Source organism: Alphaproteobacteria bacterium (assembly GCA_018662925.1).
Classification (GTDB): domain Bacteria; phylum Pseudomonadota; class Alphaproteobacteria; order 16-39-46; family JABJFC01; genus JABJFC01.
This window is the reverse complement of sequence record JABJFC010000020.1, coordinates 1-40,508: the sequence shown is the minus strand read 5'-3', so window position 1 is coordinate 40,508 and position 40,508 is coordinate 1. Positions and strand designations below refer to the sequence as shown.

The 40,508-nt window shown below is 42.9% G+C and carries 36 protein-coding genes and 1 tRNA gene; 13 read left to right on the top strand and 24 right to left on the bottom strand.

The window, feature by feature from the left end:
• From HOL16_01285 to HOL16_01270, 4 genes are all read right to left on the bottom strand, one after another.
• Positions 1 to 2,893: hypothetical protein (locus HOL16_01285; GenBank protein ID MBT5389329.1), on the bottom strand; the 2,893-nt coding region annotated here is incomplete at its 3' end.
• A gap of 285 nt (positions 2,894 to 3,178) precedes the next feature.
• A complete protein-coding gene (locus HOL16_01280) occupies positions 3,179 to 5,449 on the bottom strand; it encodes an LPS-assembly protein LptD (protein MBT5389328.1) in 2,271 nt (756 codons plus the stop codon).
• Entirely contained in the window at positions 5,449 to 6,543 is a 1,095-nt protein-coding gene (lptG, locus tag HOL16_01275) for an LPS export ABC transporter permease LptG (protein MBT5389327.1), read from the bottom strand. The genes HOL16_01280 and lptG overlap by 1 nt, the downstream gene beginning before the upstream one ends.
• Before the next feature lie 8 nt (positions 6,544 to 6,551).
• Positions 6,552 to 7,649 carry a YjgP/YjgQ family permease gene (locus tag HOL16_01270; GenBank protein ID MBT5389326.1) on the bottom strand — a complete coding sequence of 366 codons (1,098 nt, stop codon included), beginning with the start codon at positions 7,647 to 7,649 and terminating at the stop codon, positions 6,552 to 6,554.
• 163 nt (positions 7,650 to 7,812) lie between these two features.
• On the opposite strand from HOL16_01270, the gene HOL16_01265 reads away from it, so the two are divergent.
• From HOL16_01265 to HOL16_01250, 4 genes are all read left to right on the top strand, one after another.
• Positions 7,813 to 9,105, top strand: coding sequence for a hypothetical protein (locus tag HOL16_01265; protein MBT5389325.1), 1,293 nt, complete (start codon positions 7,813 to 7,815; stop codon positions 9,103 to 9,105).
• 3 nt (positions 9,106 to 9,108) lie between these two features.
• Positions 9,109 to 9,972 carry a 16S rRNA (adenine(1518)-N(6)/adenine(1519)-N(6))-dimethyltransferase RsmA gene (rsmA, locus tag HOL16_01260; protein MBT5389324.1) on the top strand — a complete coding sequence of 288 codons (864 nt, stop codon included), beginning with the start codon at positions 9,109 to 9,111 and terminating at the stop codon, positions 9,970 to 9,972.
• Between the two features lie 126 nt (positions 9,973 to 10,098).
• The gene (locus tag HOL16_01255) at positions 10,099 to 10,701 is read left to right on the top strand and encodes a hypothetical protein (GenBank protein MBT5389323.1); all 603 of its coding nucleotides are present in this window, start codon (positions 10,099 to 10,101) and stop codon (positions 10,699 to 10,701) included.
• A 175-nt stretch (positions 10,702 to 10,876) separates the two neighbouring features.
• Positions 10,877 to 12,046, top strand: coding sequence for a hypothetical protein (locus tag HOL16_01250; GenBank protein MBT5389322.1), 1,170 nt, complete (start codon positions 10,877 to 10,879; stop codon positions 12,044 to 12,046).
• Positions 12,047 to 12,118: 72 nt separating this feature from the next.
• On the opposite strand, the gene parC is transcribed toward HOL16_01250, so the two are convergent.
• Positions 12,119 to 14,356, bottom strand: a complete 2,238-nt coding sequence (gene parC, locus HOL16_01245) for a DNA topoisomerase IV subunit A (protein ID MBT5389321.1) — start codon at positions 14,354 to 14,356, stop codon at positions 12,119 to 12,121.
• Positions 14,357 to 14,540: 184 nt separating this feature from the next.
• On the opposite strand from parC, the gene HOL16_01240 reads away from it, so the two are divergent.
• A complete protein-coding gene (locus HOL16_01240; GenBank protein MBT5389320.1) occupies positions 14,541 to 14,831 on the top strand; it encodes a hypothetical protein in 291 nt (96 codons plus the stop codon).
• 24 nt (positions 14,832 to 14,855) lie between these two features.
• Here HOL16_01240 and recO read toward each other — a convergent pair whose 3' ends face one another.
• The 9 genes from recO to HOL16_01195 form a co-directional block, all read right to left on the bottom strand.
• Positions 14,856 to 15,578, bottom strand: coding sequence for a DNA repair protein RecO (gene recO, locus HOL16_01235; protein ID MBT5389319.1), 723 nt, complete (start codon positions 15,576 to 15,578; stop codon positions 14,856 to 14,858).
• Positions 15,579 to 15,587: 9 nt separating this feature from the next.
• Complete coding sequence (locus HOL16_01230) at positions 15,588 to 16,553, bottom strand: endonuclease (protein MBT5389318.1); 966 nt, start codon at positions 16,551 to 16,553, stop codon at positions 15,588 to 15,590.
• The gene (gene era / locus HOL16_01225) at positions 16,554 to 17,459 is read right to left on the bottom strand and encodes a GTPase Era (GenBank protein MBT5389317.1); all 906 of its coding nucleotides are present in this window, start codon (positions 17,457 to 17,459) and stop codon (positions 16,554 to 16,556) included.
• Positions 17,449 to 18,243, bottom strand: a complete 795-nt coding sequence (gene rnc / locus HOL16_01220; GenBank protein ID MBT5389316.1) for a ribonuclease III — start codon at positions 18,241 to 18,243, stop codon at positions 17,449 to 17,451. The genes era and rnc overlap by 11 nt, the downstream gene beginning before the upstream one ends.
• Positions 18,170 to 18,919 (bottom strand): signal peptidase I, encoded by a 750-nt coding sequence (lepB, locus tag HOL16_01215; protein ID MBT5389315.1) that lies wholly within the window; start codon positions 18,917 to 18,919, stop codon positions 18,170 to 18,172. Before lepB ends, rnc begins: the two co-directional genes overlap by 74 nt.
• Before the next feature lie 5 nt (positions 18,920 to 18,924).
• Positions 18,925 to 19,347, bottom strand: a complete 423-nt coding sequence (locus HOL16_01210; protein ID MBT5389314.1) for a holo-ACP synthase — start codon at positions 19,345 to 19,347, stop codon at positions 18,925 to 18,927.
• On the bottom strand, positions 19,344 to 19,883 hold the full coding sequence (locus HOL16_01205) for a DUF2062 domain-containing protein (GenBank protein ID MBT5389313.1): 540 nt from the start codon (positions 19,881 to 19,883) through the stop codon (positions 19,344 to 19,346). Before HOL16_01205 ends, HOL16_01210 begins: the two co-directional genes overlap by 4 nt.
• 20 nt (positions 19,884 to 19,903) lie before the next feature.
• Complete coding sequence (locus HOL16_01200; GenBank protein ID MBT5389312.1) at positions 19,904 to 22,033, bottom strand: bifunctional (p)ppGpp synthetase/guanosine-3',5'-bis(diphosphate) 3'-pyrophosphohydrolase; 2,130 nt, start codon at positions 22,031 to 22,033, stop codon at positions 19,904 to 19,906.
• A gap of 70 nt (positions 22,034 to 22,103) precedes the next feature.
• A complete protein-coding gene (locus tag HOL16_01195) occupies positions 22,104 to 22,601 on the bottom strand; it encodes a DNA-directed RNA polymerase subunit omega (GenBank protein MBT5389311.1) in 498 nt (165 codons plus the stop codon).
• A gap of 190 nt (positions 22,602 to 22,791) precedes the next feature.
• On the opposite strand from HOL16_01195, the gene HOL16_01190 reads away from it, so the two are divergent.
• Positions 22,792 to 23,415 carry an NYN domain-containing protein gene (locus tag HOL16_01190; protein ID MBT5389310.1) on the top strand — a complete coding sequence of 208 codons (624 nt, stop codon included), beginning with the start codon at positions 22,792 to 22,794 and terminating at the stop codon, positions 23,413 to 23,415.
• A gap of 175 nt (positions 23,416 to 23,590) precedes the next feature.
• Here HOL16_01190 and HOL16_01185 read toward each other — a convergent pair whose 3' ends face one another.
• Positions 23,591 to 23,854, bottom strand: coding sequence for a hypothetical protein (locus HOL16_01185; GenBank protein ID MBT5389309.1), 264 nt, complete (start codon positions 23,852 to 23,854; stop codon positions 23,591 to 23,593).
• Between the two features lie 717 nt (positions 23,855 to 24,571).
• Here HOL16_01185 and HOL16_01180 point away from each other — a divergent pair.
• Complete coding sequence (locus HOL16_01180; GenBank protein MBT5389308.1) at positions 24,572 to 25,351, top strand: MFS transporter; 780 nt, start codon at positions 24,572 to 24,574, stop codon at positions 25,349 to 25,351.
• A gap of 17 nt (positions 25,352 to 25,368) precedes the next feature.
• Here the strand turns inward: HOL16_01180 and HOL16_01175 are convergent, their stop codons facing one another.
• Positions 25,369 to 27,141 (bottom strand): ABC transporter ATP-binding protein, encoded by a 1,773-nt coding sequence (locus HOL16_01175; protein ID MBT5389307.1) that lies wholly within the window; start codon positions 27,139 to 27,141, stop codon positions 25,369 to 25,371.
• A 271-nt stretch (positions 27,142 to 27,412) separates the two neighbouring features.
• Between HOL16_01175 and HOL16_01170 the strand changes: the two genes are divergently transcribed.
• Together HOL16_01170 and HOL16_01165 are read left to right on the top strand one after the other, a co-directional pair.
• Positions 27,413 to 29,032 carry a hypothetical protein gene (locus tag HOL16_01170; protein ID MBT5389306.1) on the top strand — a complete coding sequence of 540 codons (1,620 nt, stop codon included), beginning with the start codon at positions 27,413 to 27,415 and terminating at the stop codon, positions 29,030 to 29,032.
• Between the two features lie 77 nt (positions 29,033 to 29,109).
• A complete protein-coding gene (locus HOL16_01165; GenBank protein MBT5389305.1) occupies positions 29,110 to 31,167 on the top strand; it encodes a S9 family peptidase in 2,058 nt (685 codons plus the stop codon).
• 839 nt (positions 31,168 to 32,006) lie between these two features.
• Here the strand turns inward: HOL16_01165 and HOL16_01160 are convergent.
• The 6 genes from HOL16_01160 to HOL16_01135 form a co-directional block, all read right to left on the bottom strand.
• Positions 32,007 to 33,266 carry a CCA tRNA nucleotidyltransferase gene (locus tag HOL16_01160; GenBank protein MBT5389304.1) on the bottom strand — a complete coding sequence of 420 codons (1,260 nt, stop codon included), beginning with the start codon at positions 33,264 to 33,266 and terminating at the stop codon, positions 32,007 to 32,009.
• Positions 33,267 to 33,270: 4 nt separating this feature from the next.
• Complete coding sequence (locus HOL16_01155) at positions 33,271 to 34,053, bottom strand: sporulation protein RMD1 (protein ID MBT5389303.1); 783 nt, start codon at positions 34,051 to 34,053, stop codon at positions 33,271 to 33,273.
• Between the two features lie 76 nt (positions 34,054 to 34,129).
• The gene (locus HOL16_01150) at positions 34,130 to 34,582 is read right to left on the bottom strand and encodes a DUF2948 family protein (protein ID MBT5389302.1); all 453 of its coding nucleotides are present in this window, start codon (positions 34,580 to 34,582) and stop codon (positions 34,130 to 34,132) included.
• A gap of 6 nt (positions 34,583 to 34,588) precedes the next feature.
• Positions 34,589 to 35,875 carry a UDP-N-acetylglucosamine 1-carboxyvinyltransferase gene (gene murA / locus HOL16_01145; GenBank protein ID MBT5389301.1) on the bottom strand — a complete coding sequence of 429 codons (1,287 nt, stop codon included), beginning with the start codon at positions 35,873 to 35,875 and terminating at the stop codon, positions 34,589 to 34,591.
• 13 nt (positions 35,876 to 35,888) lie between these two features.
• Complete coding sequence (locus HOL16_01140) at positions 35,889 to 36,473, bottom strand: dCTP deaminase (protein MBT5389300.1); 585 nt, start codon at positions 36,471 to 36,473, stop codon at positions 35,889 to 35,891.
• Positions 36,474 to 36,542: 69 nt separating this feature from the next.
• A complete protein-coding gene (locus HOL16_01135; protein MBT5389299.1) occupies positions 36,543 to 36,725 on the bottom strand; it encodes a hypothetical protein in 183 nt (60 codons plus the stop codon).
• Positions 36,726 to 36,843: 118 nt separating this feature from the next.
• Here HOL16_01135 and HOL16_01130 point away from each other — a divergent pair.
• Positions 36,844 to 36,918 (top strand) — tRNA-Thr (locus HOL16_01130).
• A gap of 77 nt (positions 36,919 to 36,995) precedes the next feature.
• Here HOL16_01130 and HOL16_01125 read toward each other — a convergent pair.
• Positions 36,996 to 37,322 (bottom strand): hypothetical protein, encoded by a 327-nt coding sequence (locus tag HOL16_01125; protein MBT5389298.1) that lies wholly within the window; start codon positions 37,320 to 37,322, stop codon positions 36,996 to 36,998.
• A gap of 267 nt (positions 37,323 to 37,589) precedes the next feature.
• Here HOL16_01125 and HOL16_01120 point away from each other — a divergent pair, with 267 nt between their 5' ends.
• Genes HOL16_01120 through HOL16_01110 form a run of 3 tightly spaced genes read left to right on the top strand, consistent with a single transcriptional unit; the run spans position 37,590 to position 39,567 of the window.
• The gene (locus tag HOL16_01120) at positions 37,590 to 38,168 is read left to right on the top strand and encodes a hypothetical protein (protein MBT5389297.1); all 579 of its coding nucleotides are present in this window, start codon (positions 37,590 to 37,592) and stop codon (positions 38,166 to 38,168) included.
• Between the two features lie 28 nt (positions 38,169 to 38,196).
• On the top strand, positions 38,197 to 38,988 hold the full coding sequence (locus HOL16_01115; GenBank protein ID MBT5389296.1) for a pyrroline-5-carboxylate reductase: 792 nt from the start codon (positions 38,197 to 38,199) through the stop codon (positions 38,986 to 38,988).
• A 15-nt stretch (positions 38,989 to 39,003) separates the two neighbouring features.
• Positions 39,004 to 39,567 (top strand): TetR family transcriptional regulator, encoded by a 564-nt coding sequence (locus HOL16_01110; GenBank protein ID MBT5389295.1) that lies wholly within the window; start codon positions 39,004 to 39,006, stop codon positions 39,565 to 39,567.
• Between the two features lie 65 nt (positions 39,568 to 39,632).
• On the opposite strand, the gene HOL16_01105 is transcribed toward HOL16_01110, so the two are convergent.
• Positions 39,633 to 40,304, bottom strand: a complete 672-nt coding sequence (locus HOL16_01105; GenBank protein MBT5389294.1) for an alpha/beta hydrolase — start codon at positions 40,302 to 40,304, stop codon at positions 39,633 to 39,635.
• Positions 40,305 to 40,508: the final 204 nt, after the last annotated feature.

The following is a 40,508-nucleotide window of genomic DNA, read 5'->3' as shown; positions in this document are numbered from 1 at the left end:
CTGAATAAGTCTGTTCTTTTAAGGCATCTGCAATAATGTTCTTCCGAAGTTCAGTCTGGGCTAAACTCGTTGAATCAGCTGTCGAAGGAGTTTGCGACATCAAAGCATCAGCAACAGCATTCTTCCTGAGTTCGGCCTGAGCTAAACTTACCGAATCGGCAGCCATATGAGTTTGCTCAGTTAGTGCACCTGCCATAGCATTCTTGCGAAGTTCGGCTTGGGCTAGGTTCATCGATTCGGTAGAGATGTGTGTCTGATCAGATAGTGCGGCTGAGATAGAGGCCTTGCGTGCATCAGCTTGAACTAATTTGGTGGAGCTATCGGTTGAATGCGTTTGTGCTTTTAAGGCATCTAGCATAGCCTTCTTACGAAGTTCAGCCTGAGCTAGATTCGCAGAACCATCAGTTGAATAAGTCTGTGTCATCAAGGCATCCACAACCGCATTCTTACGAAGTTCAGCTTGAGCCAGACTTGTTGATCCATCAGTTGTGTAAGATTGTGCCCTCAAGGTATCAGCGACCGCGTTCTTCCGAAGTTCAGTTTGAGCAAGATTCGCAGACCCATCAGTTGAATAAGTCTGTGTCATCAAGGCATCTACCATAGCCTTCCTTCTAAGTTCAGCTTGAGCCAGACTTGTTGATCCATCAGCTGTGTAAGATTGTGCCCTCAAGGTATTAGCGACCGCGTTCTTCCGAAGTTCAGTTTGAGCAAGATTCACAGACCCATCAGTTGAATACGTTTGTGCTTTTAAGGCATCTACCATAGCCTTCCTTCTAAGTTCGGCCTGAGCAAGATTCATAGACCCATCAGCTGAGTAAGTCTGTGCTTTTAAGGCATCAGCAACTGGATTCTTGCGCAGTTCGACCTGGGCTATATTTAGAGAACCATCAAACGAACGAGTCTGTGTCTTCAAAGTATCTGTGACTACCTTTCTTCGAAGCTCCGTTTGGGCAAGAGCTGTTGAACCTTCAGCTGAGAAAGATTGTGCCCTCAAGGCTTCAGAGACTGCATTCTTCCGAAGTTCAGCTTGGGACAATTTAGTTGAATCATCGGGTGAGTAAGCCTGAGTCTTCAAGATAGAAGCTGCAGCCATTTTTTGCAGTTCTCTCTGCTTTAACATTTTCAAATCTGACGTGTGATGCTTCACACTTTGTTCAAGAGTTGTACTTCCTCTAAAGGTTCCCGCAGCCAGAGGAGAGCTTACTGTAGGCTTCCATGAATCTCTCCTACCGATCTTCTGTGCTGACTTTGGGTATAAACCTTCACCTCTTAGCACTCTTTTTTCTTGCTCAGCAGTTCGTGACGATCTTGAAGGAGTGACTGCCCCTCGTACGAATCGGGAGGGGGGTTCTGAGGATAGACTGGGTAAGCCTGAAGGATCTTTAGTTGGAGTGACAACTGTTGCTGGATCACTTCTCTTTCCCGTAGACGGTTTCGCGTTTTCAGATAAGACGAATGAATGAATGATTCTAGGAGCATCACCAATTTGAGGCTCATTCCAAGTGGGTATCAGCTTAATAGGTGTTTTTGGTGAAGATGGTTCTCCAGCATATCCACCAGTCTTTTGTGGAGATTTGTAGGAGCTAGAGGAAGAGAGTGCTGGGGACAGCGGAATTTTTCCAGGAGTATTTACCGGAAATTTTTCACCAGGAGTATCAGTAACTGTATTAGTTTCTTCTACTCTTTGGAGAAAAGTGCGGACTGGCTCCATTGTGTTTTTTTCAGGGAATCTAATGATATCATACTTTTCTAAAGCCGCTACCAATTCATGAAACTTAGCATTTCTCTTTTTTACACGAGAAATTTTGGCAGGATCTTCATTCTTGCCTTTGTTGAGGAGTTCCAACTCGTCACCATAAACTTTTTTGGCATTATAAATTTGAAGTGCCCGTGAAGATTGAGAAGGGGTAAGCGAATCTACGTTGGCACGTTCGAGAGATGACACAAGTTCTTGTAAAGTCGGAGATGCTTGATCAATAGCACCGTTTTTTGGACGCAGTAAAACTTCTCGAATAGTTTGAGAAGATGTTTGCGAAACAGTAACAGCATCGACGTCTCTAACGATGGGTCGCAACATCAGTTTTTCAACATCTGTTAGCTCACGCTGGGGGCCATCTTCACTCAGAGGGATCGTAAATCTTACGCCTGCAAAAAAAGTTTCCTTCCGATTTCGGTCATACTGGGCTTGTCCTTCGAGAGAAAAATTTTCGGTGATGTCATAAGTAATGCGGACTCTACTGCCTGTTACAGATGGTGCTTGTTTTGCAGCGAAATGATACACTGCCCCGTAGAGACGGAGCCCCTTCAGAATTTGATAGCCTAGTTCGAAGTCAAATCCACCCAATGGAATATCAAAGGTTTCTGAATTAATTGTTTTAATATATATCTCGTTTCCAACAATTTCGTCCTTAGTTTCTATTGAGCTGTTAATAAGCTTTTTATTGGAAAGGGGGACATAGGTATTAATTCTATATTCCCAGGTGGTGCTGAGGGCTTCGAATCCAAAAGCAAGTTCATTAAATGTATTGCCAAAACTACTATTTCTATGATCAAAAAAACCATATCCACCATAAACCCAGTCGTTCAGTATGATGCGGTAAGCAAGGCCAAAATTACCTTCAGCATTACTAGTGGAATCGTGCATATATCTGAAATCGGTAAAGAGCATGGATCGATCATTCTGAGCCAATGGTGATACAAACCCAACCTGACCAATGTTTCGTCGGTTTCCTGCCTTTAAATCAATAAATGAGTGAGCATTCCATTTTGGTTTGTCAAAAACCAAAAAATTTGATTTCTCATCAGCAAAGCTCGAGTGCTCGATCAATAGTGTTGTGCTGATTATAGCCGTTGTTGCTAAGAGTCTAAATCTGTGACTCGAGAAATATTTCATATCTTATCCATCAGTCAAACAAGGATACATGGCCAAAAATTGCCTAACTCACCCTTGTTCCAAAAAAATGATACCTAGCAAAACTCAATCATCTACTAAAAATATACATAAAACAGCTAAAATGCAATGAATTTATACTATAAAGTTTAATAAAATTTTAAATGCACGTTTTGTGCATTTTTGTATTTAGGCGTCCAAAAAAATCTTTTTTATCAGTAAGATAAGATTGAATTGCAGAAAGAGATTAAAAGCGATTAATTTTTTTAGAACAACTAGGCCATCCCCCTAATAGGGCGCCTTGATTAAATCCTCGCGGTTATATTCGGAATTGCTGCGCCCCGCGGTGCCGGGATTAACCCCGCCACCGGTGGAGACTTGACCGAGGGTTTTGAAGGCGACACCAAAGAGAATGGCATTTTCCGGTTTGACATCACGATCGATGAAAAAGTCTTGCTTATATTTGATGTCAAAGGTAAAGCATTCATCCTCATAGCGGAAGCCAAAGTTTTGGGTCAGGGTGCCACCACTTTTTCCGAGATCTCGAGATGTTTGAAAGTATCCTGACCAAAAGTCTGTGATCTGGGAACTGAGAGTTCCAATGACTTGCTCTTTCCCGCTAAAGGCACTGTCAGTGGCATGCTTTGCAATAAACAAATAGTCACCGCGCACGTTGAATACGGGTGGTCCCACATGGAAGGTAAGCTGATTGCGGCGGGCGCGGAAATCTTTCCGGTTATACATAAATCGATAGGTGAATCGCACGTATTCATGGGGGTCCAATTCTAAACGGCCCACGTAGTCAGAAAAGCCTTCACCTACACCACTTGAAAAAGGGATCGCCTTGTTTCTGGTGAAGCTGTAGCTTTGGCCCAAAAAGAGGTGTGCATGATGCAAGAAGGCGGGAAAAGCTTGGAACTTGACACCATAGTTTGCCCGTTGGCCACTATCAATACGATCCCAGCCAGAAAAGCGATCCATGCTGAAGAGATTGGTTTCGTCTAGCTCAAAGTCACGACTGTCTTCGTTGGGAATTTTGATGGGATTTCCACCGGCAGTTCCAGCGACAAAACCAACGTTTGGCTCAATTAATAACGGAAAGGAAGGACTGTCATTTATAAGGGGATATTTCCAGTCTAGGCCCATTTGAGGAAAGAGACGTCCAGTGGTGGTATTAATCTTGCGTGCTCCGGAAGTGGGGGCAAAATTGTCAATGTTATACAGGCTGCTTCTGAGGAGCGCCGTAAAGGTATATGTATCTCCAAAGGGGGATGTATAGGGGACTGTCCAGCCTCCTTCGGCCGCAAGACGACGCATATTCGTGCCTTTTTCCCGGGTGAGGGCCAATAGGTTACTGCTTGCGAAAAAGTGGTCACCCATGGAACGTTGGGGTCCGGTAAAGCTGTGGGCAACGCTGGGAAGAACGACGGGCGTTTCTTTCTGGGAGACATCAGCAGCAAGGGGTTGGAATACGTATGCCTTCGTTATGACGTAGTTTTCGCCATAAAAGCCCTCTCCATAGGCATTACTCGTAAGATGGTCAGGCACGATAGACGTGTTTTCTGGAATGCGGTAGCGTCTCATATAGGTGGCGTCACTGGCTCGATTAATATCAAAGCCCCCTCGCCATTGGGTCGACAAGTCAAAGTCTCCAGCGGTTTTAACATGACCGCGAATACGGCGAGGCTTTGTGACAGTGACTGTTTGATTGCCACCAACAGGCCGAGATTCATTAATGCTGCCGTCAAATGTAAAGTTTCCGTGCTCATAAAGCTTTCTGTATTCAGCAGCAAAGACAATACCCCCCTTTGTGGTGATGAGAGGCTTTAGGGTTAAATCTTGGTCTGGCGAGATGTCAAAATAATAGGGGATGGACGTAAAGGCACCAAGGCTTGTTGAAATACCGACCGCTGGCGCTAATAGTCCACTACGACGGGTAACTTTTGGATCGGGATGGCTCAAATACGGGGTATAAAATACGGGCACACCATAGAATTCCAACCAGGCATCCTCATAGTCAACGTCCATTGCTTCTTCATCACGGGTTATCTTAATGGCTTTGATTTGCCATAAGGGTGCATTGGTTGGATCTGTCTTGCAAAGCTCGCATGACGAATACACGCCATGATCTAAGACCGTGCGAACGCCACCTGTTCGCTTTCCAGAAGCAGCAGCTAGGCGATAATTTTGTTTGGAGAGACGTCTGAATTCATCGATGATACCATCTTTATAATCTTCGGTTATCTCAATATGATCTGCAAAAATGATATTGTCCTCAGGGTCCGTGAGGCTGACATTTCCTGTGGCGGTGATAATTTTCGTATTTTCATTATAGGAAAGGACATCTGCTTGCAAAACCTGTTTTGCATCTGAAAACTCCACATTTCCTCTGGCCGTGGTGATGCCCATCTCTTCATCATAGGCAATATCGTCGGCGCGTAACAGGATAGGTTTTTCAGTTTCTTGAACGGAAGGCGTTTCTAGGGATTTTGCAAGGGCTTCCAGAGGAGAAGCCATGCCTATAATTCCAATGGAAAAGAACAGTATAGAAAGTCGCATTAACTATCCTCGAGATGTAGGAGAAACATAAGACTCGATAACCCAACACATACAATAGGAATCCAAACAGAGAAAGAAATTGGCACTTTGGAAGAGAGTCCTAGCGTATGCATAACACTGTTAAAAACGTAAAAGACGAAGCCACAACCAACGGATCCTGCAATAGAAAAAGTAAGTCTTTGATTGCGTTTCCAGCGGAGGGTAAAGATGGCGGCAATCAAAATCATGATACATAAGATGACGGGATATGAGAGGAGGACATTCCAATGAAGTCTGTGGGAGAGACCCGAAAATCCCGAAGCTTCCATGACACGAATAAATCCAGGGAGAGCCCAAAAAGAGAGCGTATAGGGAGAGGCAAAGCTTTCCTGAATGGCGCGCATTTTAATATTGGATTCTAGGGTGCGTTTTCCCTGTTGGGTCGTTGTTCCATGACGTGGAGAATCGTAGACGTTCTCAAGCTTTAGTTTATCTTCCTTAATGGTCGCATCGGATGTGTCAATGCGTCCCCTGTATTCATCAGCATTGTTAAAATTGAAAACACTTACGTTATAGAATTTTTCAGAATCAGGATGTACGCGATCTGCGTGAATAATGTGATAGCCATCAGGATCAGAGTTTTTCACCCAAAGTCCTGTATCGGACAAAGTAAGGGGGTTGCTTTGTCGCTTAAAATAACGAGCATCAAACTTTTCGTATCGGGACATCATGGCGGATGTGAGTGGATTCAAAAGGGCGAGGTCCAGAATGGAAAAAAGGGCGACTAAAGCGAAAATGGGCGCTAAAAACTGCCAAGCGGAAATGCCGGATCCTCGTGCAACGACAAACTCAAGATTTCGGTTGAAAGCTCGAAAAGTGAACAGAGACGCAAACAGGATAATGAATGGCATAAGCTGTTGGGTGATATAGGGAAGCTTCATGGCAACCATCTTTATAATGATCAAGACAGAAACATCTGGTTTGCTGGCTGCGCGTCGGAAAAGCTCAACTGTATCGAATAAGGTGATGATGAGGACAAGTGCCGCAAAGACGATAAAAAACCATCCTAAGAAGGTACGAATAATATATTTTGAAAACGTGAAAGGAATTTGCACTGTTATCTTTACCTCTTTAGACGCTTTGGTGTTTCCGCTGTTTTATCAGATCCCTTCGACAGGAGATAGAGGCAAACTAGGATCGGCAATATAACGCTGGCATAGGCAAAGGGAATGAAGATGGGAAACCGACCAGACAAATTGAAAAAGACTAGGCAGAGGGCTTGAATCACGATGACGCAACATGTTGCGTAGAGAGGTCGGCGGATATCTGTACGTCGTGAAAAACTTCCCAACAAGATCAGAACGGCACCCATAAGAGCAAATGCAAGGGGGTACAGAGGAGACAACAGCCTTTGATGACCCTCCGCTCTAAGACGTTTCCGGTAGGTTGAGTCTCCGTCCAGTTTAGTGGAGCTGAAGAGTTCGGGCAGGAATAACTCCGACGGTTTTCGGAGACGGCTTTGTTGCGTATTGTTGTTATTTTGCAAAGCAACTACTGTTTGATCAAAATATAGAATCGAGAGTTTTCCTGTATTGGGGTCAAACTCTTGCCGGCTTCCATTTTTCATGATGATATTTGGCCCTTCAGGGGTGCGTACAAAAGAGCCTTGTTCTGCCGTAAGGGTGTAGGGTGGGTTATTGTCGCGATTAATATAGGCTAATATTCCGCTAAGTTCCCCATTTTTCCCCCGTTTTCTCATAAAAAGGGTCAGCCCGGGAAAGTCATTGAAAACACCTTCCTGCAGAAAGGAAATGGAGACTCTATTTTTAAGGGTGCTTTCCATGCCCCGGAGGGTTTGGAATGACTTTGGCAGGAAATAAATGTTGATAGCATATAAGAGAACCATGGCGATTGTCCCCATGAGGATGACAGGTTTTGCCAATTCCCAGTTACTCATTCCAAGGCCTCTAAGAATGAGAAGTTCTCGATCTGCAATAAACTTTGTATATACAAGAAGGACAGCAATGAAGACAGCTATGGGTAGTATGAGAGAGACAAGATCTGGGAGGAGAAGGAAAGAAAGCTTCCCAAGGGTGAAGAGAGCATCTTGATCCAAGTTTCTCACCACCATTTCCACAAACTGAACTGATTGGATAAGCCATACGGCTCCAATAAGCGTGGCTGCTAAAAACAGGGTCACGAGAATAAGATTATTAAACATATATCTCGATGTGAGAGGCATTTTTTTGAGGCCTATAAAATATCTTTGTTGCGCTTTAGCTCATATCGTCCTATATACCATTGAACGACTACTGGGTAGTTATAATGAATTCTTGGCATGATGCAATCATGTCTTTGTGTTTTTTTAAGAGAGTTGACGAAATATGTTCAAAAAATTTGCTGTTCTTTGTTTTATTTCAACCACATTCCTAGTGGTGAACCCGTTTAGTAACTTTGCAAATGCAAAGGCCGACGGAAGCCCTAAGGGCGTTACGGGCAAAATTGCCGCAGTGGTTAATAAGGATATTGTGACGCTTTCTGATCTTAAAGAGCGGATTCGGTTGATTATTTCATCATCGAATATGCCTAATAATTCTGAAACAGTTAAGAGTTTAACGCCTCAAGTTCTAAAGATGCTAATTGATGAGCGACTTCAGTTACAGGCAGCAAGCGAGCGTGGTGTTAATGTTTCTGATGAGGAATTGAATAGAGCTATTTCGGAAATTGAGCGCAATAACGGTATGAAGCAGGGGGAATTGTTAGCCTTTCTAGCTAGTAAAAAACTAAGTATAGAGATCTTAAAGGGGCAGGTACAAGCAAATATAGCTTGGATAAAGTATGTTCGAGATACATTTTATCCCAATGTGAACATAACGGAAGAAGATGTTGATGCCGTTGTGGAGAAGTTAGAAGCAAGCCTTGGGGAAGCGAGATACCATCTATCGGAAATTTTTCTTCCAATTGATGATCCTAAGAATATTGGATCTGTAAAGCATGAGGCGCGAGAGCTCGTTTCACAACTTAAAAAGGGCGCTTCTTTCCCGGCCCTGGCGCAACAATTCTCAAAATCACCTTCTTCCGCAAATGGCGGAAACATTGGTTGGGTATCGGCTGGGCAGTTTGCATCTGAATTGGGAACCGCTGCGAGCAAGCTGAAGAAGGGAGAGGTGTCTGATCCCATTAGGACTAATACGGGCTATTACATCCTATTTTTGAAGGATTTTTCTGAGGGTGGAAAACAAAAAGAAGTACGTCTAACTGTCCATCAGTTGACACTTCCTATTTATTTGGCTGTTTCCGAGGAATATCTTGAAGAACAATTGGCCAAAGTGGAGGGAGTACGGGCAAAGATTTCTAGTGTGGTCACGTTGGAAAAGGCGGCAAAGTCCATAGATGCCCGTATAGAAACATTAAAGGATGTTACGGCAGAACAACTTCATCCTGAATTGCGTCGAATTGTTGAGTCACTACCCGTAGGGACGCCAAGCCCAATGATTAGGACCTCTGATGGCGGTGGAATCATATTTGTGAGTGCACGCAAAGAGGTGGAAAAAACCGTTGCCATGCCCGAGCGAGAGGCACTACAGCAACAACTTGCTGAACAGCGTTTAGATTCTTATTCTCGTCGAAGCATGCGTGATCTTAGGCGCTCTGCTTTCATCGATATTCGGATTTAATTCGTGGGGGAGAAAGCGTCTCCTCCAATTTTGCCACCGCTTCGAGAAGTTATTAAGCGGCATGGCCTCCAGGCACGGCGTGCTCTGGGGCAAAACTTTCTTTTAGACTTAAATTTAACCCGGGCTATTGTGAGGGCAGCTGACTGCCCTGCGAATGCTACCGTCATTGAGATTGGGCCAGGGCCAGGTGGCCTTACGAGGGCTCTTCTGGAATCGCCTGCAGAGAGAGTCTTTGTCATTGAAAAGGATGTTCGGTTTGTACCGGTTATAGAAGAGCTTAAAGAGGCGTATCCAGATCGACTAGAGCTTTTGGTTGGAGACGCCTTGGACCTAAATGTTTCGGAGCTCGGACAATCTCCTCGTTACATAATTGCGAATCTTCCGTACAACATTGCGACAGAGCTTTTATTTAGGTGGGTCGAAAACATACAGGCGTTTGAAGGCTTTATCCTAATGTTTCAAAAGGAAGTGGCCGATCGAATTCTGGCCAAACCCCATACGAAGACTTATGGGAGGCTGTCCATAAAATTACAGTGGCTATGCCATATAAAGCAGGTTATGGCTGTTCCTAAAGAGGCGTTTACACCCTCTCCAAAGGTAAATTCGACAGTTCTACATCTTGAACCTCGGGTGAAGCCCTTGGCAGAGGCAGATCCGACGACATTGGATCTTGTGGTCAAAACAGCCTTCATGCAGCGACGCAAAATGTTGCGTTCCAGTTTAGGCTCCCTTTCTGTACCGACAGATATCCTCCTGGAAAAGGCGAATATAACTCCAACCCTACGGGCTGAAAACCTTTCCGTCGAAGACTTTTGTACTCTTGCTAGAGCCTATGATGAACTGAAGTCTATGGCAAAGAAGAAGTGAATTTTTTTGCACCATAAAGATTAGAATCAAAGTTGGTAGACTACTTTTATGTATTGAAATGTGACAAAATCCATGATCAAATCATCATCTTAACAGTGTATTTAAAAAAGAATTGGGGAATAAAAAATGGATACGTTAAACCGTTCAAACTCTGCCTTGGAGTCTGGGTTGGGGGTAGTTGAGCAGTTGGATGCTTTGTGCAAACCTTTTTTAAAATATATAGGGGCGACAAATTTGATTTACGCGAATTTCAACAAATTTGGCGAACAACTAGACGTATCTTCCCATGAAGGATGGTTGAAATATTATTTTGAGAATCGGCAACAATTAGATATTAGTATTGTTGAGCATATGTGGTTAGCTGAAGAGGGGAAAATAAATTATTGGCTATGGCCAAAGCCCACAGGGTCCAAGGAGGACGTTTTTTCTGCCTTAGACAGTCATAATTTATGCAATGGTCTATCTGTTTTTAAAAAGGAAAAAGACACTCTCTCGATCTGGGCTTTTTCAACTGAGCAGGAGAATACCGGCATCATAAATGAATATATTAATAATCTTGATTTAATTTCAGATTTTACAAAATTTTTCAGTGCAGCTGGAAAATCAATTCTTGACGGGTGTTTGTATACAAAGATGGTCTCATCTGAGATAAAAAGACTAAAAGAGTTGTATGACCCAAGTGATTGGGAAATACCCAACCTTTCAGAACATGATTTTTTAAACCAATAAAGTTTTGGCAAAAACATAGCAATTACAAAAGCAAATTTGCTTTTCGTTTGTCCTATGAATAACGAATCACTAATCAGGAGAAAATGGCTGAAAACAAGGAAAAAATCGCTTGTGTAACATCTAAACATTATATAAAGTTTTTCATAACTTATTTAAAATAATACAGGGGCACATTATGAAAAAATTATTCGGAGTTGTTTTACTCGTACTTTTCACATTTATATCAAACAGCAATGCGCAGGATCAAACAGATGTTCTCTTCTGTTTGAAGGATATGGGGGACACCAGTGCGTTAGCGCCCGTCTTGGAAAAATTAGAAAGTCGTAAAATTACTTACAAAATTTTGGCTTTTGGGGTGGCTAAAGCGTCTTTTGAGGGGCATCCGCATATGCTGGACGTATCTAAACAATGTGGCGAAGATGCGCCCACGTTGGATGTGGATTCTCCAAGAGATCAAAAATTGTCTCAAAACCAACTGGAATGCGTTAAGCGCAGTGTGACTCCCAAAATAGTTGTTGCGGGAATGGCATCTAGTGCACAGGCACAAGTCCTCAATCTCTTTAAATCTACGGGGTCTCGTGTTTACGCCTATTATGACAATTTTGATTCAGTGGTGGGAAAAGACTACGTTCAGCCTTTTTTTGAAGCAATAAAAACGGTAGATGCGTATCTAGTACCCTCTAGGAGCTCTTTGCCAGGTTTTAAAGAGTTACAGAAGACAAAAAATTCCGAGCATATTGTCGTTGGACAACCAAGTTTGGAGAATTGGGATCAGATTTTTTCTGAAGTGAACTCTTTTTCATTGAGAACCCAACTCGGCTTAATGGCCCATGATAAAGTGGTCGTTTTTGCGGGTGGGTACGATGAAACCTATGCGGAAAGTTTTAAAACTTTTGTAAGTGGCATGAAAAAGTTAGCACCTCTTCGTGCCTTTGTGATTGCTCATCCTAGGGTTGATGGGGTTTTTGAAAAGACATTGGTTGATCAGGAAAAAGCGTCCAACATTTCTGTGGTGAACGTCAGTAATTTACCCACATCGGTCATGAGCACGCTTGCGTCACTTGTCGTATGCCATAAGTCTTCAGTAGGAATGCAGGCCCTGTATAAAGGTCGTCCGGTGATATACGTTGCTAGAAAAGATGATTACACTAACTTTAGCATTAAAAAGGGCGTTGCCGTCCAAGTGGAGACACCAGATGAGTTTTACGAAGAGGCTAAACGACTATTAGCTATAAGAGATAGGCCAAAATCTCCGTTAAAGAAACTGGGGATACCTAATAATGCTTCCGAAAAAATTGCTACTTATTTTCATCGAGTATTAAAGAACAAGAAGCGAAGTACGTAAAAGTATAAAGGCCGGGGGAGTGAGTGGAAAAGGCTTAACGCTATCCAGTAGTCACAGACCATAACCCGTGGCTCAACTGAACTTATTTCCTTTAGGAAAGCCAGTTGGGGGCAAGCGCCCAGTTGTAGCACGCTTGGAGATCCAGATCCTAAGATCGGTTTCAGTTCGTTCCCGGTCGCCCAGTTTCCACTTTAAGCCCGTCTCAGGATTGAAAGTAATGGCATCGGAGAGTTCCGCTCCATGGTATTTCTGAAGGATTACGCCGCGGCCACGGGCCATTTTGGGCAATTCATCCAGTTTAAAAATCAAAAGCCGGCGGTTTGAGCCAACGACGGCAATATGGTCGCCTTGAACGATCGCACATACGTGTGCTTTGGACTTGCCTCCTAGCGTCAGAACTTGCTTTCCAGCCTTCTTATTGGACAGGAGTTCGCTTTCTGGCACAATGAATCCGCGCCCATCTGAAGAAGCCAACAGGAATTCTCGGTTTTGTTCCTTGGGGGTAGATAATAGCATTGAGACAACATCGTCATCTTTTTCAATTTCTATCATAAGTCGAATGGGCTCGCCGTGTCCCCGGCCGCCTGGAAGCTTATCTATGGAGAGAGTATAAAAGCGACCATTTGATCCATAGACAAGGAGTTTATCTGTCGTTTGTGCTGGCAGGACGAAACGCGTTTTATCTCCGTCTTTGTATTTGATGTTTTGCACTTCGGCAGGGGAAAGATGGCCTTTGATAGCCCGAATCCAGCCCATCTTTGAACAAACGACGGTTACAGGTTCCTTTTCCACAAAGGCTTCGATGGGGATATCTAGATCCTTCGGCGGTTCCCCCATCACCGTGCGGCGTTTCCCGATGGGCGTTCCTTGCCCAAAGTCCTTTTTAACACCGCGAATTTCGGTACGCATGGCTTTTTTCTGGAGGGACTCATCGGCCAAGAGTGCCTTAAGCTCATCTCCTCGCTTTATTAAGTCATCGTGTTCTTTGCGGATTTCAATTTCTTCTAATTTTTTCAAGGACCGCAAACGCATATTAAGGATAGCCTCGGCTTGAAGATCTGAGAGGCTCCATTTTTCCATCATGATGGTTTTGGGTTCATCTTCGTATCGGATAATACGGATAACTTCATCTAAGTTGAGATAGACTGTCAAAAAGCCCTTCAGGATTTCCAATCGATTTTCAATTTTTGCCAATCGATAGCGGGAGGAACGACACAAAATATCTTGGCGATGATCAAGAAAGGCTTGCAGAACCTCTCTGAGATCCATGACTTTGGGGACACTTCCTTTGTCCAATACGTTCATATTCAGGCTAATACGAGTCTCTAGGTCGGTTTGCTTGAATAGAGTCTCCATTAGAAAGGCCGGATCAACGCTTCGGCTCTTTGGAACCAATATGAGGCGAACATCTTCCGTAGACTCGTCTCGAACATCAGCTAGAAAGGCCAACTTTTTGGCGGCTAAGAGATCGGCGATTCTTTCGATGAGTTTAGATTTCTGAACCTGATAAGGAATTTCGGAGATGACGATTTCATACTGGCCGCCTTTGAGAGATTCTACTTCCCAAGTAGCGCGCAGCCGAAAACTTCCTCTGCCTGTTTCATAGGCTTTTAAAATATTTTCAGGAGATTCAACCAACTTTCCACCAGTTGGAAGGTCTGGCCCTTGAATAAACTTAACCAGGTCTGCAACGGTTGAGGTTTTGTGGGACAAAAGATATAGGAGAGCATCACATATTTCTTCCAAATTGTGGGGAGGGATGCTTGTGGCCATGCCAACGGCAATTCCTGCGGATCCATTGGCTAATAGATTGGGGAAACGCCCCGGGAGGACCATAGGCTCTCCGCCTTCTCCATCGTAGGTATCTCGAAAGTCGACGGCATCTTCATCGATACCCGCCAGGATGGCTTCGGCCACATCTGTCAGACGGGCTTCTGTATATCGCATGGCAGCGGCGTTGTCCCCATCAATATTTCCAAAGTTGCCTTGGCCGTCGATAAGGGGGTATCGTGCTGCAAATTCCTGGGCTAGACGCACTAGGGCATCATAAATGGATCCTTCTCCATGAGGATGAAATTTACCAATAACATCACCCACAACACGGGCAGACTTTTTATATTTGCTTTGTGGTTTGAGGCGGAGCTGTTGCATGGCATACAAAAGTCGGCGATGAACTGGCTTTAGGCCATCTCGTACATCGGGTAGACTTCGCGACATAATGGTGGAGAGAGCGTATGAAAGATATCGATCTCCCAACGCATCCATTAAGGGGACGTCACGAATTTGAGATGAGTCAGTCTTTGTTGACATTGAGGCGTAAATTCCTTGAAACAAACCACAAACACCAGCAGTAGCAGAAGGAACCAGGTGTTTTCAACCTATTCTTCCCAAAATTTTTCATTCTTTCTTCGGGGGGTACGCTTGATCTGAATTAATTCAATATAAATCTGTGGCAAGATTTGATAAAATACAAAAATAAGGGGGAGTTCAGGGGATGAAATTTTTTCGAAGGTTTTTGCTGTTGGTTTGCCCATTGGTTGTGTTTAGCACGCTCAATGCTTTTGGTGATTTTGAAATAGATACCATTGCGTCAGACCCAGTTAAAGTAGAGAAAGTCCAGGCTGATCCTGTTCCAACTTCCCAAGTTCCGAAGGATGCAATTGCAGCCGATCTTGTTCCATCTGATCCCATCAGTGCCAATCCCGTTCCATCTGATCCCATCAGTGCAGATCCTGTTCCGAAAGATGCCATAACCATCGAAGAACCGATCTTTAAAGCAGACTAAAAAAGGGAATCCCAGCAAATTGCTTTATCTAACGTAGCCCATTAATCGGTGACGAGACGACGGCAGCGAGAGATCCTTGGTGCTAAGCACACACTTTTCCAAGAAATACCCTGTCAGCTGCAATCCTTGGACATATTCGGTGTCTGATATTTCTTTTGAGTCATTGTATGCGGGCCCCAAGAAGGCGGGTAGGGGAAAGAGGCGATCCTTATAAGGTTCTCCGGTTTCTTTTGTGACAGCGCACCCTGTTTTGGGAGAAACATATGTAAGATTTTCCACTTCTTTTGTGACAGCGCATTTTTCTAAATCGAGTGAAAAGCCAAGCTCTTTCAAGAGATGAACTTCGAAACGGATATAGGCTTGGAGCCAAGTGGGAGAAGAAAGTGCGGAGACGACTTCAGACATTTGTTGAAAAAGGCATGGCAAGGATTCTCGTTCTGGAAGGACGCTGTCACAGAGAGACAGGGCAGAAGTTAAAGCTGTTAAGGGACCAGGCTGATCCATAAGGGCAGAGAAGGGACTGGAAATGGTTTCCAGTTTCCAAGTTCCTAGATGTTCAGGAAGGCGGGCTTTCCACTCAACAGATGTTCTATTCCCGAGCTGGAGACCTGAGGACATTTTGGAAGATCGACTTTTCCGGGTGATCCCCATGTGGCGACCATGGTCTTTTGTTAGAATGCTAACAAGTAGGGATGTCTCTCCGTGTTTGGTTGTTCTAAGGATAAAGCCTTCATCGCGCCAGTCCATATGCAGTCTCTATAAGTTGAAATTTCCCAAGAGGGGGGCATGATAAGAATCTGGGGAATCGTACACGTTTCGTTCCCCAAAAATTTCATCTCCTAGGCTTTCATTATGAATTTCTACATGATCAAAATGTCCTAAAAGGGGGCGAGTGACTAAAATATGGTCCAGCATTTGTCGCCGTCCTTGATGGATGACTGAGTATCGTTGTACTGATGGAATAGAGTGTTCTAAGCCCACAAGTGAGCGATAAGCCAGTTCGCCATTTCCCGTATCTGAGTCGTCTGCACGAAGAAGGCGCGTTGGCACTTCATATTCATCTGCGTTAAAGTCTCCACAGACGGCTATCAAGGCGTGGGTGTCTTCATCGAGTATTTTATCAATAAGGAGACGGGCTTCAAGGGCTTGACCTGCGCGCTTGATAGAGGAAATAAAATAACCTTCTGCCCAGGCAGGCACTGTTTTCCATGTAGAAGCTTTAACTTTTTGTCCTGCAATATGAGAGGCACGTGGCGCTCTTAAATGGAGATTGATAATGTGGAGGGTTTTTCCATTCTCAATGGGAATGCGTCCATAAATAAAGGGACGATCCCAAATGATTTCCGATGAGCCTTCGCCATTTCCCACTGTATTCGTTGGTGAAAATTGTGGGGGAGAGACTAAATCATTATGATACTGTTCCTTCTGTTCAAATGGAAAACGGCTCAAGATGACTAAATTATGCTTGTCAGTAGGCCCCTTTGTCGACCGGCTTTCCGTACGGTGATAGTTTTGGTAGTCAGTATCGTGTAGGAGAAGATCCAAAGCTTCTAAGCCACGGCCCTCTTTTTTAGAGGAGGCGTTAATTTCTTGGAGACACAGGATATCGGCCTGTAGGCGTTGCAACTGGGGTCGCAATATATCAAGTCGATTGGAAAGTGGAGGCTCGTTTTTGCCTCCTAAACTCAAATTTTCAATATTAAAAGTTGCCAGTCGAATCATTTATTGGCTCTCATATTCCAGTCCCATCGCTCTATAATGATCAGGACGATCTTGCCATTTCTTGTCTACTTTGACGAAGAGAAAAAGATGGATTTTTTTGTCCAACAAATGCTCGAGTTCTCGACGGGCTAACTCTCCCACCTGTTTAATCTTTGTTCCCTTTTTCCCTAGGATGATGGCACGTTGGGAGTCGCGCTCGACATATATGGTTTGCTTGATTTTTATGTTGCCGTTATCAAAAACTTCCCAAGTTTCCGTTTCAACGGTAAGGGCATAGGGGAGTTCTTGATGAAGATGTAGAAAAAGTTTTTCTCGGGTTATTTCAGAAGCCATTAAGCGTTCGGGCAAGCTGGAAAGTTGATCCTCGGGGAAATGCCAGGGGCCTTTGGGCGCCAGACCTGAAAGCTCAGATAAAAGATCCTCGGTGCCTTTTCCTTTTAATGCGGAGATCATAAAGACCTTTTCAACCATTTCTGTGGCGTATAATTTTTGTGAGAGTTCTAAAAGAACTTCCTTTTTAACCAGGTCAATTTTGTTGAGAGCAACAATCACTTTTTTCCCAGCTTGGCCTACTTTTTCTATGACATTCATTAATAAGTTCGAGATAGGTTTTTGTGAATCCACCAAGAGGACGATTTCGTCTGCGTCTAAAGCTGTTGTCCAAGCGGAGTGGACCATGGCGCGATCAAGGCGCTTTGTTGGTTCAAAAATACCGGGTGTATCCATAAAAACAAGCTGCGTTTGCTGAAGGATGCTGATTCCCATAATGCGAAATCGGGTTGTCTGAGGCTTATGGGTTACGATGGAAACCTTGGATCCCAAGATGTGATTTAGAAGGGTCGACTTTCCAGAGTTAGGAAGACCTATAAGAGCAATGAAAGCACATTTTTTAGGTTTATTTTCCATGCGCCTCTTTCAGTGTTTCCAAAAGTTTCTCAGCTGCAATCCGTTCTGCTTCCCTTTTTGAAAGGCCTTTTCCAATGGCAGATGTTTCTTTTGGCCCGATGGCTTCAACACGAAATTCGGGGATGTGGTCTGAGCCTTCAATAGTAAGTACTTTGTATTCTGGCAGAGAAAAGCCACGTCCCTGCAACCATTCCTGAAGGGCAGATTTAGGATCCTTTGGAGGTGCTTCTCCTGATGATGCTATATGCTCTTTCCACTGTTTCTTGATGAAATTTTGTGCAGCCTCAAGGCCTCCGTCTAGAAACAATGCGCCAATAAGAGCCTCGCATGAGTCTGCCAGGATTGTTCTCGAGAAGGGGGTGGTTGCATCAAGCACTTGATTCCCACAATGGATATAACGCCCAAGACCAAATGCTTGGGCCACGTTGACTAATGTGAGTCTTTTTACCAACTCAGCAAGGCGGTGGGCAAGATCTCCCTCGCTATCGGTTGGAAAAGCTTTATAAAGAAGCTCTGCAATTGTTAGAGACAACACTCTATCTCCCAAAAACTCACATCTTTCAAAATTTGAATAGGTCGATTTTTTAAGGACGCTTGGGTGAACCAATACCGTTGTTATTAAGGGCACGTTCTTAAATTTGTAACCTAAATCTTTCTCGAGCTCTTTTCGCTCAGATTGAGTAAGGCCCTGATCCATCTCTCCGCTTCCGTTAGCCAATTTTTTCGAAGAGTCTGGATGTGCGGATGCCTGAGGGCCATTTCCATATTTGCCACCACTTTGCATCCGTAGAGAAAAAGATAATTTCCGCTTTTCCGACAAAATTAACGATGGGAACATCGCCAAGGCGCCATCTTACCCGACTGTCTCCCGACTCATCGCGATTATCTCCCATCATAAAGTAGTGACCTTCAGGAATGATGTACTCAGGGCTATTTTCCCATTCACTATCTTCTTCCTTTACGTGTACTTTGATGATTCGATGAGAAACGCCATTGGGAAGTGTTTCAATGTACTGGGGAACGGGGACTTTTTCACCGGAGTCAGTGTCGTGCATAAAATCTTCAATGCGTTCTAATTTTACGGGTTCACCATTAATATTTAAAACGCTATTTACGATTTGAATCTTATCTCCGGGAAGGCCAATGATACGTTTGATCCAGTTTTCAGAAGTGTTCTTTGGAAATTTGAAGACGGCGACCTCTCCTCTTTTCGGAGGTTCAAAGAAAACACGTCCCGAGAAGGGGCCAATTCCAAATGGGAAAGAATATCGACTATATCCGTAAGAATATTTCGAGACAAAAAGATAATCCCCAATAAGAAGGGTAGGGATCATAGAGCCCGATGGAATAGTAAAAGGTTCAAACGCGAATGTCCTTATGGCAACGGCTATAAGGATAGCAATGAGTATCGTTTTTACATTTTCCCAAAGTGTAGTGGTCTTTTTATTTTCGGTCGTCATACTTTTTACAATTCCCTCACGTCTTCAATTAGCTTTTCCTGGCACGATATAACCACAAAAGCAAGAGCAATAGAACCCTCATCACTCAAACTTACATCAATTTGTGGGATTTTTCCTGCAGGAATTTTTTTTGCCAATAACTCTTCTGCAATGCCATGTAGGCGTATGGTGGGTTTTCCTGTCTTGGTGCGAACAACTTCCATGTCAGTCCATTGCAGTCCATTCCGAAAACCTGTTCCCAAGGCTTTTGCGCAGGCTTCTTTTGCCGCAAAGCGTTTTCCATAGCTTGCCGCACGGGTTTTTCTTCTTTCAGAGAGGATTTGCTCGTCTTTTGTGAAGACCCTTTTCAAAAAGGGAGCCTCATACTTTTCAAGTAAGTTAGAAATTCTGTCGATATCGACAAGATCGCTTCCGATACCTAATATCATGAATTAACCCTTTTTTGTTTGGTGCGTTGTTTTTCTTTTTTTATGGAATGAAAGTGCCTTACGTAGTGGCGTGTTACGAAGAAAACCAAAATCCATGCTGCAATTGTACACGGAATACTGCCGATAAGCATGGGAAAGAAAACACTCCATGAATTTTCCCACAGCATAGCCATATTCAGATTTTGCACATCTAAAACAGAGGGACGCCCTAAAAATAATAGCCCCATTTTGTACGTAGCGACCCAAATAAAAGGAAATGTCCACGGATTGCCGAACAGGGTCCCCAAAAGGGCAGTGGTAATGCTGCCTCTCACAGCCCGGGTCAAAATAAGAGCAACAATAATCTGCACTCCTAAAAAAGGAGTGAAGGAAATGGCTGTTCCAGTCGCAAGCCCCACGGCAACGAAATAGGGAGAGCCTTGTGTTCGTACGATTCGTAACCACACGTACTTTGTTGCTCTCTTCCAACCTATTTTAGGCCAAATATAACCCTTTGCCTTTTCAAGTAGGGTTTTGGGCGTTCTCGTCTGAAACATGTAAAATCCTTTTGGCCTCTTTAAACTCGTTCCACAGAGTTTACAAGCTCAATCGCTCTGAGTGCCGCAATAATGTTTGTGAGATGTGCCAGGTCTTTCACTTCTATATCCAAGAACAAATCAAAGAATTCAGTATTGCGTTGGACAATTTTAAGATTCAGAATGTTAGAACCATTTTTGCCTATAACGGTTGCAAGTTTTCCTAGGCTACCACTTTCATTTATCAGCGTCACTTTTACGCGGGCAGCGTGTGGTTCTTCCGCAGTCATATTTTCATTCCAGACGACATCAATCCACCGCTCAGGCTCATCTTCAAAATTTTCCAAGGTTTCACAGTCGGTCGTATGAATTGTTACACCGCTTCCGGTTGTTGCGATGCCAACGATGCGGTCTCCAGGAATGGGGTGACAACAAGAAGCGTAGTGAAGTGCCATGCCTGGAAGTAGTCCCTTTATGGGAATTGAGGTGTCTGCTTGTGAAACGGGCACGGTATTTTCTGTTTCAGTGTGCATTTCTTTGAGTTTTTTCTCTGGGAAGATAACATGGATAACTTCACTGCTGGATAGCTGGCCTTCTCCTACTTGAATCAACAATTCTTCTACAGATTCTAGATTAAGGGCTTCAGGGGCCTTTTCTAGCATTTTGTCTGAAAAGCTAATTCCGAAATCTTTAAAAGTTTTATGTAATAGAGCACGACCTAGGTCGAAGTATTGAACTTTTTGTTTGGCTCGGATAAATCGTCGAATGTGAGCGCGGGCTTTTCCTGTGACCACAAAACGTTCCCACGTAGGAGAGGGGATGTGATTCTTGGAGGTGATAATTTCTACCTGATCGCCATTGGTAAGCTCTGTTCGGAGAGGCATAAGTCGACCGTTGATCTTAACACTGGTGCAAGTATTTCCGATCTCTGAGTGCACCGCGTAGGCAAAGTCGACTGGCGTTGCTCCTTTGGGAAGGGTAATCAGATCTCCCTGAGGGGTAAAGCAAAAGACCTGATCCTGAAACATTTCTAGCTTTGTGTGTTCAAGAAATTCTTCGGGACCAGAAGCACTTTCCAATATATCCAATAGGCCCCTTAGCCACCTGTACTGGCCTCCTGTTTTTGTGTCGGTTACTTCTTGTTTGTATTGCCAGTGTGCTGCCACACCCAACTCTGCTACTTCGTGCATCTCGTAGGTGCGAATTTGAATCTCAATACGTTGGTTGTCCGGAACAATTACGGTGGTATGTAAGGAACGGTAGCCATTGGGCTTTGGAGTGCTGATATAATCTTTGAATCGAGCTGGAACAACGAGGTAAGTACTATGGATGATGCCCAGTGCTTGGTAACATTCAGGGATCGTATCTAAAACAATCCGAAAGGCCATGACGTCTGAAAGCTGCTCAAACTCCACATTCTTGCGCTGCATTTTACGCCAGATGGAATAGGTTGTTTTTTCTCTACCGGATATGGATGCGTGAATGCCTCCCTTTATCAAGGCATCTTGTAGTCCCTGGAGAATAGTTCCGACGATATCTTCCCCGATTTTCCTCAGAAATTCGAATCTGCTTAAAATGGAGGCTCGGCCTTCTGGATTTAATTCGGCAAAAGCTAGATCTTCCAGTTCATTCTTCATCTCATGCATTCCGATGCGTTCTGCAAGGGGAGCATATATTTCCATTGTTTCAAGAGACGTGCGTTTTCTTTTTGCTTCCGATTTTCTGTGATGCAAGGTCCTCATATTATGGAGGCGATCTGCAAGTTTTACGAGGAGGACGCGAATGTCCTTGGACATTGCAAGCACAAGCTTTCTAAAATTTTCGGCCTGTTTTGTCTTATCAGATTGCAATTCTATTCGAGACAGTTTTGTCACGCCGTCCACAAGATAGGCGACCTCCTTTCCAAATAGAGCTTCTATCTCGCTGAACGTGGCGACAGTGTCTTCAATAGTGTCATGGAGTAGTGCTGTGGCGATTGTGGCTGCGTCCAATTTCCATCTAGTAAGGATATTTGCAACTTCTAAGGGATGTGAAAAATAATTCTCTCCGGAATCGCGCTTTTGAGTTCCGTGGACTTTTTGAGCAAAATCGTACGCACGCCGAATCAGATCCTCATCTACATTTGGATCATAGGACCTTACTTTCTCGATCAATTCAGTTTGCTGATTCATCCGCTTTGGGGCACCCCTTTTCACATGTTAAAAGCAGTGCACCTATAAATACAACCTATATCTGAAAGAGCTACTCTGCTTTAACTTTCTCCATAGGTTCATCATGAGCGAGTTCTTCTTCTTTTTCAATGGTAGTGTCTTCAGTTTCTAAGGTGACGCCTGTTTCTTCTTCCGAAGTAGATGCCTGAGCTTCCTCCGATTGAGCCGCTAGCTGTGTATCACTTTCAATAGAAAGCTCATCTTCTGAAATTTCTTCTGACATTGTAGAACTCTCAGGATTTTTCACCCAGTCTTGAGTTGCTGCAATTTCTTCTTCGACATCTTCGTCGATAATATCGGGCTCTACATGTTTCTGCAAAGACTTGATCAATCCCTCATCCAATTTTTCCAATGGGACGGTTTTATCTGCAATTTCTCGCAAAGATACAACCGGATTTTTATCATTGTCACGATCTACTGTTAAAGGAGATCCTCCTGCAATTTCCCTTGTTCTCTGGGCTGCGAGCAAGACTAAATCAAATCTGTTTGGTACTAGAACAACACAATCTTCGACGGTAACGCGTGCCATTTAAAAAAATCCTCATTGACGGTTGATAATTTGTGACTATAGTGGGGTTGATCCAAGAACGCAAGAATTTGCTTCATGGTAGGGGAAAAATCCTCAAAACACAGGGGGTGGTGGTGATATAATGACTACTACATTTTGTTAATTTAGAAAATTTATGTAAGAAATTACATGTACTTGAGAGGTCAAAAATATGATTTTTTATAAGCAGGAACGCCTCGCTCTTTTTATTGACGGGCCGAATCTACACACAGCTGCAAAAGTTTTGGAGTTTGATATCGACTATAAGAAGTTGTTATCATTCTTCGCCGAGAAGGGGTTATTGGTCAGAGCCTTCTATTATACAGCTCTAATTGATGATCAAGAATACTCACCAATTCGTCCCCTTGTGGACTGGCTTGATTATAATGGATATACCATGGTGACAAAGCCACTCAAGGAGTTTACAGACTCAGCAGGAAGGCGCCGCGTGAAAGGGAATACAGATATAGAGCTCGCAATCGATATGATGGAGCTTTCAGATCGTATTGATCATGCTGTTTTATTTTCCGGAGATGGAGATTTTAGGTGTGTTCTAGAAGCTGCCCAGAAAAAAGGCGTTCGAACCACTGTTGTAAGTACCATTCGGACAAGTCCACCAATGATTTCTGATGAATTGCGTAGGCAGGCAGATAACTTTATTGATCTGAAAGATATCATTCCATACATATCTCGTGAGGGAGGTACTGGAGCGGAGTCTGATCTCGATAAGAGTATTGAAGAAGTGGCGTCTACAAAGGTTATCAAGCCCAAGGCTCTCAAGGAAGAGGCTGCCTAACGTACCTAGTATTCTTCTGAATCCTGTTTCTTTTTAGAACTCCTCTGAGTCCTGCTCCTTTGGCTCGTTCATTAAAGGATACGGAGACAGTTTTGTGTGAGGGGAGGTTTCCTCTGAGAGATTTTTGTTGCGTGTCTTCTAGGCAGAGCACATTTCTGATGAAATGTGTCGGCTTCTAATGGAGTGTATCCAAGTAATCCACGTGCCTTGCGCCGCGGGAGTCGATCCTCTGCAAGTGTGCCAGGGAGATAGAATGAAGTTTCCCATCGATGGAATGGGACCAGTAGTCTAGAAAATTTTTAAGCCGAGGAAAGGTAGGCGCTTGATCGTACGCTTGCCAGAGAAAAGTTTGTAATACGGAAGGATGATCTGGTAAATAGTAGGTGATCTCAACCGTTGTCAGATGATAGTTCTGAAAAATATGATTGGAATCAGTCATCTTCTTCCCCCAAAGGCAATGCTTTCTTTTTCAAATAAACACTTCCACAGTAACATTATACCAATTCATTCATAAAACTGTTTTGAAAAATAGAAATATTTTTTTTATACAAGTAGTTATTATTGATTCTTTGTGAATTTTTTTTCTTTCGTCGGATACAACTCACTGAATATTAGATTTAAATAGTTTCAAGATGAGCCAAGTTTTTTTAATCTTATTCTAATATTTTGACGTTTTTCGAAAGGGCTATCTCGGTCGGATATTTTTCTTTATAATTCCCAGAGAAAAAAGGTTGGAAAACCAAGATACGGCTTGGAGGAAAAATGTCACTATATGAGAATGTGCTAAAAGGGGTAATTGAAAAGAAAGTTTTTCTCATCGTTTGCCTTATTTATGGTTTGGCTTTTATGGCCACTTTTTTTTCAATTACGTTTGTGACGTTTGATTTTGAAAGTCATGGGTTTAGTTCGCTTTTTATAGGAATAGATGCTGCGACTTTATGGCTTTCTTTCGTTATTGCTTCCTACTTTGTTCCTAGAACATTTAGAAATATTCATATTAAGCTGATATTTCTGGTCTCACTCTTGCTGATGATTGTCTCGTTTCTGCTCTTTCCTTTTCTCAACGTTCCCGTAGGTTTCCTTTGCTGTTTGGATTTTTTTGGGTGTAAGCAGTGCTTACCTAGTCAATGGAGCAAATCTTCTCATTGCTTTTATAGTGGATAAAACAGCAAAAGGGAGAGCCTTCGCATTGTCCAGCGTCTTTGCAGCAGGAGGGGCATCATTAGGTGCTGCAGGGGTGGACTTAGTGGGAAAGGGCACTTTATATGCTATTGGCTTGGGATGTTTAATACTTTTAGTCTCAATATTTCTTTCCAGGTATCTGATTGTGGATATTCGTGGCAAAAGGGATAGAACATTAAAAATTGAGAAAAAAAGTGTTTTTGGAATCCTATTTCTTTTTCCCTTTATTGCCATGATCTCATGTGGAATTGGCTTGGATCAAGGCGGGTTTAGAAACTTCTTCGTCATTTTTATTGAGCATTTTTACCGGTTTTCACAGGGGGAAGCCTCCGTCGTTTTTAGTTTAGCCTTTATTGGGGCTACTTTCATGCCGCTATTTTTTGGGATCTTGGGTGACAAAATAGGAATGATAAAATCTCTCACAATAGCCTCCTTATTAGGAGTCCTGGTTTTGCTTCTATTCCTGATGGAGTATCACTGGAGTGTATGGGTTTTGTCATTTGTATGGGGAGGATGCATACGTACATGTTTTACCCTTGGACTTGCGTATTTAAGCCAGAAGGCGTCTGCCGATGATCTTCCGGAAATTATGGCAGGCTATGGGATGCTTGGGAAGTTTGGAGCAGTTCTAGCACCGCTTATTATTGGTTATGGGATCTCAAGCTTCGGGAGTGCATGGTATGTGTGGGCTTCTATGGTTGCGACGTTTGCCATATTTATTCCCTCTTTGATGCTGGTGATCAAAAGAGCTTGATTGGGTATGAATTGCGATCAAGCAACCACTTGATCGTTCAGTCGTTGGCCTGAGATTTGCATTTCCCAGAGCTGTTTGTAGAGTCCTTCACGGTCTATTAATTCTCCATGGGTCCCTTCTTGAATGATCTGCCCTTGATCAAAAACAAAGATGCGATCCATCCCCAAAAGAGTCGAAAGTCTGTGGGCAATAACGATTGTGGTACGATTTTCCATAAGACTTTCCAAGCTTTCTTGGATTTTACGCTCTACGATCGTGTCCAATGCTGAGGTAGCCTCATCCAAAATAAGAATAGGAGCATCCTTTAAAATAGCTCGAGCAATAGCAATCCGTTGGCGCTGCCCCCCAGATAACTTAATGCCACGCTCACCCACAAGCGAATCGTACTGTTCGGGCATTTCCAGGATAAACTCATGACAATGTGCCTGCTTAGCAGCAGCGATGACATCTTGATCAGTTGCACTCAGTTTCCCATAGCGAATATTCTCCCACAAGGATCGATGAAAGAGTAATGAATCTTGCGGAATCATTGCGATTTGTGCTCTGAGAGAGGATTGAGTCACTTTTGCAATATTTTGGCCATTAATAAGGATGCTACCAGAATCGATGTCAAAATTTCTAAGCATAAGATTTACAAATGTACTCTTCCCGCTGCCAGAAAATCCCACAAGCCCAATTTTTTCCCCGTCTCCAATTGTAAGCGACAGGTCTTTAAAGAGGGTGAGTTTAGGACTGTATGAAAATGTGACTTGATCAAACTTTATTTTGCCTGAGGTCATATTTAAGTCTGGGGCACCTCGCGCATCTAGTATTTCATGGGGAGGGGTAATAATAGACAAGGCTTGGGTAGCGACACCAAGCTCCTGGAAAAAGTAAGGAAATTCCAATCCCATATACCAGGCTAAGTGAAGAATATTCTGGGTGATTCCAATAATCAGAATGAAATCGCCAATGGTAATGGCATCAATTTGCCACAAATATATAGTGGTAGAAATGATGGCTGCATATTCTATAAGACTTAGGATGCCGAGCAGGAGCTTTACTTTCTCCATAAATTGCATCTCTCGATGAAGTTTCTGTGCTTCGTCAGTTAAGAAGTTATTTAAGTAGCGCCCTTCAAAAGGATGATGTGAAAACAGACGTACATTTAGAATATTAGAAATGCTGTCTACTATCTTTCCTTGCAGGGTGCTCTGAGACTCAGAATGTACTTTTGAATAGGAGGCACATTTTCTTGAAAAGAAATAACAAACCCCAAGATGTATAGAAAACCAGATTGCTAAAATACTCGCAAGCCACAGGCTAATAGGAATGAGCAATGCAATGGAAAATGCGGTGGCGAGGAGAATTGGGGCAAAAACTTCCAGTATGTCTTTAATAATGAGTCCACTGCTGCGGGTCATGTCATTTATCTTGTTGGAGATGCTTCCAGCAAACGTATCAGAAAAGTAACGATGAGAGTGTTGCTCTACATACGTAAACATTTCTTTCCGAATGGATTTTCTGAACTTGGGAATCACATAAGTTGTAATGAAGCCGTAAGATCTAAAACACAGTTCCAGGGTTATGTAGGTTGTAAAACCAAGCCAAAGGGGAGCGCTCAGGGAAGCGAAAACGGACTCCTTGGGGCCAGAAAACTGTGAAAGCGTATCTACTATTGTCTTTAAGACATAAGAATAGATCGTTTGTTCCAATCCCCAAACTGGGGCCAAAAGAGCCATGGCTGCAAAACCAATCCTTTGGCGTTTAATAAAGTGCCATAAGAAAGAAGATAGTTTCTTCGGTAGCATTGTGTCGTTTCCAAATAAAAAGTTGTAGAATTTTGAGACAAAAATCCCCAGCATCGAATTTAATCAATGTTTTTTTAGAAGATCAAAATGGCCTCATCAAAGTGATAGCCAGAGTGACAGAAAGATTATCGGATCATTTTAGCCTCTAAATAATAAAGCTCCTCAGAATATATTCTTTAAAAATATTTAGCAAGAAAAAAACATATATATTTTCATTTTCATTTTGAATTCTGATACAATAGGAGAGTATGAACAATTTAGGGGCGGGGAGATGAGCATTTATAGGTGGTTGGTCAGTTTGGGACTATGCTTAGGCATTGTCCTGTTTTTGTCTCATGTTTCTGTTGCTGAAACAGGGATTAACGAGAAGACTGCTTATGTACACTCTCAAAAGAAAGTTCCAGGAATTGGCAGTTTGCAGAACCCCGGTAACAAAGGGCAAATAAGACCCTTTATAGCTCAAGGCGTAAAGCAAATCCGTTATATCGGAAATGCAGGAGATTTGGATGCTGGTGAGTTGGATGCTGCCGTCACCTATATTTCGGAAAGTGCGTGGGACTCACTGAAAGAAAAAGAAAAATTGAAGAATGTGACAAGCTATTCTCGAAGAAATGAAACATTTGAGGAAAAAGGGCAGAAAATTAGCATTCAGCCTTCTGGGCTCGTTTCCGGGAAAGCAACTGAAAAGCAGATTGTTGAAAAGAAGAAGGATGAGAGTGATACAGATAAAAGCGAAACTGATAAACTTGCTGAAGAGCAGGAAAAAGCTCAGGAGAAGCTTGCCCAGGAACAAGAAAAAATAGAGAGTCTGTCCAGACAGAAGAAAGAGGCAGAGGAGAAACTTGCTAGAGAGCAAGCAGAAGTCGACCGTTTGGCTCAAGAAAAAGATGAAGCATCGCAGAAGCTTGCTCAGGAGAAACGTGCTGAAGAAAATCGTTTAGTAGAAGTGAAAAGAGAATTAGAAAAGAAAATTTCCAAGGAGAAAGCGGCGGAAAAGCGCTTAGCAAGAGAGGCAAAAGAAGCTGAAAGAAAACTGGCTAAACAGATAAAGGTAGAAGAACAGCGCATAGCCAAGGAAAAGAGGGAGGAAGCCAGAAAACTTTCTAGAGAGAAAAAAGCAGAAGAACAGCGCCTAGCCAAGGAGAAGAAAGCGGCGGCTAGAAAGCTTGCTCAGGAGAAGAAGGCGGAAAAAAATCGCATAGCTAAGGAGAAAAAAGCGGCAGCGAGAAAATTGGCCCAAGAGAAAAAGGCAGAAAAAAATCGTATAGCGAGAGAAAAAGCAGCGGCAAGAAAACTTGCCCAAGAGAAAAAGGTTGAGGAAAAGCGCATAGCCAAAGAAAAAGCAGCAGCAAAAAAACTAGCTAAGAAGACCAGAGCTGATGAAAAACGGATAGCGACAGAGAAAGCTGACGAAAGAAAGCTTTCCAGGGAGCAGAAAGCAGATAAAAAACGGATAGCGCGGGAGGCCAAGAAGGCGAGTAGGCAGCTTGCCAAGGAGAAAAAGACAGACAAAGTTCGACTTGCAAAGAACAAGAAGGCTGCAGCAAAAAAGCTAGCGAATCAAAAGAAAATTATGAGGCAAAAGATTTCATCGAAGTTGAAAGCAGATAAAAAACATATAGCAAAAAGAAAAAATATGGAGAGGAAAAAAATTGCTCAGCAAAAGCAGATTTTCAAAAGCGCAGTTTCTAAAAAACGTAAGTTGATTCAGGGTCAACTCAAGAAAATGTCGAAAATAAGGAAAGAAAATCGCAAGGCGAAAAAGGAATTGCTGTTTACAGATGAAGACATAGAATTTCTTAGAAGTACTGAAATTAGGGAAACACGTTCAAACGACAATGAGAATCGACATCATGTTCATCAAGAGAGAATTCGGCGTGGACGCAGTTAGAGACTCTTTTTTGATCTGTACCTTTTAGGCTAGCGTTGGTAGGATTCTATATCTGAAATCTGACGCGGACAAAATACATGACTTTCAAGAAAATGCTACAACCTCCTGTGATGAGGAAGGAACCTCATGAGACAAAGATACATGAACACAAACTCTTAGATGATTATTTCTGGTTCAGAAACAGGGATAATCCAGAGGTCATCGAACATTTGAAAAAGGAAAATGACTATACTGAGGAAGTTTTAAGTTCTCATAAAGAACTAGAAAAAAAGCTTTTCCAGGAAATGAAGGGCCGTATCAAGGAAGATGATGAATCGGCACCCTTTAAGTGGGGGGACTATTTTTATTATACGCGTCAAGAGGCGGGAAAAGAGTATACAATTTATTGCCGCAAGAGAGGCTCTCTAGAGGCACAGGAAGAGATACTCTTGGATGTTAATACAATAGGGAAAAAGCACGAATATGTAAAAGTAGGCGTGTTTGAGATGAGTCCGAACCACAGAATTTTAGCCTATTCTTTAGATACCTCGGGAGATGAGCATTATACTATATATTTCAAGGATTTAGAGTCTGGCGAGGATTTGACCGATGTGATTAGAGATGCCTCTACTTCATTTGAATGGGTATCGGACGAAATTGTTTACTATACCAAGTTAAATGAACTCCATCGTCCGGATTGTGCTTTCCAGCATGTTCTTGGGGGGAATGTTGATTCAGATGCCCTTATCTATCAAGAAAAGGATGAAGAGTTTTTCCTGGGTCTCTCCAAATCAAGGAGCGAAAGATTCATTTTTCTAGAGTTGCATGGGGCAATCACTAGCGAAATTTCTTTTTTTGAAACTCAGGAAGTATCACCGACTCTTCAAACGGTTAAAAAAAGGAGTCAGGGTGTCGAGTACAGTATTTATCATTGGGGTGACTATTTTTATATCTTAACCAATGAAAATGCGTTGAATTTTAAAGTGATGAAGGTTCCCATTAAAAATTTGCATGAGGGAGATTGGGAAGAGTTTTTACGAGAGTCTCGTGAGGTTTATCTAAGGGGTTTGGATGTATTCAAAGAGTATCTGATTGTCTTTGAACGACAAAAGGGAATTCCAAGGGTGAGGGTTATTGAGTTTGGCAATGGCAAAGAGCATTACGTCCAATTTCCGGATTCCTCATATGCAGTTGGGCCGGACATTAATCCAACTTATGAGTCGTGCGTGTATCGGATTTCCTATTCATCGCTTTTGACACCGCCCACGACATATGCGTATCACGTGGAACAGAGAAAGCTTGAGTCCTTGAAAAGAAAGGTAATTCCTACGTTTTCGTCTGATCATTACGTAAGTGAGCACATTTTTGTGACAAGTCATGATGGGGTCAAGGTGCCCGTTTCTCTTCTATATCGCAAGGGAACGAAACGAGATGGAACGGCTCCGTGCTATCTATATGGCTATGGATCCTATGGCATAACCCTATCTGATTGGTTTGAAAGTGATATTTTTAGCCTCATTGATCGGGGATTCATATATGCCGTTGCCCATATCAGGGGCGGATCCGAATTGGGAAGGCAATGGTATGAAGATGGAAAGTTTTTAAAGAAAAAAAATACTTTTTATGATTTCATCGCCACGGCGGAACATCTTATTAAGGAAAAGTATACGGCCAAAGGAAATATCGCTATTGCTGGGAGAAGCGCTGGAGGCTTGCTTATTGGGGCGACCCTTAATATGAGGCCGGAATTGTTTAAAGCAGCCATAGCGGGCGTTCCCTTTGTTGATATGGTTAATACAATGCTTGACGACACCCTTCCCCTTACGACTCTTGAGTATGACGAATGGGGGAATCCGAACAAGAAAAATTACTTTGAGTATATGCTCTCCTATTCACCCTATGACAATATCCAGCCTAAGGGATACCCAAATATACTGGCATTATCGGGACTTAATGATCCTAGAGTCACTTACTGGGAGCCTTCCAAGTGGGTAGCAAAGCTTAGAGAACAGAATACAAGCGGAAATCTGGTTTTATTGGATACGAATATGGAAAGTGGCCACGGGGGTTTTTCGGGCAGATTTAAGAGCCTTCAAGAGAAGGCAAGAGAATTTTGCTTTGTTTTATCGGTATTTAACCAAACTCAGTCCTCTTAGGCTATCAGTGCACTACGAAAGCCTGGGATTAAAGTTTGTGGAACTACCTTTGCCATTTTTGATATAATATGCCCTAAAATCAACTAATTCCGAGCATTGTTCGAGAGGCTTTAATGGGCCCCATAGGTCTCCCAGAGATAAAGCCTTCCAGTTAGATCTAGACCGATTTCGTGCTCGTTTTTTTGCATAGATAATATTGTCATTTTCTATCAAAGACTTAAATCTAAGATGACTTGCCAAATAAGCTATGCGCAAAACGCAAACCTCATATGGCTAAATTATAGTAGAAATAGGACGGAATTTTGCTTAGAGTAAATTTATGTCGAGCTTACGAGTTCGACGGGCTTTAAGTAGCCCTTTACGTCTCCCAGACGTAAAGCCTCCCTGTAAAACTTCGACCGGGCCTTGTGCCCGGTTTTTTTTAAATCTACGAGGGAATGACTCTATACAATATTCTCAGTGTGTTCAAAGGCTTTTTAAGTTTTTAATGAAAAGCTATCTAGATATATAAAAAATGCATAACCTGATGTCCCGATTTTTATGTTGACTATATCGATATAGTATGTCATATATATCAATATCCAGACGCAAAGTCTGGTAGGGCTTTAAATAGCCCGTTACGTCTCCCAGACGTAATAGCCTCCCTGTAAACTTAGCCGGGTTTTATTACCCGGCTTTTTTTTGCAAAAAATCCTAACCATGGCTGAAATATGGCTTTTCACACATCGAGCAGGTTATGCCAGCTAGGAAACAAAGATATGCAGTCCAGGCGCCTTTGAGGACAGTTTAACTTTAGATTCTCGATTTCAAAAATAGGAATTTTAGGAAGTAGTATATCGTTAACTTTCTACACTCATCTTCTTAAAATGCTCCAAACATTCTTGTTTACTTGGCTTGAAATCGTGTTCTTGCCAATACTCTTCAAGGAGATTTAGGACTCTTTTGATTTTAGGGCCAGGTTTCATGCCCGCGTCAAGGAGGTCCTGCCCTTTGAGGGGAAATACAAGCTCTGTTTCCCATTTCTGAGAGGCATCAAGGCGTTTTTGACAAAGGGCAATGGCATCCTTTAGAGATTTTTTCCTTTCTAACACATCAGTGGCGGCGTGGAGAATCATGAGATCTTGATAGTATTGAGCACTAACTTGATACATAAAGTATCTTTCCTGTTTGGGATCAAAATTTTCGGGATAGTCATGGTAAGGAGAGGACATGGCAAAGAGTCTCCTCTTGTCCCGGTTGGAGAGCTTTAATCGATCGGAAGCCGCCTTGGCGCTGTTTCTGTCCATAATTATAGAGGCAAAACGCCGTAAAGCATCCTCTTGTGAGGGGACAAGTTTTCTTTCGATTTTGCAGAGAGATTCTAATAGCGTCGTATCAGGGCGCAGATTGAAAATATGATCTAGGATTTTGTGGGTCAACATAAGCTGAAAAATAGGCGCTGGATTTGGCGCTTTAAGGGTGCGAAAGATTTCCTTCGCGATTCTTTCTCCAGAAAGCATTTCAAGTTTTGCCGTATACTTTTCACATATACGGAGGGTCTCTGGGTTCAGGGGGCTTTTACCATAATAGGCCTGGAAACGAAAAAGTCGTAAGAGGCGAAGAATGTCTTCTTCCAAACGCTTTTCTGGATCCCCCACAAAACGGATTCTACCGGCCTTAAGATCTTGAAGTCCCCCGATGGGATCAAAAATATTTCCGTCAAAGTCCGCATATAGCGCATTGATTGTAAAATCCCTTCGTTTGGCATCTTGGAGCCAATCATCGGTAAATTCAACGCGGGCATGGCGACCAAAGGTTTCTACATCTCGTCTCAGGGTTGTTATTTCGCAGCACTCTCCATGGAAATATACGCTAACGGTCCCGTGTTTGAGACCAGTGGGGACCACTCTGAAATCAGTTCCCTTGAGTCGTTCCATAACCATTTCAGGGTCAAGGGGGGTTGCAATATCAGTATCGGTTACAGAAATTCCAAGCAACGTATCGCGAACACATCCTCCAACAAACCGTGCTGGTCCGGATTTATCGATTAAAACGTCAATTATTTGCTTCAATTCGTGTGATTCTTGCCAGTGGGCATGAGAGATTTTAGAAGGAATCATAGTTCTATAATTTCAAAAATAGTTCGAATGTAAGTGTCAGAAGGACTTCAATGAAAATAAGAATAATAATGATCCACTCTAGGGTAGAGGCGTGACTATGGTTAATCTCATTTCCAAGAAGCCCAAACAAATCACGCATAATATCTAGTCGCTTGTTCAGAATTTCTATGCGATCAGTAATATCTTGATCATGGATGGTCATCTGATAAAGGGGCTCAAATTTTGGCTGTTCCCAAAAGAAATCGGGAGTGTCCAAGATATTGCTGTGGAGATTGACCATATTTCTTTCAATCATCAAACGCCCAATCATCTGAGAAATTTTTCGGCGCGACAGGGGAATTTTTCCAGTTTTTTCGAGCGATTGTGGAATGTACTCAGTTTTTTGAATGGTTTGCTCAGTTCTTTGTTCAAAGACAGAAAGCTTGGACGACTGAGCAATCCCGTATGAAATTGCCAGTTTAGCTAAAATAGATTTCGTATCGGCGAGGACGATTGTATCCAGGTGAATTTCATTTTTTTTGCCGTAACTAAAGGTGAAAATATCGGTTTCAAATTCTTTTATAGAGCCTTCGGCATACTTAGAAATCTTTTCTAAGAATTTTTCTTCATCTGTTTTTGATAGATTCCAAAAAACCACACTTCCAAAAGCAAAACAGTAAACATCACCTCCAGATAGTGGAAGATGAATCACTTCCCGAAAGAAAGTAACCTTATGCTTTTCTTTCCAATCTCGGTGCATTTGTGAGATCTTGTATGAGTTTGCCGTGCAGTATGCAGTACAGCGCATGGGATTTCCCTGTTTTTCCTTTCCTCAAGCCTAACGAACTTCGAAGATATTTTCAATTCTTCTCGGAAAATAGAAACTATTCATGGGACGGTAGGGAAAATGTAGGCCAGCCTAAGTCTTCGTGATCCGTCAAATACCCAGAGATGTTACCAATCTTAATTTTGATAGTATTTCCGCCTGAAAATAGCAGGAGAATGTCCTTTTTATCCAGCTGAAGGGATAAAAAATTCAAATGATGATTAATTGGAAACGCTTGGAAGCCTTTTCTTTGAACCTTCTCTACGTGATCGAAATATAGGTGACAATAAGTGCGCTCAAAAACAAAGTTTTTCGTCTCCGTTTCCTGAGTTTTTTCCCAACGAAAACGTTGCAGAATTAAGGAAAAGGCTTTTTTCTTTGGTGAAAAGATTATGCCCAAAACGGGAACAATAGCGTCTTGTAACAGCGCAGATATGACTTCTAAGTCCTTATTATCTTTAATCTTAAGATGCAGTTTTATATCTTCGTCGTCTTTTTTTCTTTTTACCAAAGGCTACTACTCCCGAATACGTTCTATCTGAGCTCCACATGATCTAAGTTTAGACTCTACGTATTCGTATCCTCGGTCAATATGGTAAACGCGATTGATAGTACTTTCACCTTGGGCAGCAAGGGCAGCAAGAACCAGTGAAACAGATGCTCGGAGGTCGGTTGCCATGAGTTCTGCTCCCTTTAATTCAGGGACTCCTTTTACCATGGCAGAGGACCCCTTGAGAGAGATGTCTGCTCCCATACGCATGAGCTCGGGGACATGCATGAAGCGATTCTCAAAGATGGTTTCAGTGATGAGAGAGGCCCCATTTGCGATGGTCATCATAGCCATCATCTGGGCTTGTAAATCTGTGGCATAGCCTGGGAATGGCTCTGTTGTGATGTTAACGCCCTGTAGTTTCCCTTTTTCTCCCGCAACATTGAATCCATTGGGTAAGTGAGTAATCTTGGCTCCAGTTTCTTCAAGCTTAGACAAAAATGTCGGGACAAGGGAAGAGTCAGTATTTAGGATATCGATGCTGCCCCCCGTTATGGCCGCAGCAATGGCATAGGTTCCAGTCTCGATGCGATCAGGCAGAACACTGTGCTGAGCTCCTGAAAGAGAGTCAACGCCCTGAATTGTGAGCGTATCTGTCCCGATGCCCTCAATCTTGGCGCCCATTTTAACAAGACAGTTAGCGAGGTCAGTAATTTCTGGTTCTCTTGCTGCATTTACAAGCTGGGTTTCTCCTTTTGCGATGCTAGCTGCCAACAAAAGGTTTTCTGTGGCACCGACAGAAACCACCGGAAAGGTGTAGCTGTTCCCGTGCAACCCTTTGGGTGCTGTAGCATGGACATAACCTTGATCCAGTTCAATTTTAGCGCCCATGGCCTCCAATCCTTGGAGATGCAAATCAACAGGTCTGGTTCCAATGGCACAGCCTCCCGGAAGTGAGACAGTTGCCCTTCCTTCCCGTGCCAGGAGTGGGCCTAAAACGAGGACGGAAGCTCGCATTTTTCGGACCAGATCATAGGGTGCCGTTGTGTTAGAAATTTCTTTTGTCTGTAACGAGAATACTCGCCCCATGTGTCCATCTTTTGTTTCATCTCCTTCAAGTGTAACTTGAACTCCCAATTGTGCCAGCAGATTTGCTAGAGTAGCAATATCGGCTACATGGGGTAAGTTTGACAGGACAAGGGGCTTATCTGTTAAGAGACAGGCTGTCATAAGAGGTAAGGCTGCATTTTTTGCGCCGCCAATGGTGACTTGTCCCTTTAGGGGAACGCCACCTCTTATACGAATTTTATCCATTAATGATTTTCCTTTAGGCAGCGCTCTTTGAAGAGCCAGACTGTATAAGTTTGGGGAGCGTGACACCCGTTTGGCCCATGTATTTTCCAGCTCTGTCTTTATAGGAAGTGAGACAAGCCTCATCGCCCTTTAAGAACAAAAACTGACAGGCCCCTTCATTAGCATATATTTTGGCAGGAAGCGGGGTTGTGTTAGAGAATTCCAAGGTAACGTGTCCCTCCCACTCTGGTTCCAGTGGCGTCACATTCACAATAATACCGCAGCGTGCATATGTTGATTTTCCAAGACAAATGACCAGGACGTCTCGCGGAACTCTAAAGTACTCGACTGTGCGTGCTAGAACAAAACTGTTGGGGGGGATGATGCATTCATCTCCAACTTTATCGACAAATCCTGAATGGGAAAAGTTCTTCGGATCAATTGTGTCACTATTTACGTTGGTAAAGATTTTGAATTCGTTAGAGACTCGTGCGTCATAGCCGTATGAAGATAGGCCATATGAAATAATATCCTTTGCTGACTGACGATCTACAAATGGATCAATCATCTTGGTCTTTAGGGCCGTTTCACGAATCCACTTATCTGATAAAATGGGCATAAAATTCTCTCTCTTCCTTAATCATTCATACAGTTCTTCTACTTAAAGTCCAATGATGATGCAAGGGAATTAGGCACTCAGGGAAGTACGATCGGTGTCAGATGATTGGTTTTCTGTATTGTCATCGTTCTGAGAGGACTCAGATGATTGTCTGCGTTCTTGAAGCTGTTCCCTGCGACGTTTGAGATTTTCACGGAGGGCCGACGCTTCACGAAGCTGACGACTGGATAAATTCTTTGCAAAAAGAGCCATAAGTCTCCTTATCAGTTATTGATAATCACGTAGACTTTACCCTATAATCCAAAAACTACAATCCCCTCTTGTCAGAATTTTGCTGGTATGGCAATGTGCCGAGGATTTCTAATCATTTGCCGCCGTAGCTCAGTGGTAGAGCGCACCCTTGGTAAGGGTGAGGTCACAGGTTCGATCCCCGTCGGCGGCACCACCTTAAAATCATAATATTATGGCGCCTTTCTCAAAAAAATGAGGCCCAATGGGCCCCACTTTTTTTTAGAGATATCTCTAATGAACTATTTCTTCATCAGGATCAACATAGCTTTCATCTGAATCAGAAACTCCTGTATCTAAGGAAGTCTCGAAAGTAAGATGTTTCCTCGCGATTTTTCCTTTTCTCCGCATTTCGTCTGCTTCAAGTGCTTCTCGGTTTGCTTCTCTCAACTCAGAATAATATAGGCTACCGCCCTCTTTTTCTAGCCTATGCTGATACCCTTGGAAGCTATTTAGACCATAGTCAGGACCCTCGCATTCTTCTTCCATTGCGTAAGAAGCCGGAATATATCCTGTTGAAATAAGAAGAGCTGTTGCTCCTAAAAATAGAATTTTTTTCATAAAACATTACTTTCAATTATTTATCCAAAACAAGCAGGGTCCACTGACCGTGCAGATTCCAAATGCATCACAATTAAGTAAAAAGCAAACTAATATTGAACATATCAACTATTCATATAGATCATAATCTAAAACTATAATAAAATTTACTGAAAATTTTAATATATCATTAATACATTGATTCTAAAATATTAGTAAAATTACAAATAAAAAATTAGCTCTTTGTAAGGCGTAGAGGAATTATGATGCTGGAAAACGTCTCAAACTTTGATTGCATCTGAACTTTCTTTGAAAAGAACTTCCTTGCCTCTTGTCATGCCATCAGTTAGAAAAGACACTAGAGAAATTTTGAAAAAAGAAGCAAGACAAGTGCACGAATTCAATCCATTAGATCATCTCGAAGACCATTTACGCCTTTTAGAGCATCGTTTTAATCGGGCAAGTTCCAATGAACTTATTATTGAGATGAAAGGGCGTTGGGCAGAATATAATGTGTTTATGATTTGGGACCATGAAACGGCCATGATTTATACGGCGTGTGGGCTGGAGTTCGGTATGGATGAGGGAACCCATGGAAATCTATGCAAACTTTTGACTCTTATTCATAACAATATGTGGATTGGTCACTTTGACCTTTGTGAAGAAAAGAAAATCATTATTTTTCGACATTCTTTTCCATTAAGGGATGTGGAGACAGTTACCTTTGGCCAGTTCAGCGATCTCATTAATTTGACGCTTCAGGAATGTGACCGTTTTTATCCAGCATTTGTCTTGCTTGTTGAAGAAGGAAAGTGCCCGGAAGACGCCATGGAAAGTGTTATGCTAGAGACTGCAGGGGTCGCATAATTTCCCGTATTAAAGGAGGCTGAATGATATGAACCGTATCTTGTTAGTTGGATGTGGTGAAATGGGCGGCGCTCTTTTGAGCGGCTGGTTGGAGACGAAAACCATTTCTTCTGAACAGATTTATGTGATTTCACCGCATCCTATAGATAGGCAAGACGTAGAGGTCATAGCTAAGCCCGATGATTTGCCGACCTTCTTTCGACCAACAACTATTATTTTTGCAGTTAAACCCCAAGTGCTGACAGAAATCTTGCCTCTATACAAAAATTTCTCTGGTGAAGAGACGTGTTTCATTTCCATAGCAGCAGGGAAAAAAGTTGAGACTTTTAAGGACAGCCTGGGGAATGGTTGCAGGATGATTCGAGCGATGCCCAATATGCCTGTTTCCATTGGCATGGGGATGACAGTCCTTTTTAAAGATGAATTGGTTTCTGGAGAACAATCGACGATGGCAGATGCTCTCTTTAAGGCTGTTGGTGCCGTGGCTTGGGTTGAAGAGGAATCCCATTTTGATGCCATTACAGCTGTGTCTGGAAGCGGCCCGGCCTATGTATTTTATCTTACAGAGGCCATAGAAAAGGCGGCTCAAGAGGCTGGTCTCCCAGCAGACTTAGCCGAAAAACTGGCACGAGAGACAGTGATTGGAAGTGCAGCCCTTATGGGGATGGGAGAGTCTGCTGAGAGCTTGCGAAAGAAAATCACAAGTCCTGGCGGGACAACAGCGGCAGCACTTGATATACTAAAGGGAGAAGAGGGCTTGAAGGCACTCATGACCCGGGCTGTTTTAGCGGCCCAAAAAAGAGGTCAAGAACTTGCGTGAGGGGTGACCATGTTAATGAAAGACAAGATATTAGATGCAGCACTTACCTTGGTTGCAAGAGAAGGATGGACCGATTTGTCCTTTCAGGAGATTGCAAATTTGGCAGAAGTTCCTTTGGCAGAGGTCTATGAACACTTTCCACAAAAGAGTGCTTTTTTACTGGCTCTTAATGAAAAGGTGGATCGGTTTGTTCTCAAACAGGCCGAAGAACTGTCTGAAGAGTCTGGAATTACGCCCAGGGAACGGCTGTTTGACCTATCCCTTACACGATTAGATGCCTTATTTCCCTACAAGAATGCACTTGCGCACATATACAAGGATCTTTGGTTTGACCCCCTATCAGTCTTAACACTGGCACCTGGGTTTATGACTTCTTTAGAGTGGATGTTGCAGGCGTCTGGCCTTGGAATCTCAGATTGTTACGGAAAGGTCCGGATAAAGGCTTTAGGGACGATCTATTTTCTCTCTTTAAAGACTTGGCTGGAGGATGATTCTGAAGATACGTCCAAAACGATGGCCTTTATGGATACCCAAATGACGCGTGCCGAGTCTTTATTTCCACAAATTTGGAAGGGGTGACTCTTAAAGAGCCTATAGAGAAGACTCCCATTCATCTGTTCAAGTGGAAAATCTCAGAGCAATGCCTACTGGTTCACGACCATCTTAAGATTTTCGTTGGTAGCCATGCGTTGGCTTACATAATCTATGACGTTCGCTTTTAAGATGTCCATATGATCCTTAAAGAAATGATCGGCCCCAGAAATGACCCGCTGATCCACGTGTATGCCTTTTTGTTTGGCCAGTTTTTCAAGAAGATTATCAATTATTTCTGGGGGGACAACCTCATCCTGTTGGCCATGAATGATTGTACCAGAAATAGGGCAAGGCGCTAGAAAACTAAAGTCATATTGGTTTGCAGGCGGGGAGACGGAAATGAATCCTCTTACCTCAGGGCGACGCATCAAGAGTTGCATGCCAACCCAGGCACCAAAGGAAAATCCACCGACCCAGAACTCAGAGGCGTTGGGTCTAAAAAGCCGTAGCCAGTCTAAAACCGATGCGGCATCACTTAATTCACCTTCTCCTTCACCGTATTCTCCTTCAGAGCGACCGATACCGCGAAAGTTGAAACGCATTACCGTGAAGCCTTTTTCGAGGAAAGCTTGGTACATAAGGTATGTAACTTTATTATTCATGGTGCCCCCTTGGAGTGGGTGGGGATGAAGAACCAACGCGACCGGGGCGTCGGGATCTTTTGCAAGTGAATAACGGGCTTCAATGCGTCCTTCGGGTCCGTTTATGAGAATCTCTGGCATACCATTTCCTTTAGATTAATCGAGGGGCCTTATATATAAATTCATTAGTCAGGTATAAAACCTTTCCCCAGGATCCGCGATAGAGAATTAAAAAAAGCTCTGAGAGCGAGGAAATAGCTGGAAAAGGAGAGAAAAAGGGTTACACTCTTTAGGTGAAAACGTAACCCCTTCTTAAGAAATATAATTATGAAACTACCATCATTT

What these genes read in the sequence shown, in the direction of transcription:
- HOL16_01175 (MBT5389307.1), bottom strand. Translation starts at nt 27,141, where the DNA reads ATGCTACCGAAGAAACTATCTTCTTTCTTATGGCACTTTATTAAACGC.
- parC (MBT5389321.1), bottom strand. Translation starts at nt 14,356, where the DNA reads ATGTCAACAAAGACTGACTCATCTCAAATTCGTGACGTCCCCTTAATG.
- HOL16_01165 (MBT5389305.1), top strand. Translation starts at nt 29,110, where the DNA reads ATGACTTTCAAGAAAATGCTACAACCTCCTGTGATGAGGAAGGAACCT.
- HOL16_01250 (MBT5389322.1), top strand. Translation starts at nt 10,877, where the DNA reads ATGAAAAAATTATTCGGAGTTGTTTTACTCGTACTTTTCACATTTATA.
- HOL16_01185 (MBT5389309.1), bottom strand. Translation starts at nt 23,854, where the DNA reads ATGACTGATTCCAATCATATTTTTCAGAACTATCATCTGACAACGGTT.
- recO (MBT5389319.1), bottom strand. Translation starts at nt 15,578, where the DNA reads ATGGACTGGCGCGATGAAGGCTTTATCCTTAGAACAACCAAACACGGA.
- HOL16_01190 (MBT5389310.1), top strand. Translation starts at nt 22,792, where the DNA reads ATGATTTTTTATAAGCAGGAACGCCTCGCTCTTTTTATTGACGGGCCG.
- era (MBT5389317.1), bottom strand. Translation starts at nt 17,459, where the DNA reads ATGGAAAATAAACCTAAAAAATGTGCTTTCATTGCTCTTATAGGTCTT.
- HOL16_01135 (MBT5389299.1), bottom strand. Translation starts at nt 36,725, where the DNA reads ATGGCTCTTTTTGCAAAGAATTTATCCAGTCGTCAGCTTCGTGAAGCG.
- lepB (MBT5389315.1), bottom strand. Translation starts at nt 18,919, where the DNA reads ATGACGACCGAAAATAAAAAGACCACTACACTTTGGGAAAATGTAAAA.
- HOL16_01255 (MBT5389323.1), top strand. Translation starts at nt 10,099, where the DNA reads ATGGATACGTTAAACCGTTCAAACTCTGCCTTGGAGTCTGGGTTGGGG.
- HOL16_01280 (MBT5389328.1), bottom strand. Translation starts at nt 5,449, where the DNA reads ATGCGACTTTCTATACTGTTCTTTTCCATTGGAATTATAGGCATGGCT.
- HOL16_01105 (MBT5389294.1), bottom strand. Translation starts at nt 40,304, where the DNA reads ATGCCAGAGATTCTCATAAACGGACCCGAAGGACGCATTGAAGCCCGT.
- HOL16_01170 (MBT5389306.1), top strand. Translation starts at nt 27,413, where the DNA reads ATGAGCATTTATAGGTGGTTGGTCAGTTTGGGACTATGCTTAGGCATT.
- HOL16_01115 (MBT5389296.1), top strand. Translation starts at nt 38,197, where the DNA reads ATGAACCGTATCTTGTTAGTTGGATGTGGTGAAATGGGCGGCGCTCTT.
- HOL16_01265 (MBT5389325.1), top strand. Translation starts at nt 7,813, where the DNA reads ATGTTCAAAAAATTTGCTGTTCTTTGTTTTATTTCAACCACATTCCTA.
- HOL16_01140 (MBT5389300.1), bottom strand. Translation starts at nt 36,473, where the DNA reads ATGCCCATTTTATCAGATAAGTGGATTCGTGAAACGGCCCTAAAGACC.
- rnc (MBT5389316.1), bottom strand. Translation starts at nt 18,243, where the DNA reads ATGCAAAGTGGTGGCAAATATGGAAATGGCCCTCAGGCATCCGCACAT.
- HOL16_01110 (MBT5389295.1), top strand. Translation starts at nt 39,004, where the DNA reads ATGAAAGACAAGATATTAGATGCAGCACTTACCTTGGTTGCAAGAGAA.
- HOL16_01125 (MBT5389298.1), bottom strand. Translation starts at nt 37,322, where the DNA reads ATGAAAAAAATTCTATTTTTAGGAGCAACAGCTCTTCTTATTTCAACA.
- HOL16_01270 (MBT5389326.1), bottom strand. Translation starts at nt 7,649, where the DNA reads ATGTTTAATAATCTTATTCTCGTGACCCTGTTTTTAGCAGCCACGCTT.
- HOL16_01160 (MBT5389304.1), bottom strand. Translation starts at nt 33,266, where the DNA reads ATGATTCCTTCTAAAATCTCTCATGCCCACTGGCAAGAATCACACGAA.
- HOL16_01210 (MBT5389314.1), bottom strand. Translation starts at nt 19,347, where the DNA reads ATGATATTAGGTATCGGAAGCGATCTTGTCGATATCGACAGAATTTCT.
- HOL16_01155 (MBT5389303.1), bottom strand. Translation starts at nt 34,053, where the DNA reads ATGCGCTGTACTGCATACTGCACGGCAAACTCATACAAGATCTCACAA.
- HOL16_01195 (MBT5389311.1), bottom strand. Translation starts at nt 22,601, where the DNA reads ATGGCACGCGTTACCGTCGAAGATTGTGTTGTTCTAGTACCAAACAGA.
- HOL16_01205 (MBT5389313.1), bottom strand. Translation starts at nt 19,883, where the DNA reads ATGTTTCAGACGAGAACGCCCAAAACCCTACTTGAAAAGGCAAAGGGT.
- HOL16_01230 (MBT5389318.1), bottom strand. Translation starts at nt 16,553, where the DNA reads ATGATTCGACTGGCAACTTTTAATATTGAAAATTTGAGTTTAGGAGGC.
- HOL16_01200 (MBT5389312.1), bottom strand. Translation starts at nt 22,033, where the DNA reads ATGAATCAGCAAACTGAATTGATCGAGAAAGTAAGGTCCTATGATCCA.
- HOL16_01240 (MBT5389320.1), top strand. Translation starts at nt 14,541, where the DNA reads ATGAAATTTTTTCGAAGGTTTTTGCTGTTGGTTTGCCCATTGGTTGTG.
- murA (MBT5389301.1), bottom strand. Translation starts at nt 35,875, where the DNA reads ATGGATAAAATTCGTATAAGAGGTGGCGTTCCCCTAAAGGGACAAGTC.